The 55,628-nt window shown below is 53.0% G+C and carries 58 protein-coding genes, 1 tRNA gene and 2 pseudogenes (2 of these 61 cut by a window edge); 22 read left to right on the top strand and 39 right to left on the bottom strand.

The annotated features are described in order from the left end of the window. From rpoC to J4G78_RS12185, 3 genes are all read right to left on the bottom strand, one after another. Positions 1 to 678, bottom strand: partial view of a DNA-directed RNA polymerase subunit beta' gene (gene rpoC, locus J4G78_RS12195; RefSeq protein WP_207986819.1) — the beginning only. The gene continues 3,681 nt to the left of window position 1, outside the view; the window shows 678 of its 4,359 coding nt (coding positions 1–678); the start codon lies at positions 676 to 678; the stop codon falls past the left edge of the window. A gap of 63 nt (positions 679 to 741) precedes the next feature. Further along, positions 742 to 5,136, bottom strand: a complete 4,395-nt coding sequence (gene rpoB / locus J4G78_RS12190; RefSeq protein ID WP_207986818.1) for a DNA-directed RNA polymerase subunit beta — start codon at positions 5,134 to 5,136, stop codon at positions 742 to 744. A gap of 337 nt (positions 5,137 to 5,473) precedes the next feature. Continuing rightward, positions 5,474 to 6,139, bottom strand: coding sequence for a DUF2306 domain-containing protein (locus J4G78_RS12185; protein ID WP_207986817.1), 666 nt, complete (start codon positions 6,137 to 6,139; stop codon positions 5,474 to 5,476). Positions 6,140 to 6,279: 140 nt separating this feature from the next. Between J4G78_RS12185 and J4G78_RS12180 the strand changes: the two genes are divergently transcribed. Genes J4G78_RS12180 through J4G78_RS12170 form a run of 3 tightly spaced genes read left to right on the top strand, consistent with a single transcriptional unit; the run spans position 6,280 to position 7,582 of the window. Further along, positions 6,280 to 6,840 carry a DUF2975 domain-containing protein gene (locus J4G78_RS12180; RefSeq protein WP_207986816.1) on the top strand — a complete coding sequence of 187 codons (561 nt, stop codon included), beginning with the start codon at positions 6,280 to 6,282 and terminating at the stop codon, positions 6,838 to 6,840. After that, positions 6,840 to 7,376: a DUF2975 domain-containing protein gene (locus J4G78_RS12175; RefSeq protein ID WP_207986815.1), complete on the top strand. Its 537-nt coding sequence runs from the start codon at positions 6,840 to 6,842 to the stop codon at positions 7,374 to 7,376. The genes J4G78_RS12180 and J4G78_RS12175 overlap by 1 nt, the downstream gene beginning before the upstream one ends. Further along, positions 7,376 to 7,582, top strand: a complete 207-nt coding sequence (locus J4G78_RS12170) for a helix-turn-helix domain-containing protein (RefSeq protein ID WP_207986814.1) — start codon at positions 7,376 to 7,378, stop codon at positions 7,580 to 7,582. Before J4G78_RS12175 ends, J4G78_RS12170 begins: the two co-directional genes overlap by 1 nt. A gap of 5 nt (positions 7,583 to 7,587) precedes the next feature. Here the strand turns inward: J4G78_RS12170 and J4G78_RS18350 are convergent, their stop codons facing one another. Next, a complete protein-coding gene (locus J4G78_RS18350) occupies positions 7,588 to 8,205 on the bottom strand; it encodes a TetR-like C-terminal domain-containing protein (RefSeq protein ID WP_207986813.1) in 618 nt (205 codons plus the stop codon). A 108-nt stretch (positions 8,206 to 8,313) separates the two neighbouring features. Here J4G78_RS18350 and J4G78_RS12160 point away from each other — a divergent pair, with 108 nt between their 5' ends. Beyond that, entirely contained in the window at positions 8,314 to 9,756 is a 1,443-nt protein-coding gene (locus J4G78_RS12160) for an 8'-apo-carotenoid 13,14-cleaving dioxygenase (protein ID WP_207986812.1), read from the top strand. Between the two features lie 3 nt (positions 9,757 to 9,759). On the opposite strand, the gene J4G78_RS12155 is transcribed toward J4G78_RS12160, so the two are convergent. Beyond that, positions 9,760 to 10,194, bottom strand: a complete 435-nt coding sequence (locus J4G78_RS12155; RefSeq protein WP_207986811.1) for a GFA family protein — start codon at positions 10,192 to 10,194, stop codon at positions 9,760 to 9,762. A gap of 162 nt (positions 10,195 to 10,356) precedes the next feature. Here J4G78_RS12155 and J4G78_RS12150 point away from each other — a divergent pair, with 162 nt between their 5' ends. Next, positions 10,357 to 10,878 carry a hypothetical protein gene (locus J4G78_RS12150; RefSeq protein WP_207986810.1) on the top strand — a complete coding sequence of 174 codons (522 nt, stop codon included), beginning with the start codon at positions 10,357 to 10,359 and terminating at the stop codon, positions 10,876 to 10,878. Positions 10,879 to 10,948: 70 nt separating this feature from the next. Next, complete coding sequence (locus tag J4G78_RS12145) at positions 10,949 to 11,665, top strand: SDR family oxidoreductase (protein ID WP_207986809.1); 717 nt, start codon at positions 10,949 to 10,951, stop codon at positions 11,663 to 11,665. Positions 11,666 to 11,675: 10 nt separating this feature from the next. On the opposite strand, the gene J4G78_RS12140 is transcribed toward J4G78_RS12145, so the two are convergent. The 4 genes from J4G78_RS12140 to J4G78_RS12125 all read right to left on the bottom strand — a co-directional run bounded on the left by J4G78_RS12140 (position 11,676) and on the right by J4G78_RS12125 (position 16,052). Then, complete coding sequence (locus J4G78_RS12140) at positions 11,676 to 12,536, bottom strand: fatty acid desaturase (protein WP_243457076.1); 861 nt, start codon at positions 12,534 to 12,536, stop codon at positions 11,676 to 11,678. Continuing rightward, on the bottom strand, positions 12,533 to 12,727 hold the full coding sequence (locus J4G78_RS12135; protein ID WP_207990869.1) for a hypothetical protein: 195 nt from the start codon (positions 12,725 to 12,727) through the stop codon (positions 12,533 to 12,535). The genes J4G78_RS12140 and J4G78_RS12135 overlap by 4 nt, the downstream gene beginning before the upstream one ends. A gap of 94 nt (positions 12,728 to 12,821) precedes the next feature. Further along, positions 12,822 to 15,230, bottom strand: coding sequence for a putative bifunctional diguanylate cyclase/phosphodiesterase (locus J4G78_RS12130; RefSeq protein ID WP_207986807.1), 2,409 nt, complete (start codon positions 15,228 to 15,230; stop codon positions 12,822 to 12,824). Positions 15,231 to 15,359: 129 nt separating this feature from the next. Then, the gene (locus J4G78_RS12125) at positions 15,360 to 16,052 is read right to left on the bottom strand and encodes a 5'-methylthioadenosine/S-adenosylhomocysteine nucleosidase family protein (protein WP_207986806.1); all 693 of its coding nucleotides are present in this window, start codon (positions 16,050 to 16,052) and stop codon (positions 15,360 to 15,362) included. A 176-nt stretch (positions 16,053 to 16,228) separates the two neighbouring features. Here J4G78_RS12125 and J4G78_RS12120 point away from each other — a divergent pair, with 176 nt between their 5' ends. From J4G78_RS12120 to J4G78_RS12110, 3 genes are read left to right on the top strand one after another with little or no spacing between them, the layout of a single operon-like run. Further along, positions 16,229 to 16,768, top strand: coding sequence for an acyloxyacyl hydrolase (locus tag J4G78_RS12120; protein WP_207986805.1), 540 nt, complete (start codon positions 16,229 to 16,231; stop codon positions 16,766 to 16,768). Positions 16,769 to 16,799: 31 nt separating this feature from the next. Continuing rightward, the gene (locus J4G78_RS12115; protein WP_207986804.1) at positions 16,800 to 17,297 is read left to right on the top strand and encodes a MarR family winged helix-turn-helix transcriptional regulator; all 498 of its coding nucleotides are present in this window, start codon (positions 16,800 to 16,802) and stop codon (positions 17,295 to 17,297) included. Further along, a complete protein-coding gene (locus J4G78_RS12110) occupies positions 17,294 to 18,262 on the top strand; it encodes a S41 family peptidase (RefSeq protein ID WP_207986803.1) in 969 nt (322 codons plus the stop codon). Before J4G78_RS12115 ends, J4G78_RS12110 begins: the two co-directional genes overlap by 4 nt. A 22-nt stretch (positions 18,263 to 18,284) precedes the next feature. On the opposite strand, the gene rplL is transcribed toward J4G78_RS12110, so the two are convergent. From rplL to J4G78_RS12095, 3 genes are all read right to left on the bottom strand, one after another. Further along, on the bottom strand, positions 18,285 to 18,659 hold the full coding sequence (gene rplL / locus J4G78_RS12105; protein ID WP_108811330.1) for a 50S ribosomal protein L7/L12: 375 nt from the start codon (positions 18,657 to 18,659) through the stop codon (positions 18,285 to 18,287). 45 nt (positions 18,660 to 18,704) lie between these two features. Further along, on the bottom strand, positions 18,705 to 19,217 hold the full coding sequence (rplJ, locus tag J4G78_RS12100) for a 50S ribosomal protein L10 (RefSeq protein ID WP_207990674.1): 513 nt from the start codon (positions 19,215 to 19,217) through the stop codon (positions 18,705 to 18,707). A 354-nt stretch (positions 19,218 to 19,571) separates the two neighbouring features. Further along, the gene (locus J4G78_RS12095) at positions 19,572 to 19,964 is read right to left on the bottom strand and encodes a GFA family protein (protein WP_243457075.1); all 393 of its coding nucleotides are present in this window, start codon (positions 19,962 to 19,964) and stop codon (positions 19,572 to 19,574) included. 109 nt (positions 19,965 to 20,073) lie between these two features. Here J4G78_RS12095 and J4G78_RS12090 point away from each other — a divergent pair, with 109 nt between their 5' ends. Together J4G78_RS12090 and J4G78_RS12085 are read left to right on the top strand one after the other, a co-directional pair. Further along, positions 20,074 to 20,844 carry a hypothetical protein gene (locus J4G78_RS12090; RefSeq protein ID WP_207986802.1) on the top strand — a complete coding sequence of 257 codons (771 nt, stop codon included), beginning with the start codon at positions 20,074 to 20,076 and terminating at the stop codon, positions 20,842 to 20,844. A 94-nt stretch (positions 20,845 to 20,938) separates the two neighbouring features. Then, complete coding sequence (locus tag J4G78_RS12085; RefSeq protein ID WP_207986801.1) at positions 20,939 to 21,454, top strand: hypothetical protein; 516 nt, start codon at positions 20,939 to 20,941, stop codon at positions 21,452 to 21,454. A gap of 56 nt (positions 21,455 to 21,510) precedes the next feature. Here the strand turns inward: J4G78_RS12085 and rplA are convergent, their stop codons facing one another. The 9 genes from rplA to J4G78_RS12040 all read right to left on the bottom strand — a co-directional run bounded on the left by rplA (position 21,511) and on the right by J4G78_RS12040 (position 26,513). Further along, positions 21,511 to 22,212, bottom strand: a complete 702-nt coding sequence (gene rplA / locus J4G78_RS12080; protein WP_207986800.1) for a 50S ribosomal protein L1 — start codon at positions 22,210 to 22,212, stop codon at positions 21,511 to 21,513. 3 nt (positions 22,213 to 22,215) lie between these two features. Further along, positions 22,216 to 22,647: a 50S ribosomal protein L11 gene (gene rplK, locus J4G78_RS12075; RefSeq protein ID WP_207986799.1), complete on the bottom strand. Its 432-nt coding sequence runs from the start codon at positions 22,645 to 22,647 to the stop codon at positions 22,216 to 22,218. A gap of 193 nt (positions 22,648 to 22,840) precedes the next feature. Then, positions 22,841 to 23,374, bottom strand: coding sequence for a transcription termination/antitermination protein NusG (nusG, locus tag J4G78_RS12070; protein ID WP_109354997.1), 534 nt, complete (start codon positions 23,372 to 23,374; stop codon positions 22,841 to 22,843). A gap of 38 nt (positions 23,375 to 23,412) precedes the next feature. Continuing rightward, a complete protein-coding gene (secE, locus tag J4G78_RS12065; RefSeq protein ID WP_207986798.1) occupies positions 23,413 to 23,616 on the bottom strand; it encodes a preprotein translocase subunit SecE in 204 nt (67 codons plus the stop codon). Between the two features lie 145 nt (positions 23,617 to 23,761). Then, the gene (locus J4G78_RS12060; RefSeq protein WP_207986797.1) at positions 23,762 to 24,337 is read right to left on the bottom strand and encodes a DsbA family protein; all 576 of its coding nucleotides are present in this window, start codon (positions 24,335 to 24,337) and stop codon (positions 23,762 to 23,764) included. Further along, positions 24,331 to 25,023: a DsbA family protein gene (locus J4G78_RS12055; RefSeq protein ID WP_207986796.1), complete on the bottom strand. Its 693-nt coding sequence runs from the start codon at positions 25,021 to 25,023 to the stop codon at positions 24,331 to 24,333. Before J4G78_RS12055 ends, J4G78_RS12060 begins: the two co-directional genes overlap by 7 nt. A 38-nt stretch (positions 25,024 to 25,061) precedes the next feature. Then, positions 25,062 to 25,940, bottom strand: a complete 879-nt coding sequence (locus J4G78_RS12050; protein WP_207986795.1) for a phytanoyl-CoA dioxygenase family protein — start codon at positions 25,938 to 25,940, stop codon at positions 25,062 to 25,064. Between the two features lie 77 nt (positions 25,941 to 26,017). After that, entirely contained in the window at positions 26,018 to 26,407 is a 390-nt protein-coding gene (locus tag J4G78_RS12045; RefSeq protein ID WP_207986794.1) for a VOC family protein, read from the bottom strand. Between the two features lie 30 nt (positions 26,408 to 26,437). Further along, a tRNA-Trp gene (locus J4G78_RS12040) sits at positions 26,438 to 26,513 on the bottom strand. 254 nt (positions 26,514 to 26,767) lie between these two features. Between J4G78_RS12040 and J4G78_RS12035 the strand changes: the two genes are divergently transcribed. Continuing rightward, positions 26,768 to 27,139 carry a PilZ domain-containing protein gene (locus tag J4G78_RS12035; RefSeq protein ID WP_207986793.1) on the top strand — a complete coding sequence of 124 codons (372 nt, stop codon included), beginning with the start codon at positions 26,768 to 26,770 and terminating at the stop codon, positions 27,137 to 27,139. Positions 27,140 to 27,318: 179 nt separating this feature from the next. Then, positions 27,319 to 27,765, top strand: a complete 447-nt coding sequence (locus J4G78_RS12030; protein ID WP_207986792.1) for a cupin domain-containing protein — start codon at positions 27,319 to 27,321, stop codon at positions 27,763 to 27,765. Between the two features lie 15 nt (positions 27,766 to 27,780). Here the strand turns inward: J4G78_RS12030 and J4G78_RS12025 are convergent, their stop codons facing one another. From J4G78_RS12025 to J4G78_RS12010, 4 genes and pseudogenes are all read right to left on the bottom strand, one after another. Then, the gene (locus J4G78_RS12025) at positions 27,781 to 29,001 is read right to left on the bottom strand and encodes an aromatic ring-hydroxylating oxygenase subunit alpha (protein WP_207986791.1); all 1,221 of its coding nucleotides are present in this window, start codon (positions 28,999 to 29,001) and stop codon (positions 27,781 to 27,783) included. 116 nt (positions 29,002 to 29,117) lie between these two features. Further along, a pseudogene (locus tag J4G78_RS12020) lies at positions 29,118 to 29,465 on the bottom strand (YbaN family protein); the annotation flags it as partial. A 69-nt stretch (positions 29,466 to 29,534) separates the two neighbouring features. After that, the gene (nhaA, locus tag J4G78_RS12015) at positions 29,535 to 30,716 is read right to left on the bottom strand and encodes a Na+/H+ antiporter NhaA (protein ID WP_207986790.1); all 1,182 of its coding nucleotides are present in this window, start codon (positions 30,714 to 30,716) and stop codon (positions 29,535 to 29,537) included. 144 nt (positions 30,717 to 30,860) lie between these two features. Then, entirely contained in the window at positions 30,861 to 31,028 is a 168-nt protein-coding gene (locus J4G78_RS12010) for a hypothetical protein (protein WP_207986789.1), read from the bottom strand. A gap of 129 nt (positions 31,029 to 31,157) precedes the next feature. On the opposite strand from J4G78_RS12010, the gene J4G78_RS12005 reads away from it, so the two are divergent. Beyond that, the gene (locus tag J4G78_RS12005; RefSeq protein WP_207986788.1) at positions 31,158 to 32,081 is read left to right on the top strand and encodes a hydrogen peroxide-inducible genes activator; all 924 of its coding nucleotides are present in this window, start codon (positions 31,158 to 31,160) and stop codon (positions 32,079 to 32,081) included. Next, positions 32,081 to 32,938 (top strand): leucyl/phenylalanyl-tRNA--protein transferase, encoded by an 858-nt coding sequence (gene aat, locus J4G78_RS12000; RefSeq protein ID WP_207986787.1) that lies wholly within the window; start codon positions 32,081 to 32,083, stop codon positions 32,936 to 32,938. Before J4G78_RS12005 ends, aat begins: the two co-directional genes overlap by 1 nt. Before the next feature lie 35 nt (positions 32,939 to 32,973). On the opposite strand, the pseudogene J4G78_RS18175 reads toward aat, so the two are convergent. From J4G78_RS18175 to J4G78_RS11975, 5 genes and pseudogenes are all read right to left on the bottom strand, one after another. Further along, positions 32,974 to 33,225, bottom strand: a pseudogene (locus J4G78_RS18175) (DUF2155 domain-containing protein); the annotation flags it as partial. 203 nt (positions 33,226 to 33,428) lie between these two features. Next, a complete protein-coding gene (locus J4G78_RS11990; RefSeq protein ID WP_207986786.1) occupies positions 33,429 to 33,830 on the bottom strand; it encodes an NADH:ubiquinone oxidoreductase subunit NDUFA12 in 402 nt (133 codons plus the stop codon). Between the two features lie 87 nt (positions 33,831 to 33,917). After that, positions 33,918 to 34,427 carry a DUF192 domain-containing protein gene (locus tag J4G78_RS11985; protein ID WP_207986785.1) on the bottom strand — a complete coding sequence of 170 codons (510 nt, stop codon included), beginning with the start codon at positions 34,425 to 34,427 and terminating at the stop codon, positions 33,918 to 33,920. Positions 34,428 to 34,461: 34 nt separating this feature from the next. Further along, positions 34,462 to 35,085, bottom strand: a complete 624-nt coding sequence (locus tag J4G78_RS11980; protein ID WP_207986784.1) for a cold-shock protein — start codon at positions 35,083 to 35,085, stop codon at positions 34,462 to 34,464. A 136-nt stretch (positions 35,086 to 35,221) separates the two neighbouring features. Beyond that, positions 35,222 to 35,755 carry a regulatory protein RecX gene (locus tag J4G78_RS11975; protein ID WP_207986783.1) on the bottom strand — a complete coding sequence of 178 codons (534 nt, stop codon included), beginning with the start codon at positions 35,753 to 35,755 and terminating at the stop codon, positions 35,222 to 35,224. A 171-nt stretch (positions 35,756 to 35,926) separates the two neighbouring features. Here J4G78_RS11975 and J4G78_RS11970 point away from each other — a divergent pair, with 171 nt between their 5' ends. Then, a complete protein-coding gene (locus J4G78_RS11970) occupies positions 35,927 to 37,657 on the top strand; it encodes a fatty acyl-AMP ligase (protein WP_207986782.1) in 1,731 nt (576 codons plus the stop codon). 96 nt (positions 37,658 to 37,753) lie between these two features. After that, positions 37,754 to 40,126 carry a putative bifunctional diguanylate cyclase/phosphodiesterase gene (locus J4G78_RS11965; protein WP_243457074.1) on the top strand — a complete coding sequence of 791 codons (2,373 nt, stop codon included), beginning with the start codon at positions 37,754 to 37,756 and terminating at the stop codon, positions 40,124 to 40,126. Between the two features lie 15 nt (positions 40,127 to 40,141). On the opposite strand, the gene J4G78_RS11960 is transcribed toward J4G78_RS11965, so the two are convergent. Together J4G78_RS11960 and arsC are read right to left on the bottom strand one after the other, a co-directional pair. Next, a complete protein-coding gene (locus J4G78_RS11960) occupies positions 40,142 to 40,873 on the bottom strand; it encodes a ParA family protein (protein WP_207986781.1) in 732 nt (243 codons plus the stop codon). A 50-nt stretch (positions 40,874 to 40,923) separates the two neighbouring features. After that, a complete protein-coding gene (gene arsC, locus J4G78_RS11955) occupies positions 40,924 to 41,274 on the bottom strand; it encodes an arsenate reductase (glutaredoxin) (RefSeq protein ID WP_207986780.1) in 351 nt (116 codons plus the stop codon). Positions 41,275 to 41,442: 168 nt separating this feature from the next. Between arsC and J4G78_RS11950 the strand changes: the two genes are divergently transcribed. Next, on the top strand, positions 41,443 to 43,677 hold the full coding sequence (locus J4G78_RS11950) for a TonB-dependent receptor (RefSeq protein WP_207986779.1): 2,235 nt from the start codon (positions 41,443 to 41,445) through the stop codon (positions 43,675 to 43,677). A gap of 310 nt (positions 43,678 to 43,987) precedes the next feature. On the opposite strand, the gene J4G78_RS11940 is transcribed toward J4G78_RS11950, so the two are convergent. The 3 genes from J4G78_RS11940 to J4G78_RS11930 all read right to left on the bottom strand — a co-directional run bounded on the left by J4G78_RS11940 (position 43,988) and on the right by J4G78_RS11930 (position 45,695). Then, entirely contained in the window at positions 43,988 to 44,308 is a 321-nt protein-coding gene (locus tag J4G78_RS11940) for a DMT family transporter (RefSeq protein ID WP_207986777.1), read from the bottom strand. A gap of 8 nt (positions 44,309 to 44,316) precedes the next feature. Further along, the gene (locus J4G78_RS11935) at positions 44,317 to 44,856 is read right to left on the bottom strand and encodes a (2Fe-2S)-binding protein (protein WP_207986776.1); all 540 of its coding nucleotides are present in this window, start codon (positions 44,854 to 44,856) and stop codon (positions 44,317 to 44,319) included. Between the two features lie 62 nt (positions 44,857 to 44,918). Then, entirely contained in the window at positions 44,919 to 45,695 is a 777-nt protein-coding gene (locus tag J4G78_RS11930; RefSeq protein WP_207990665.1) for a class II aldolase/adducin family protein, read from the bottom strand. A 295-nt stretch (positions 45,696 to 45,990) separates the two neighbouring features. Here J4G78_RS11930 and rpsU point away from each other — a divergent pair, with 295 nt between their 5' ends. Together rpsU and J4G78_RS11920 are read left to right on the top strand one after the other, a co-directional pair. Next, positions 45,991 to 46,197 (top strand): 30S ribosomal protein S21, encoded by a 207-nt coding sequence (gene rpsU, locus J4G78_RS11925; protein ID WP_074204042.1) that lies wholly within the window; start codon positions 45,991 to 45,993, stop codon positions 46,195 to 46,197. A gap of 47 nt (positions 46,198 to 46,244) precedes the next feature. Next, on the top strand, positions 46,245 to 46,844 hold the full coding sequence (locus J4G78_RS11920) for an FKBP-type peptidyl-prolyl cis-trans isomerase (protein ID WP_207986775.1): 600 nt from the start codon (positions 46,245 to 46,247) through the stop codon (positions 46,842 to 46,844). 101 nt (positions 46,845 to 46,945) lie between these two features. Here J4G78_RS11920 and galK read toward each other — a convergent pair whose 3' ends face one another. The 3 genes from galK to J4G78_RS11905 are packed head-to-tail and all read right to left on the bottom strand — an operon-like array spanning position 46,946 to position 50,612. After that, a complete protein-coding gene (gene galK / locus J4G78_RS11915; RefSeq protein ID WP_207986774.1) occupies positions 46,946 to 48,121 on the bottom strand; it encodes a galactokinase in 1,176 nt (391 codons plus the stop codon). Continuing rightward, positions 48,118 to 49,143 carry a UDP-glucose--hexose-1-phosphate uridylyltransferase gene (locus tag J4G78_RS11910; protein WP_207986773.1) on the bottom strand — a complete coding sequence of 342 codons (1,026 nt, stop codon included), beginning with the start codon at positions 49,141 to 49,143 and terminating at the stop codon, positions 48,118 to 48,120. Before J4G78_RS11910 ends, galK begins: the two co-directional genes overlap by 4 nt. 5 nt (positions 49,144 to 49,148) lie before the next feature. Continuing rightward, on the bottom strand, positions 49,149 to 50,612 hold the full coding sequence (locus tag J4G78_RS11905; protein WP_207986772.1) for a sodium:solute symporter family transporter: 1,464 nt from the start codon (positions 50,610 to 50,612) through the stop codon (positions 49,149 to 49,151). A gap of 103 nt (positions 50,613 to 50,715) precedes the next feature. On the opposite strand from J4G78_RS11905, the gene J4G78_RS11900 reads away from it, so the two are divergent. Next, a complete protein-coding gene (locus J4G78_RS11900) occupies positions 50,716 to 52,851 on the top strand; it encodes an alpha-galactosidase (protein WP_207986771.1) in 2,136 nt (711 codons plus the stop codon). Between the two features lie 7 nt (positions 52,852 to 52,858). Next, on the top strand, positions 52,859 to 54,796 hold the full coding sequence (locus J4G78_RS11895) for a beta-galactosidase (RefSeq protein WP_243457072.1): 1,938 nt from the start codon (positions 52,859 to 52,861) through the stop codon (positions 54,794 to 54,796). Here J4G78_RS11895 and J4G78_RS11890 read toward each other — a convergent pair. Beyond that, a protein-coding gene (locus tag J4G78_RS11890; protein ID WP_207986770.1) for a RelA/SpoT family protein crosses the window boundary here: on the bottom strand, positions 54,793 to 55,628 show its end. Its footprint extends 1,255 nt past the window's final position; 836 of the gene's 2,091 nt are visible here — the last part of the coding sequence; its start codon lies off the right edge, out of view; the stop codon is at positions 54,793 to 54,795. The genes J4G78_RS11895 and J4G78_RS11890 overlap by 4 nt on opposite strands.

Genomic DNA, 55,628 nt, shown 5'->3' with positions numbered 1-55,628 from the left:
CTCAACAACCTTGAGCCGCTTGATGATCTTCTTCGGCTTCAGCGTCGACTTGGTCGTCGCCAGTTCTTCCATCAGATCTTCTTTTTCGCGCTCCAGGTCGAGGTCCTGCAACATGATCTTGACTGCTTCTGCGCCGATGCCAGCGGAGAAAGCGTCTTCGCCATATTCATCCTGCGCTTCCAGCATCTCGTCTTCGGTCAGCAGCTGGAATTTTTCCAAGGCTGTCAGACCGGGTTCGATAACCACATAGCTTTCGAAATAGAGCACGCGCTCCAGCTGCTTGAGTTGCATGTCGAGCAAGAGACCAATGCGCGATGGTAGCGATTTCAGGAACCAGATATGGGCAACAGGAGCAGCGAGGTCGATATGACCCATACGCTCACGACGAACTTTGGTTACCGTGACTTCGACACCGCATTTCTCGCAAACAATGCCTTTATATTTCATGCGTTTATATTTACCGCACAGGCATTCGTAATCTTTTACGGGGCCAAAGATACGCGCACAGAACAGGCCGTCACGCTCTGGCTTGAACGTCCGGTAGTTAATCGTTTCCGGCTTTTTAATTTCACCGAATGACCAGCTGCGGATGCGCTCTGGCGAGGCAAGACCGATTTGAATCTGGTCAAATGTCTCCGGCTTTGCGATCGGATTTGCGAAATTTGTTACTTGGTTCATATTTTCTTCCTTCGGGGCCTATGCCCAAAAATCTAAATGCTAGCGGGAGTGGGTTTTAATGCCTCACTCCGCCGCTATCGCTACGCCGTCATCATCGCCGTCTTCATCTTCGTCACCGAAGCTGGAGAGTTCGACATTGAGACCAAGCGAACGCATTTCCTTGACCAGAACGTTAAAGCTTTCAGGCACACCGGCTTCGAAAGTATCGTCGCCTTTGACGATCGCTTCATAAACCTTGGTCCGTCCAATCACGTCATCCGATTTGACCGTCAGCATTTCCTGCAGCGTGTAGGCTGCACCATATGCCTGCAGTGCCCAGACTTCCATTTCCCCGAAGCGCTGACCGCCGAACTGGGCTTTACCGCCCAGTGGCTGCTGCGTGACGAGAGAATAAGGTCCAATTGAACGGGCGTGGATTTTGTCGTCAACCAGGTGATGCAGTTTGAGCATATAGATATAGCCCACGGTCACCTTACGGTCGAACTTGTCTCCGGTCCGTCCGTCAAACAGGTTGACCTGTCCGCTGCGATCAAGGCCCGCAAGTTCCAACATATCAGAAACATCGCTTTCATGCGCGCCGTCAAACACTGGCGTTCCCATTGGAACACCGTTGCGCAAGTGACCAACCATCTCGACAATTTCGGATGGCTCACGGGCATCAATATCTTCGTGATATTGCTCGCCATAAATGGTTTTGAGCCGCTCTTTCACCGCATCAGGTGGCGCTGCCGCCTGTGGATCGGGATTAGCCAGCTTCCATTCTTCCAGAGCCTTCGTCACCTGCTCGCCCAAACCACGTGCGGCCCAGCCCAAGTGGGTTTCGAAAATCTGACCGACGTTCATACGTGATGGCACACCCAATGGGTTCAGCACGATATCAACCGGCGTTCCGTCTTCGAGGAACGGCATATCTTCTTGTGGAAGAATGCGGGAGATAACCCCCTTGTTTCCGTGACGGCCAGCCATTTTGTCACCAGGCTGCAACTTGCGTTTCACAGCGACAAAGACCTTGACCATTTTCAGGACGCCTGGGGACAGTTCGTCACCACGCTCCAGCTTCTCACGGCGATCTTCGAAACGTTCGTTAATTTCCTTGATCGCTTCGTCATACTGACCGCGGGTTGCTTCGAAATCGGACTGAACCTTGTCGTCCTTCACAGCGATTTTCCACCAGTCGGCATTGTCCAGCTCGGACAGGCCTTCAGCGGTAATCTCTGCGCCCTTCTTCATCGGCTTCGGCGCGGAAGTCGCGGTTTGGCCGATCAACATGTCTTTCAACGCGTTGAAGGTTGCACGGTTCAGGATGGCGCGTTCGTCATCACGGTCTTTCGTGAAACGCGAGATTTCTTCGCGTTCAATCGCCAGCGCGCGCTCGTCTTTGTCGATACCGTGGCGGTTAAACACACGCACCTCGACAACCGTACCGGCAACACCCGGAGGCAGACGCAGCGACGTGTCACGCACATCGGAAGCCTTCTCACCGAAGATCGCGCGGAGAAGTTTTTCTTCCGGCGTCATTGGGCTTTCACCCTTAGGCGTGATCTTGCCAACGAGAATATCGCCGGGCTCGATTTCCGCACCGATATAAACGATACCCGCTTCGTCGAGGTTGCGTAGCGCTTCCTCACCAACATTCGGAATATCGCGGGTAATATCTTCTGGCCCCAGCTTGGTATCACGGGCCATGACTTCAAATTCTTCGATATGGATCGAAGTGAAGACATCGTCTTTCACGATACGCTCGGAAATGAGAATACTATCTTCGTAGTTATAACCGTTCCAGGGCATGAAGGCGACGAGGCTGTTTTTGCCCAGCGCCAGTTCACCCATATCGGTTGATGGACCGTCGGCCAGCGTATCGCCTTCCTGAACAATATCGCCCACTTTCACCAGCGGACGCTGGTTGATGCACGTGTTCTGGTTGGAACGCTGGAACTTCTGGAGGGTATAAATGTCAACGCCGGACTTGCCTGCTTCAACATCGCCCTGTGCGCGGATCACGATCCGGGTCGCATCGACCTGATCGACAATACCACCGCGGCGTGCGGCAATCGCAGCACCACTATCGCGGGCCACGGTTTCTTCCATGCCGGTTCCAACAAACGGTGCCTCTGCTTTCACGAGTGGCACAGCCTGACGTTGCATGTTCGATCCCATCAGGGCGCGGTTAGCATCATCATTTTCCAGGAACGGGATGAGCGATGCCGCAACAGACACAAGCTGCTTGGGCGAAACGTCCATCAGAGTGATTTGATCGCGCTGGGCGATCAAAAACTCGCCCGCTTCACGGGATGAAACCAGCTCTTCGACAAAGCTGCCATCTGCGGTCAGTTCAGCATTGGCCTGAGCCACTGTGTGCTTCTGCTCTTCCATAGCGGAGAGATAGACAACTTCATTGGTAACCTTGCCGTCTTTAATCTGGCGATAAGGCGTTTCAATAAAGCCATATTTATTCACCCGGCTGAACGATGCCAGCGAGTTGATCAGACCAATATTCGGACCCTCGGGCGTTTCAATCGGACAGATACGACCATAATGGGTTGGATGAACGTCACGGACTTCAAAGCCGGCACGCTCACGCGTCAGACCGCCGGGCCCAAGCGCTGATACGCGGCGTTTATGGGTGACTTCCGACAATGGGTTCGTCTGATCCATAAACTGGGACAGCTGCGAGCTACCAAAAAATTCACGAACCGTTGCTACGGCAGGCTTCGCGTTAATCAGATCGTTCGGCATTACCGTGGACACGTCAACGCTGGACATGCGCTCTTTAACCGCACGCTCCATACGCAGCAGGCCAACACGATATTGGTTTTCGAGCAGCTCGCCAACCGAGCGCACGCGGCGGTTACCAAGGTTATCAATATCATCAACTTCGCCCTTGCCATCTTTCAGATCGACTAGGGTTTTGACCACGGCCAAAATATCTTCCTTGCGAAGAACCGTGTAATCATCCGGTGCATCGAGATCGAGGCGCATGTTGAGTTTCACACGACCAACAGCGGACAGGTCATAACGCTCAGGGTCGAAGAACAGGCCTTCGAACAGAGCCTCAGCCGTTTCACGGGTTGGCGGTTCGCCAGGACGCATGACGCGGTAAATGTCGGACAGGGCGCCATCACGGTCTTCGGCCTTGTCGACCTTCAACGTGTTGCGGATCCATGGACCAGTTGTGACATGGTCGATGTCGAGCAACTCAAGCTGATCAATACCAGCGCCATCGAGCTTCTCAAGATTCTCAACCGTTACTTCATCACCAGCTTCGATATAAATCTCACCGGTTTTCTCGTTGATCAGGTCAAAAGCGCTGTAGCGGCCGAAAATTTCTTCAGTCGGAATGACAACATTTTTCATGCCATCTTTTTCAGCCTTGTTGGCACCGCGCGGCGTGATCTTGCTACCGCTGGCGAAGACAACTTCGCCGCTATCAGCATCGACAATGTCAAAGGTCGGCTTTTGACCCCGCCATTGTTCCGCCACGAATGGAATGGTCCAGCCATCTTTCGCGCGCTTGTAAACGATACGTCCGTAAAATTCGTTGAGAATATCTTCTTCGCTATAGCCCTGCTTTAGAATGCCGGTGATTTCCGCACTCTTGGTCCGGCCTTCATCTTCGATCTTCCCTTGAATTTCGATCGCGCCCATGGGCTCTTTGATCGTGATCCGGTTGCCTTCGATTTCGATGATTTCGGCGGGCTGTTTCATGCCAGCCACACGCACCATTTCACCGACCTTGAAAGGCGGCTTTTTCTCTTTCACTTCGATGATCGCATCACCCAGCGAACGCAGCAGGGCGGTCACAGGCAATTTACGCTTACGGTCGATACGCACATTGACGATGTCTTTCGCGTCAAATTCAAAATCGAGCCACGAACCACGATAAGGAATAACGCGGGCCGCGAACAGGAACTTGCCGGACGAGTGGGTCTTGCCGCGGTCATGGTCAAACAACACACCGGGCGAACGGTGCATCTGGCTGACAATCACGCGCTCTGTGCCGTTGATGACGAACGTGCCGTTCTTTGTCATCAAAGGCATGTCGCCCATGTAGACGTCTTGCTCTTTAATATCGAGAACGGAGCGCGCTTCGGTTTCCGGATCGACTTCAAAGACGATCAGGCGCAGCGTGACTTTCATTGGCGCTGCATAGGTGATGCCGCGCTGACGACATTCTTCAACATTATATTTGGGATCTTCGAGCTGGTAGTTGACGAAATCCATTTCGGCGGTGCCGGCAAAATCGCGGATCGGGAAAACGCTGCGCAGCGTTTTTTCCAGACCGGACACATAACCGATCGACGGATCGGAGCGCAGGAACTGCTCATATGATTCGCGCTGAACCTCGATGAGGTTCGGCATATCGATGACTTCATGAATGTCGCCAAAGATTTTGCGGATCCGTTTTTTGCGGGTCGGTGTGAGAGCTGTTGTCTTTACCGAAGATGCTTTCGTCGCCATGTATTTTTGCCTTCTCGCCAACTATTCTTAGGCACCGGAATTACGCCACTTATGAAGCGCTTAGCCGGTGGAAAACCAAATTTTGTGGGGCGCTCCAGAACAAAAAGCCACGGCCTCTCAAACCCATATTTTCTGGGCAAAGAGTCGCAGCTTATAGCGTCCTGAAAACCGGTCAGACTTCATTTCTTTTGGCGCACCGCGCAACTGCACGCCCTGTCTCGAAACCTGTGGTGAGCCCTGCATATAGGAAGATGTTGGAAATCGGTCAAGGGATGCGCAACATTCTATTGGAGACAATGGAGACGTTAAAAAATCATTGGATCGGCCTGCCTTAATATTATTGGCCGTCATACCATTTGGTGGCCAGCACGCGAACCACCCAAAACAGCATGATAACAAGGATGATAGGTTCCGGAACGGATAATAGGCCCGTATCGCGAATGGCGTCAGGAAAAGCGGTCGCTCCCGGGCCAGTGAATAACGACCCGGCGGCAATGAAATAGGCAAAGCACATGCGCCACAGATGACGTGCAATGCGCCGTTTGCCGGTTATGCCGCGCCGGGCGATCATCAACCCATCTCCCAATGCGGCCAACAGACCCAGGCCCCCAAAAAAATAATGCGGGAAAGCGGGTAATCCGTCTTTTAACCCGTCGGGGCTGCTTTGCGCCTCCATTCCGAACCATAGCCCGCCAGCAGCAACGCCCAATGTCATAGCGAGCGCAACATAGTGGAGCAGGTTAATCTGCTCATCATGCCGCCGGGCCGCCATCCAGGATGTGGCAACAAGATAGATAGTGAACACGCCCACCAGAATAGAAATGGCCATCGGAAGGACAATGGCCAAGTAAATACCGCCCAACGCCATGATCACCATCGAGATGAAGAAGGCGTTGCCAACCAGCCGATGCATTCGCGATCCCTTAGTCGTCAGCAAAGCAGCAGCCCCTGCCAGCACCGCAATCGTTCCCGCGATGATGTGGATATAGGTCATGGCTGGCATTGGTATTTTCCTCATTCGGAGACTCGATTTGAGGTTCGCCTAGAGTAATATTTATTGATAAACAATAAACAACTTGATGTTTATCGATATCATGATATTGATAAACGATAAACAATGACGAATCACAAATGGAAGTGGCAATGACACAGACGAACAAACCAAATGACATCGTGCTCAAATCGACGCGCGGATTGTTGATATTTACCAAATGGCTGCTGGTGCTCGGGGTGGGCACGCTGACTATCGGCATGCCAACCATATTATTTTTCACTGGCGAGGTGACAAGCGCGATGGCGGATGTGTTTGTGACGCCGCCGGGACCCGAAGTGGTCTGGATGATCGCTGGCATCATGCTGTTTGCGGTGATCATGATGCTGCTGACACTGTTTTCCATAAACCGCCTGCGCCGGATTGTGGACTCGGTAGGTGAAGGCAATCCTTTCACCCGGATCAACGGCACCCGCCTGCGCGGCATGGGTGTGGCGGTTTTTGCGATTCAAGTGATCACATTTTTCGGCGGTATATTGGCAACAACCATTTTAACCACATTGGGCGAGGTAAAACCCGATCGCGATTTCCATATGGACGTTGGTAGCGGCATCTCCGTCTCTGGCATCTTGCTGGTGCTGCTGCTCATAATTCTCGCGCGTGTCTTCGATCGCGGTGCGGATATGCAGGATGAGCTGGAAGGCACGATTTGATGACTAAAATTCTGCGCGATCCCTTTCTTAGGTTCGGTGCCGTCATCGTTAAAACCGGCCAGTATCTCTTTGCCCTGGCGGCGGTGCTCGTCCTGCTTTTGGTCCCGCTCTCTATAGTCTTTGGTGATGAAGTGCTTCAGACCATCCACCAGCATTTTGCATTTGCAGACTCGCATTATCCGGTTGGTTCGGTCGTTACGCTATTGTTATTCGTCTCTGCAGTGCTCGCCTTGTGGTGGATGTTTTTCCGTTATCTCACCCATATTGTGGATACGGTAGTCGCGGGTGATCCCTTCATTGCCAGCAATGCAAACCGGCTGCAGCACATGGCGTTTCTGTTGCTGGCGATTCAGGTAATCTACATTCCCACAGCAGCCTTTGGTTTGATCGTTGAAACGGCGTTCAAAGGCCCGACATCAGAGGTGGACGTGTTCTGGGATTTTACCGGATTGCTGATGGTTATCACGCTTTTTATATTCGCCCGCGTGTTCCGCCACGGTACCGACATGCGCAGCGACTTGCGGGGGACGATCTGATGGCCATCACCGTAAAACTCGACGATCTGCTCCACGACAACCGGATGACCCTTACCGAACTCGCCGAGCGGGTGGATATCACCATTGCCAATCTGTCGATCCTGAAAACCGGCAAGGCTAAGGCGATCCGGTTCAGCACGTTGGAAGCGATCTGCCGCGAGTTGAAATGCCAGCCGGGGGATCTGCTGGCGTTTGACGAGGACTGAAAGTGTCAGATGTTGTTGAACTCCGTCGATCCAACGACTTTTCGGACCATGTCCGGATCATATTCGACCTGCCCGTCGAGGATCAGCATCGCTAATCCATGGACCAGTGACCAAGCGTGCAGGGCAGCGACCGCGCGGCGTTCGCCTGACATATCATCGGGCATCAACGCGGCTATGCCTTTGCGCAATTGCAGAAAAGCCTCCCCCATTGCCGAGGGATTATCGCTTTCGAGATCGACTTTGCCGACGCGATCATAAATCAATCGGACCAATGCCGGATTTTCAACCGCCCATTGGACATAGATGACGCCGACCTCGACAAAGCCTTCCCGGCCACCGCCAGCCGCTTGCCCGGCCTCTGCCTGGTTTTTACCCAACCGGTTAAGCGCTTCCAGAGCCAGGGCATCCAGCAACGCGTCTTTATTGGGAAAGTGCCGATAAAGCGCCGTCGCTGACACACCCAGCTCCCGCGCCAGCGCACGCAGGCCCAAATCAGGATGCGCCATGTCTTCGATCCGCTTCATTCCCGCCGCGATCGCAGCAGCGCGCAGATCGCCATGATGGTAGGTGCCAGAAACCGGAGGCACATCTTTAATGTTGACACTGTTATCTTTAACGTTCATGTTAACACCATAAACATTTGGAATAGGTAAGCCAAGGGGAGTTTGCGTCGATGCTAATTTTCGCCATTGCGGCGGCTGATATCTGGTTTAACTGAATAGGAATTCTCTATGGCCTCTGTTGTTGAAAATACCATCCGTTCGGCGGTCGTCCCGGTGATGAGCGCTGTCGCCACTTTCAATCGCAAGCGGCGGAAAGCGCCCCAAGGCGGACATCCGTATCTGACCGGCATACACAAGCCGATGACAGGGGAAGTCACGCTGGCTGACCTGCGCGTGGACGGAGACATCCCGAAGCAGCTAGATGGCCGCTATTTGCGGATCGGCCCCAACCCGGTAACCGTGGCTGATGAAGGCAGCTATCACTGGTTTGTCGGCGACGGTATGGCCCACGGCATTCGCATCCATGACGGAAAAGCGAAATGGTATCGCAACCGCTGGATTCGGTCCAACGCGGTCAGCGATGCGCTTGGGGAAGAGCGCAAGCCCGGCACCCGCAAACCGCGGACCGACACCGCCAATACCAATATCCTTGAAATTGGCGGCCGGACTTTTGCTATTGTCGAAGCAGGCGGCTTCCCGGTCGAATTGACCGACGAGCTGGAAACCGTGGCCCACAACCCGTTTGATGGCACGTTGAATAATGCTTTTTCCGCCCATCCCCATCTTGATCCACAAACCGGAGAGATGCACGCGATCTGTTATGACGCGGCTGAACTTGAAACCGTTTGGCATGTTGTCATCGGCAAAGACGGCAAAGTAAAGCGGGAAGAACCGATCGCAGTGAGCCAAGGGCCGTCCATTCATGACTGTCAGATTACCGAAAACCATGTGCTGGTTTTCGATCTGCCCGCAACCTTTTCGGTCAAGCGCATGCTGGCTGGCTATAGCTTCCCCTATGACTGGAACCCGGAGCATAAAGCCCGTGTCGGCCTGTGCCCCCGCGAGGGCTCCGGGGCTGACACGATCTGGTGCGATGTCGAACCGTGCTATGTCTATCATCCGGCCAATGCGTTTGAGGCGGAAGACGGTAAAGTCATTGTTGACGTAGTGGTGCACGAAAGCACCTATGCGCGCACAACTTTTGGCCCCGGCGGCGCATGGTCACGGCTAGAACGCTGGACCATTGATCCGGTGAGCAAAAAAGTCGACCGGAAAATTCTGAACGACCGGGCGCAGGAATTTCCACGCTATGATGAGCGGATGTCAACCAGCGACTATCGCTATATTTACAGTATCGCCTTGGCTGGAGAACCGGATCAGCTCGACATGGCAGGGAACGAACTTTTCAAACATGATCTGAAGACGGGCGAAACCGCCGTCCGCCATTTCGGCGAAAACTGCCATCCCGGCGAATTTGTCTTCCTCCCGCGATCTGCCGACAGCGCGGAAGATGATGGCTGGCTAATCGGTCTGGTGATCGACATGAACAACGAAACCACCGAGCTTCAAATCCTGAAAGCCAATGACTTTACCGGCGAACCGCAGGCGATCATCCATGTCCCGCACCGCATCCCTCCCGGGTTTCATGGCAATTGGATAAGCGCGGCCTAGACTTTAGTCTTTCTCGATTCTGGCGGACCCAAAGCCTTCGGAAAATTGCGGAGCCTCGTCAGTGATTTCTTCCCAGGCGGCTTTGGAGCCGACAAAGATATGGGCAGCATAACCGCGCCCGCCTGGATCATCATCCAGCAAACCCGCTGGTACGAAAAACAAATTGCTTTTCTGTCCGTCCAGAGGAAGCGGACTGCCGCATGTTTTACAGAATACCGAGTGCCATCCATCCCCATCCGGAACAAAAAACCTGGAAATCAACTCTTCCCCGCGCTCCCATGTGAAATTATCACGGGTCGCGTGGAAGACCGCGTTGCCATTAGTGCCCGACACTTTTCGGCATTTCGAACAATGGCATTGTCCAATCGGACCGGGCGGACCGCTGATCGCAAAGGATACCCCGCCACAAAGGCAACTGCCGGTCAATTTATCGGTCATAGCTTGATGTCAGTCCTGTCTCAAAATCGGAACTGAAGCCATATCACATCGGATCCGCGATAAGAACCGACCTTTCTATTGACTAGCGTAGCCCAATACTTGACTTGCCTCGCCGCAGGCTGGAGACGCTTTCGTGATGGAGCGGAATGTCAGGAGTTTGCAATGACCGCCTTTAACAAGAAAAACCACTTACGCCTCTCGCTCTTCATGGGCCTTAGCGTTGCATTTGGTACGGCCGCTCAAGCAGCCACAGGCTATCAACCCGGCCATACAGCCTTGGAAGTGTGGAATGCAGAAGGACAAGCCAATGCCCCGCAATGGGTGCAGATCTGGTTGATGATCATGCTCGCCAGCTTTGCGCTCGGTCTGCTTTTTGTCTGGAACCGAGTGGAAGCCCGCTGGGTCGTTGGCGGTTTCATAACAGCCATTCTCATCAGCCGATTTGGCATTCCAGCCATGGGCATTGTCAAACTGTCAGGGCTGGTCGCACTGGTACATCTGATATTCTGGTCACCGGCGCTCTATCTGCTGCTCAAGAACCGGCCGTTTTTGAAAGAGCGGTCCCTTTATGCGCTGTGGACAGGTCTTATCACCGCAGTGATACTGTTTTCGTTTATCTTCGATATCCGCGATGCTGCGATCTATCTTGATCATGTGATTGGAACAGGGATGCTTTCAACCTAGCAAAAGCACCGATTGCTTGCAGGCGCTCGGTAATAGACAATGCGGTTTCACCGGTTAACGGGAGACAGATATGAGAACAGCGATAGTCACCGGCGCATCCAGCGGTATCGGCGAAGCCACTGCCCGCAAGCTGGTTGAAACCGGATATAATGTGATGCTCGCGGCCCGGCGGAAAGACCGGCTGGAAACGATTGTCGAGGAGCTGGGAGAGCAAGCGGCGTTCCACGCGACCGATGTCAGCAGCCGGGACGATCAGGACGCTCTAGCAGCAGCGACGATAAAGAGATTTGGCCAGATTGATGCGCTCATTTGCAACGCGGGCATCATGCCGGTGTCGCTGATCGAAAAAGGCGATGTTGAAGACTGGGACCGGATGATCGACGTCAATCTGCGCGGGGTGCTCTATGGGATTAACGCCGTGCTGCCGCAGATGGTCGAACGCAAAGACGGGCATATTATCATCATCTCGTCCATCGCCGCGCTGCAAACATTCCCGTCCAGTGCGGTCTATTCCGCGACCAAATCCGGGGTACGGTCGATGAGCGATACTTTGCGCAAGGAAATGACCGCGCATGGCGTCCGCGTCACGACGATTTTTCCGGGCGGCGTGAAAACCGAGTTGGGAACCAGTATCAAAGATCAATCCGTGCTGGAAATGATGGGTGGTGCTTTTAATTTCGAGTTTCTCGAGCCCGAAAATCTTGCCGACAGTGTCGCCTATGTTCTCGGCCAGCCGCCATCTGTCTGTGTTGGGGAGTTAATGATCCGACCGACCGGCCAACCCTGATCTAACGCGCCTAGATTCCTTCCAACCGACAATCGCGCTGTTCCAATATATCCCGCATTTCGCGATAAGCGCGCGGCGTATCGGTCAACGGGATATAGGGATGGAGATGGTGCACAATATGATATTGCATGCCCATGGAGCCGATATTGCCCCATGCGCTTTTGAATGCCCGGGTATCTTTGTAGCGCCCTGTCTTGTCGGCCGGATGATGCGGTGCCCAGCTGAGGAAAAACTGGATATAGGTCAGGCCGATTTGCCGGGGCAGCCACCATAGCAAAGCGGCCTCCAACGCATATCCAGACCAAGCTAATGCGATCAATATTCCGAAATGCGCCAGTTGAAACAGCGCGCCATCGATCAACGCATCCGGCCGGCCAATATCCTGCAGAACATCACCATATTTGTTGAAGCCTCCATCAGCCCCAGGTTGACGGTTCTGAATCGATTTCCAGATCGCCTGCCAAGGACCGCCGGCCATGCTGCTGTAATCCGGGTCCAGTGCCGGATCATTGGCATGCAAATGATGCTGGATATGGGTGAGTTTCGCAACGCGATAGGGCAGCACCAGTGGGATTGTCGAGACATGGCCGACGAACTCATTCAACCAGCGCCATTTCGTTCCCTTGCGCCCGATAATATCATGCTGCGCTTCATGTGATGGCAGGTAGCAGAGCATCACATTGAACGTGGCGATGATGAAGCCCAGCCAAAGCGGCATCACACCTAAAAAGACCAGCGGCCAGAGCGACAGCCAGACGAGCAAATTACCCAATCCCCATGCCACGGCTTCCCAAGGCAAGCGATCCGCATATTTCCGCGCAATCGCAATTTCCCTTTTGCGTAGATCCTTTTCAGTTAGGGCTTCGCTCATATCCAGCGGCCCCTGAACTGTGCGAAACCTCCCCATGCTCCGCCAATAATCAATCCCAATGTTAGCGGTGCGAGCCCGAGCGGAGTGTGCCAGCCGAGCGCTTGGACAATCTCTGCCAATAACGGTCCCAAAAATCCGATGCCGAAAATCAAAGGCATGAAATGAAGGATATTTTTCAGAACAAATTGCACGGCGCCATCCTTTTCAAGTGCGAATATTACCGCACCATCTCCGAACAATCAACTATTTACAATATTGTTAATAGGTATGCAGGACGCGCAATGATCAGCCCGTTTTTCTTCGTCTTCCTTTTCGCAAAGGCGTGGCCCGGCTAACCTTAGCGCTTTTTTTACCAATCTCTCCCACATCGGCTTCGATGTTTCCGGTCGGTTCTGCCCGTCCTTTTATATTGTTGGCGGGCACCGCCTTGCTGAATAAATATCCCTGGACCTGAACACATCCTTCTTCCTTGAGTTGACTCAACTGATCGCTACGTTCAACCCCTTCGGCGGTCGTCACCATGCCGAGACTGGACGCCAGACCGGTGACCGCTCGAATGATCGCCCGGCAGTCCTCGCGGCTATCCACTTCGTCAACGAAGCAGCGGTCAATCTTGATCTTGTCGAAAGGAAAGCTGCGCAAATAGTTGAGCGAGCTATAGCCAGTGCCAAAATCATCCAGCGCAATACGCACACCCAGCGAACGGATTTTGTGCAACAATTCCACATTGGATTGATTATCATTCATCAGTACGGACTCGGTAATTTCCAATTCTAGTCGGTGCGGCGCTACGCCCGTTGCCGCCAGCGCATTGATGATCGTCGGCATAAGATTGGGACTACGCATCTGCGCCGGAGACAGATTCACGGCAACGCTCAAATGCTCCGGCCATTTGGCAACTTCGTACAAAGCCGACCGAACGACCCATTCCCCCAGCTGGACAATCAGCCCGGTATCTTCCGCCACCGGAATGAACACATCCGGCATGATCATACCTTTTTCGGGGTGATGCCAACGCAACAAAGCTTCATACCCAATTGACTCATTCGTCTCGATATTGACCAGTGGCTGGTAGTAAAGTTCCAGTTCGTTGCGTTTCAACGCTGACCGCAAATCCATTTCGATGTTGCGCCGGTCCTGTACCGCCTCATGCATATACCGCTCAAAAACCGAAGCGCATCCGCGCCCATTTTCTTTTGCATGGTATAAGGCGATATCGGCGTGCTTGATAAGCTGCTCTGCATCATCGCCATATTCCTGTGCGAGCGCAATTCCGATACTAACACCGATCGCGACGGGTTGCCCCTCGACCATTACCGGTTCCGACAATATGTCGATCAGGTTTTGCGCCGTTTGTCTTATATCCTGGTCGGACTCCACATTGCGCAATGATACAGCAAATTCATCTCCGCCAAGACGGGCAACAACATCCTCAATCCCGATATTCTTTTCCAAACGGCTGGCAACAGCTTTCAAAACGATATCGCCAGCACCATGACCCAATGTGTCGTTGATGGTCTTAAAATGATCCAGATCGAGATACAATACAGCTAATTTCTGTCCCGCTTTCATCCGGCCAATTGATCTTTGCAGTGACTGGTTGAACAGTGCCCGGTTGGGTAAGTCGGTCAAGCTATCAAAATGCGCCAGATGCGCCACTCGCTCTTCAGCCTTTTTCGCGCTGGTAATATCCGCAGCAACGCCGCGAATATGGCTGCTTTCGCCTGTTGCCGTCTTGATGTGTCGGCCCGATAATTTCCACCAGCATTCCTGCCCATCAATTTTTATTGGAACGTGGATATCGCGAAAAGTCTTGCCGGATGACAGACATTGCGCAAGCAAATTTCGCTCCGTGGATTCCTCAAAAAGGTCCACGAGAGGCAGATTACGAAGATCCCGAATCTCCATATCAACCGCCGTCGCAAAACGCGCGGAAGGATTCACGATCAGATGCTCACCATCAACTTCCCAGAGCCAATCAGAGCTTTGTTCCGCATAGTCGTTCAACAATAACCGGACCGTCTCGGCGGAATTTTTGAGCTTGGCTGCATGCATGTGGCGCTGGACAAAGTTAAAGAAGAACAGCCTGTAAATATAGTCAATGCAGAGCGCGAAAAAGACCAATAATATCGCGGTGCTGATGCCGCCAGACCCTTTTGCGACCAAGAAAGCAACGACATAGCATAGTGTGGTGATGGACAAATTATAGGTTTGGGCACGCGGAATGCTGCCAAAAACAAATCCGCCTACTACCAGACCGCCCATTGCCAATATTGCGATATCCAGGCTGTAAGGAATTTGACCGAAAGCAACAGGGATAGCCAAGACACAGGAAAAACCGGCGCTGCTAATAATGCTTTCGATGTGGATATTCTTGATGGCTTCCTTGTAGTCCACCGTATCAGGATCCAGTTTCAATTGGCGAAAGAAATTCCGAACGCTGAGAAAAGCGACAATAGCCACATAGAAACTAGCGGTGACAATGAAGGTTAGATCGGCATGGGCGAATAGCATGATCATCGCATAGATGGTCAGAGGCAGCGCGATTAGTGCGCCAATACGCGATATCTGGCCGAAGGATTTAAGTTGCTCCCGCGCGACGAGCTCGGTGGTCTCATGATCAGCGCTGATCTTAAAATTCCAAACCTTTTTCTGCATCTCCAGCAATCGCTGGAGTGTGATCGTCTCTCCCATATGCGCCCCGTTTTACTCAAAGTTACAAATATCAACTGACATTATATCGGGAGGGTTTGCATAAAGTTAACGACGGTAAATATCATCTTAATATAGTATCTTATGTCGACTTTTTGGGCGTAGCCGTGCTCATATCAGCGTTAAAAACCGTGCTGCTGAATCAGCAGCCCTTTGCGCTGCCGCTGCCAGATTGGCCTGAAAGTCGCCGGAGCTTTCGCCATTGGCATTATCGGTCGTTGCTTTGATACCGGCCCAAGGCACGTCCAGTAATTTGGCCATTTGTGCCAATGCCGCGGTTTCCATATCAACCAGATCAGCCTCTAAAGTGTCGCGCAAATAGGTTGAGCGATCCGGGCATTTTACGAACATATCCGCCGTCGCGATCCGCGCTTTGGGCAAAGTCAACTTGCCCGGCATAGGGTGGGCAGAAAAAGGAGCCCAATCGGATGGTCCCATCGGCCATGCTCCTGCATTATAATGGGTGAAACCGTGATGGTCCTTGGAGTTTTCAAGTGTACCATAGTCTGCCTGCAATGCCTCATGCAGATAAAAGCAATTACCCTCCAAATTACTCACCTGCCCAGCGGTCCCGATTATCAGAAACAGATCCGGCGCAAAGCTGCTATACAAGTGCATCGCGGCCGCAGCAGCATGAACCTTGCCGATGCCCGGGCATAGAATCGCAATCTGTTTGCCGCTATGTTCCACCTGACGCAACGGCCCTAACGGCGTTGCCATAATTTCTGATGGGTGATCGGACAGGAAGGCGTCGGCCTCATCTAAAACCCCCGTGATAACTGCGATTTTTTGAAAAGCCCTCATGGTTTAACCCTCTGCAAGATCCCGTCTCTAGTTGCCGAGCCGTTAAGGTCTGTCAATCCATCTGGCCCAATAAGAGACTTGGCCGCAGCCCTACTTTCTTAAATGCTCGATGAAATCTATAGCGTCACCCATCAGACCGGATTCGGGCGGTCAGGCGGCAACGGGAGGCCGCATCTATGAAAAGTTTCTATATGTTCGTCTTGACGACCTTTATCTGGTTGGCCCCTTTGCAACAGGCGACGGCCCAAGAGATATTCGTCGGCGTTGCGGCTCATGAAGTGGACACGCCATTGTCCATGAAAATCGGCGAAGAGGGCGTTGATTTACAGGTTGGCTATCGCGGCAAACGAATCGAAGCCTTGTCAGCCATTGGCGCCCCCTCCCCGTATATTTTCGCATCGATCAACAGCGCTGGCGACACCAGCTTGATCGCCGCAGGACTGAGCTGGAAAATCGGCACGAAATTCTATCTGCGCCCTGGAATTGGTCTGGCGATCCATGATGGACCTTCTCTGCGCTTCGCCCCCGATGGCTCCCAAACCCAATTGGGATCGCGCATTCTGTTTGAACCTGAACTGGCTATTGGCGTGCAGTTGTCCGAGCGTATCGATCTCGAAGCAAGCTGGGTCCATGTCAGCCACGCCCAGCTGTTCAATGGCAACCAGAATCCCGGGCTCGACATTATCGGCGCAAGGTTGGTGATTAAACTGCCTTGATTTCTCAAAATATATGTAATAACTTACATATATGGCAAATGACTATCTCCGCGATGCAGGAATAAAGACGCTTGGCACGCGTATCAGGCGTCTGTTCGAACGCCTCAATAGCAGTGTGACGGAAGTTTACCGTCGGGAGCTGGACTTTGAACAGCGCTGGTTTGCGCTTGGCATGCTGCTCAACGATCACGGTCCGATGAACAGCCGGGATGCAACGAAGATGTTGGGCCAAAGTCATGTGGCGATGGTTCAGGTCGTTCGCGCCATGGAGCAGGCAGGCCTGCTGGAACGCAAGATCGATCCTGTGGATGCGCGCAGCAAGATACTGCACCTGACCGCTGCAGGGTCAGAGCAGCTGGAAAAGGTTTCCACGATATCGCGAATAGTGGACCGGGCAGCCGCTGATCTGCTGGCAGAGGCCGCTCCTGATTTTCTCAAGCAGCTTGATGCGCTGGATGATGCTCTCGACCGGCGTGACTTCGCGGATCGTATCGAAACGGCATTCGCAGAGAAAGGTCTGAACAGATGATCGCAGCACTATTACTGGTCGTGCAGCCCGTACCGGCAAATTGCGCCGACGAACATGTGGCCATCGCCGAAATAGCGGACGCGATTGACCAGAAATATGTGCTTGTCGATGCGGCGAAACGCTCGGCGGCGGCCGTCCGAAGCAAACTGGAACAAGGCGCATTTTATCAGGACTGCGACGATAGTGAAGCCTTTGCAAAGCACATGACGAAACAGCTGCGCGCGATCTTGAGCGATGGTCATGTGTTCGTTGAATATGCCCCAAATTCGTCCCAGGCTGGGGAAGGTGACTGGCTGGAAGAATGGAGGAATGGCGCGCCAGCTAGAGGATTTGGCGTCAGACAAGTGGAGCGGATAAAGAGCAATATATCCTATCTTCACCTTACCGACTTTTTCGAATTTTCTGCTGCTGAAAAAGCACTGACAGCGGCTTTTGAACTGGTGAGCAGGAGCGATGGCTTGATATTGGATCTCCGGAAAAATCCGGGCGGGTCACCGGAAACCGAATGGCCCGTGCAATGGACCTTCATGGCACCGGGGTCCCAAATCCCGCTCCACCGCGAAACCCGCCTTGGCAAGAAACCGGATCTGGAGGAACCGACGCTGTCATGGCCGCGATACGGAGCCGAAAGACCGCTGGCCATCATTGTCGATAAAACAACATTTTCTGCACCGGAAGCCGTTGCCTATTCGCTGCAGGCGCAAGGCAGGGCAGTTATATTTGGTTCCCCTAGCGGCGGCGGAGCGCATATGCTGGGAGATGCCGTTCCCCTGACTGGTGGTTGGCACATAGTCATTCCGGAAACGAGACCATATAGCCCCCATACTGGCGGCAATTGGGAAGGAACCGGCGTGATTCCTGATATCGAGACATCAAATGAGGGTGCTGTCGAAACCGCACAAAAATGGATTGCGGGCGAACTGGAATCAAAAAGGGCGGCTTCCAAACCGGAAACCGCCCCTTAATCTTGTCAATAAACCGAGAGGCTTATTTCAATTCAACCGTACCGCCAGCTGCTTCGATCTTGGTTTTGATCTCTTCAGCTTCAGCTTTGTTGACGCCTTCTTTGATTGCTTTAGGCGCGCCTTCGACGAGAGCTTTCGCATCGGTCAGGCCAAGGGCGGTGATCGCACGTACTTCTTTAATCACCTGGATTTTCTTGCCGCCGTCGCCGGTCAGAATGACGTCAAATTCGTCTTTCTCTTCAGCAGCCGCTTCGCCGCCACCAGCAGCTGGGCCAGCAACTGCAACAGCAGCTGCAGCAGATACGCCCCACTCTTCTTCAAGAGCCTTGGACAGTTCAGCCGCTTCCATAACGGTAAGTTTCGATAGTTCTTCAACCAATTTAGCAATATCAGCCATGTTATTTACGCTCCAAATTTTCTAATCTATTTTGAGTAAGTTTGTTTATTCACCCGTAGCGGCATAAGCGCCGACTACACGTGCAAGGGCTCCAGCTGGTTCTTTGACAACCCGTGCGATTTTCGTTTGTGGTGCAACAAGCAGACCAACAATCGTACCGCGAAGTTCATCAAGAGAAGGCATAGAGGCCAGGGATTTAACGCCCGCTTCGTCCAGAAGGGTATCGCCCATCGCGCCGCCAACAATCTCCAAGAGATCATTAGACTTTGCAAATTCCACTGCGATTTTCGCAGCCGCCACCGGATCATCCGATGTGGCAAGTGCGACCGGCCCAGACAGCATATCTGCTATCGGGGCATAGTCGGTTCCTTCCAGAGCCCGTTTGGCAAGGCGGTTTTTAGAGACTTTGAAACTCGCACCGGCTTCCCGCATCTTTCCGCGCAGCTCAGTAGACTGAGATACGGTGAGGCCCAGATTGCGTGTGACCACGACAACCCCGGCTTCTTTGAAAGTCGCGTTTAGCGCAGCAACGGCTTCGGTCTTTTGACCACGATCCATATTTTGCTCCTTCACGTGGATTGCGTTTTTGAAGCGCAATCCGCTTTCTTCAATACCGTCATTCCGGCGCGAACCGGGATGACGAGCGAAAGGAATGATCGAAACCATTCCTGTATAATCCGAAGGGGGTTTTGGTTGCTTAGCCGCGCTAGAAAACGCTGATTGCAAACCCGTGTGTTTCCACACGAAAAAACTGATCCCCGTCTAGGCTGGAAATTAAGAGAGGCATATTCCCCTCACCGGCTGTCTCGGACGGAAATTGTGGCTCGTTTAACGAAACCGCAATTTGTGTCAGTGCCATTAGCGGGAATAGACCGGATGTCAAGCGTTTTGGGGAGCGATTGGGTCGCGAGGTTACTGATCTTTCTGTAACACGCCATCTTCGATTTTATAATAGTCGCCTTTGTCGGCCACAAAAATATGGCTCCACAGCGTCGTTCCGGTGGCACCATCAAACACCCCCATAGCGACCGCTATCTTATGGTGATGAATCGGATCCCAGAACAGCGTCGACCCACAAGTCCCGCAAAACCCGCGCCGCACTTTTTCAGAGGACGGGTACCAGCGGACATGCTCCTCTCCATCTATAGTCAGCGCGCTTTCCGGCACATCGGTGCTGGCAAAATAATGCCCGGTTTGCTTGCGGCATTGCGTGCAATGACAGGCATCCGGTTGAGGCAAATCGCCGGTGACCATTATGCTAACCGCGCCGCACAGACAGGAGCCATTATATATCGTGTCCTTCATGTCCTCTCCTTTATTTCAATCACTGTGTAACCGGATGTCGATTGCGTGCGAAAACCGTCTGTCCCCAACGCCAATAGTTGCCGCAACGCAGCACAGAAAGATAACATAAATGCACAAAAAATATACATTGCCATCCATCGTCTTGATCGGTGCTGTTTCCAGCCTCACGATCGCTGGTCAGGCGCAAGCCCAGACAGAGAATGAAAGGGAAGAAGGCTTTTACTTGTCTGCAACAGCAGGCGCCGACTTTCTTAATGACAGTGATTTTGTTGGAACCCAAAATCCCGAAGCCGGCGTTCCCGGCGTTGCTGGTGCGCCCGCTAATGTGAATGTACGCTATGATACCGGCTTCGCCATCAGGGGCGCGGTTGGATATAAATTGAAGAAAGGCTTGATCAGTTTTCTCAAGCCGCGCTTTGAACTGGAAGTCGGTTATTCTGAATCCGATGTCAGCGGCGGCAGCTTCAATGGCGGCAATCAGAATTTCGGCGGCGACCTAAGCAAGCTGACCGTGACGGCCGCGGCCTATAACGACGTTATCTGGTCAGCCAATCAACAGATTATTCCCTATTTCGGGAGCGGTATCGGCATTGGTGTTGTCGATGCCAATATCAATTACTTCCCCAATAACGGGGTGGCCACTGCCCCCACATTCGGTGTGCAAGGCAACCGCACCGCCTTGGTAACGTTCAACGCCATTGGTGCCACCGTGAAGGCCAGTGAGAAGATCGATATATTTGCGGAAGGCCGTTATACAAACGTCCGGCGGCGTAACTTTGACCGGCGATTTATTGCTGGTGGTGCAGACGGTTTTAACGCCCGGCTGCGCGATGATACCGAATCCTTCGGAGTCGGCATTGGGGTTCGCGCCAAATTCTGAATTTGCAGACCAACGGATAGAGTTTTGACAGGATGGCTAGCGCAAGGCCGGCCATCCTGTCGGAACAAAACATTGCGATGAGCGTTTACTGTGCATGTTTACGCCCAAATATATCAACATATTTTCATATATAGTTATCGCATTATCCGCAGCCAGCCTTTCTGGTCTTTCGCTGGCCGACACAGTGTTGGATAGCATGAAGGTGCAGCAGATCGCATCGGCACCGACCGAACCGGTAGAGCGTTTCCGATTAGGTCAAAATGCTTTTGAATGGCCCTCAAATACAAGAGCCACCGCTATCCGGACTGTCAGAAGCGTATCATTCCATCAGAATGACAAAATCGGCCGCTATCAAAACGGCTTCAGATTGCTGGTTCCGAATGAACCAGCCTTGAAATCCGAGCGTTTGCGGCTCGAACAAGAAGAAAAATGGTACGCCGAATATTTCGCAAATGCCGACGATGTTTCTTCTGAATATCAACGGACGCAAGCCAACTGGCCTGAAGAAACAGAACCAGCGCGCGAAATTGAATTGGGTCATGTTTCTACTGTCGAAGACAGTAATATTGAACCGGTGACAGGCAAAGAAACCATCGCGCTATCTGAATAAGAAAAGGGCCAGAAGTCTCCTTCCGGCCCTTTTTGATTATCTAACGACTGAGCGGCCTATGCGCCTTCAATCTCGCCGAGGTCGATTTTCAGACCGGGGCCCATGGTCGAACTCAGACCGATTTTCTTGACATATTTGCCCTTCGCGCCAGTTGGCTTGGCTTTGACAACCGCACCGACCAGAGCATCGAAATTCTTGCGCAGGTCTGCTTCCTTGAAGCTCGCTTTGCCGATGCCATTGTGAATGATACCCGCTTTTTCAACGCGATATTCGATCTGGCCGCCCTTGGCGTCCTTGACTGCTTGCGCGACATTTGGGGTAACCGTGCCGAGTTTTGGGTTAGGCATCAGGCCTTTAGGGCCCAGAACCTTACCGAGACGGCCAACAACGCCCATCATATCCGGGGTTGCGATGACACGGTCGAAGTTCAGATCGCCGCCTTGCATGGCTTCCATCAAGTCTTCTGCGCCGACAACATCTGCGCCTGCTTCTTTCGCTTCGTCTGCCTTGGCATCCTTGGCGAACACAGCAACCCGGCTGTCTTTACCGGTACCGGCAGGAAGAGAAATCACGCCGCGAACCATCTGATCAGCATGACGCGGATCAACACCGAGGTTGATCGCAATGTCGAGCGTTTCGTCAAATTTTGACTTGGAAGCGAGGGCTTTCAGCGCCTTGATAGCTTCATCAATGCCATAGAGCTTTTCGCGGTCAACGGCTTCGTTTGAAGCTTTTGCGCGTTTGGTGAGTTTAGCCATGTCTTATCCCTCCACCACGTCGATGCCCATCGAACGGGCACTACCCGCGATGATTTTTACCGCTTGATCAATGTCATTGGCGTTCAGATCCGCCATTTTCATCTCGGCAATTTCTTTCAGCTGCGATGTTTTAATCGTGCCGCCGGAAACCTTGCCAGGTTCGCTGGAACCTTTTTTCAGCTTGGCAATCTTCTTGATGAAGAAGCTGGCTGGTGGTGATTTGGTTTCAAAGGTGAAGCTGCGATCCGCATAGACCGTAATCTTGGTCGGGATCGGTGCGCCTTTTTCCATCTTGTCTGTAGCCGCATTAAACGCCTTACAGAATTCCATGATGTTAACGCCGCGCTGACCCAGTGCTGGGCCGATTGGCGGGGATGGATTTGCAATACCGGCAGGTACTTGCAAATTGATGTAGCCATCAATTTTTTTAGCCATTTGGCTGTCCTTTCATTCTATCGGTCCTTCGACAAGCTCAGGATGAGCGGGTCTATGGATCCTCAAATTAAGCGGTCAAACAGATGATCCGAAGATCATCCTCCCGCGTTGGTGTCCTGGCGGCAAAGCCGCCGGGGGTAATCCAGTGGCTAAAAGCCGCTGGGGTTTATCCGGTGGCAAGCCACCAAATCTCTTATTTCGCGACTTCAACCTGCTCGAAATCAAGCTCGACAGGGGTCGCGCGGCCAAAGATCGATACGGATACTTTGACGCGGTTTTTCTCAAAATCCAGTTCTTCGACAATACCGTTGAAGCTGGCGAAGGGGCCGTCCAGAACCTTAATTTGGTCGCCAATTTCGTAGTTGACGGTGATCCGCTGTTTCGGCGCGTTGGCGGCTTCCTCTTTGGTGTTGAGTATGCGTGCTGCCTCGGCCTCACTAATCGCCTGCGGCTTGGTGGTGCCCAGAAAACCGGTCACTTTCGGCTGATCCTTGACCAAGTGATACACATCATCGGTCATTTGCAGCTTGGCAAGCACATAGCCGGGGAAGAATTTCCGCTCCGACTGGACTTTCTTGCCGCGACGGACTTCCGTAACGGTTTCGGTCGGGACCTCGATTTCCTCGACCAGCTGGGTCAGACCCAGACGCTTGGCATCCGCCTCAATGGCTTCTTTGACTTTATGCTCAAAGCCTGAATAAGCGTGAATGATATACCAGCGTGCCATCTATAAATAACCTGTTCTAATTTGCGTTTCGCGAGGGTTTAACCGCCCTTAGCGAGATTAAGGAGCCAACCAACGACACCGTTGAAAACCGAATCGATGGCGAGGAAAAACAGCGCCAAGATCGTGGTCATAATCAACACCATGATCGCGGTGCGGACCGTGTCGGGCCATGTCGGCCACACAACTTTGCTGTTTTCGGCGCGGACTTGCCGCATAAATTCGCCGGGATTGACTTTCGCCATGGTTCGATTCCTAAATTTCTATTTCCCCAAACCCGGCATAAACTCCGGGTGTCAGTCTGTCGACTGGGATCGGATATATGCATGATTTCGGAAAGCACCAGCCCTTTAGCCGGTGATTCCCGATTCCGCAAGAAAAGAGTGGGATTTAGTCGCCCTGCTCTGCCGCGATAAGCGACCTTATCCATGGCAGATGTTCGCGGCCGAGAAAAAGCTGGTCCGCTATCAGATAAGAGGGTGTCTCAAAAATTCCCGATTCTTCGGCTTTGGATCGAATGGAGGCCATTTCTGCTTTTGCTTTTTGCCAGTCGGGACCGTCGATACCGACTGATCGTAGCAGTGTTTCTACCACAGCTTCATCAGCCAAGTCCGCCTGCTTGCTCCAGTACGCTGTAAAGGCGGCTCGGATGAACGGCACAGGATCACCTTCCATAACAGCCAGGGCTGCCAACGCGGCATCCGACCCGGCTGGCGTATCGGCAAAATGCATGTTCCGCCCTTGCACCGCCGCATAGTGCAAATGAACATCCCGCTGGGCCGCCGCACGGACGCGACGATGACGCTCACCGACCGTTTCCTCATCCTGCTCCACCGGAACAGAAAAAGGCCGCACCGAGAATGGGCGCCAGTCAATGGATATGCCGGTTTCCCGGGCCAATTCCAATGTTGGCTCTAGCGCCAGATAGGACGCCGCCGATTTGAAATCGATGTAGAGAGTCAGCATGGTTGTGCCTCATGATCATCAATCTCATAGGCAATATCCGGCGCGGGCCCTTCCCGGCCCTGCAAATGCCAGCGCACATAGGGCAGGTGCTCGCGGCCAAACAGGATGGTGCCGTCAATCACATAAGTTGGCACACCATATATGCCACTGGGGTGCAGCTGTGGCTGAAGCTTGTCATGTTCTGCGCGACCTTCGCCTCGCGCAAATTCGGCAAACCCGCTCGAATCGATTCCGGCCTTTTCCAAACAGGCCTCGACCACAGCCATGTCTTCAATATCGAGCTCTCGTCGCCAGAACGGCGGATAGACCGCTTCGAAATAATCACCCAGCCGATCCCGTGCCGTCTGCATGACCCACAAAATACCGATATTGGGAATGGATGAATCCCAGATCTTCTCGGTGCCTTTCAGCATAAATCTCTGCCGCTCGGCATAGCGGCGCGCATCGCGATAGGCATATTTGACCCAACTCCACTGGCTGGTGCTGCGGGTGCTTTCGACGACCTTGCCCTCTTTTTTGCGCGCTGAACCGAGATAGCTTGGGATATCGAGCGTTAATGGCCGCCAGTCAAAGCGCATCCCGAGCGACTTCTCCAGTGCCAGCGTTGGCCGGATCGCGGCAAAGGCATAGGGGCTCTTGATGTCAACATAGACGATCAGCGGTGCGTCACTCTCCAAGGCCTTCACACAGTATCTCCTTGGGTCATGAATGATGAGAGATCAGTTTAACTGGCCAAAGCCCGGCCCGGGTGCATGCCATCGACATAGCCCATGAAAGGCTCGTGGATGGAATAGCCAAGCAACTCTTGCGCGCGTTTCGGCAAGGCTGCCGCTTTCTCTGGCGGTACTGCCAATAACATGGTCTCCAATGGCCGCATCCAGCCCGGGCAATATTGCGGCGTTACGATCAACCGCGAGCTGTCCGAACGGTTGGCACCGCCACGATGCCATAAATTCCCTTTGGCAATCATCAAGGAGCCAGCGGGCATGACCGCCTTTACCGCGTCCGGATGCGCGCCGGGGTCATCAACATCCTCCAGCAGAGATTTGTTAGAAAAATGAGACGATTCATTCGCGCCCTCTGGTTTCACCGGTCCCCATTTATGGCTGCCTGGAATAACCTCGGTCGCGCCATTGTCTTCGGTCATCGCATCGATGGTCCAGAAGGTGCTGACACCGAGCGCCTTGCGCGGCATTTTCTGGCGGCAATGGTCATCGTCCATATGCCAAGGCTGCACGGTTTCGCCAGGATGCAAATTAATCGCAAGGCAAGCAGAGAGCAGACAGGATCCACCCAATTCGCGTTCTGCAAATGCGAGCTGCAAGGGGTGCGTGATAAGATCCGCAAATATCGGATCCTTGCCCAGCATGGCGTAAATACGGTTCGATTGCACGCCTTCAAACACGTTCCGCCCGCGAATATCCGCTTCGATAAAGGGTTCTAGCGCTGCGCGTTGCTCCGCCACTTCGTCCGCAGGCATGATTCCGGGGAAAATCACATAGCCGTTGGCCTCATATTCTTCCCAGCATTGTTCGAAACTTCTGCCGCCCAAATAGGGTTCCAGTGCGGCCTCTTCTGCCGCCGCTATTTTCTGTTCCATCATGGGTGAATTATGGCAGAAAACGGCGATTCAAGCAATTTTTGGCGGTGACGCTACGGCATTGCTAATGACGGACTTTGCTAGTGCCGTTCGATCAGGTCCCATTTGTTGCCGAATGGATCACGAAAAACGACCACCTTGCCGTAGCTTTCGACTCGGGGCTCCTCGATAATGTCAACGCCAGCCCGTTCCATGAGCGCAAAATCCGTGTCGAAATCATAGGTTTCGAGAAACAGGAAGACCCGGTTCCCGGCTTGCTCGCCAATTACTTCTTCCTGTGCCTCATTGCTAGCTTTTGCGAGCAATAACCGCGTTTCCGTGCTTCCCGGAGGTGCCACCAGAACCCAGCGCTTATCTTCCGAAAGCTCTGTATCTTCAATAAGATCAAAGCCCATTAGCCCGACATAGAAAGATATAGCCTGATCATAATCCGGCACCACCAGTGAAATAGCGGAAATAAATTGCGTCATATATTCAAGCCGCCATATTTTGGAGAAAAGTGGCAGGGGCGCACGGGATCGAACCGTGGGCCTTCGGTTTTGGAGACCGACGCTCTACCATCTGAGCTACACCCCTACACAGGCCGGTCAATTCCAGTCTGAATCAACCAATGGCCGCGCATTAGCGTTATGTGCGGTCAAGAGCAAGCGTCATTGTGCACCTCCTGCAAACAGCGTGCCTGCGGCCTTCAAAATCGCAATCATAGTTAATTTTTTTAGAATCCTGTTTACCGAGCGAAAGAAGAGGTGGTTTACCCGCCCGTGGGAAAAGCGGTCGGTCGGTGCACACCCAAGTATCGACAAGTGGTTGTCACTACGAAGGAGTTTCCTATGGCAAATGCACAAACCCAAAATACCAAGATGCCGCCCACTTTGACGCCTTATACATTCGCAGCCGAAGAAGATCGCTGCGCGCCGCGGCACCAAGTGGCTATACCTGCAAAAATGCGTTTTTCAGGTTCAAGCAGCTTTGACACCGAGGTCGCGAATATCTCACTGGCCGGATTTGCCTGTGATGCATTATTGCAGGTCCATCCCGGTACAAGATGCTGGCTGACTCTGCCAGGCCTGGCACCGCTTGAGGCGGAAGTTATTCATCGTAGCAATTTCGGGCTTGGCTGTGCGTTGAAGACCATGCTTAACCCGGCTGTGCTGGACCGCTATATTGCTGCCTATCCGGCTCGTTCAGCGATCCCGATCTAAACCGTTCCCCCGGCGCGCCTGCGCTGCTATATCCTTCTCCAAACTGGTCCGGAGAATGATATGACTGATGCCTCCCCACGAATAAAGGCTCAGAAACAGCAGGCGATAAACCCGAGCCGCTGAAAGTCCTGCGCATCTTCCGCAAAGAAGATGCGCAGGACTTTGGCGATGCCGGGCATATGTCTTATGTCGACGATGCACCGGTCATTCTAGATGGCCTGACCAAAATGGGCGAGGCAGGCGTAGCCGATGGTTATAAAGGCACCTGTCTGTTTAGCGGCTTTGGTTTCTCGCTTCATCATTTCTGGTTCAAGCCGGGCTACCCGCTGCCGCTGCACAGCCATGACAGCGATTGCCTCTATTATGTCATCGCTGGCGACATCCGCATGGGCACCGAAGACATGGGGCCTGGCGACGGCTTTTTCCTGCCCGCCGAAACTCCCTATACCTATACAATTGGCGATAAAGGCGTTGAAATCTTGGAATTCCGGACCGCGGAAGATTTCAACATCCAGTTTAAAGGCAAGACCGAAGCCTATTGGGAGAAGATGCTGGAAAAGTTGCGCAGCGAAAGGCCAAAATGGCAAAAAGCCCTTCCGCCGAGCAGAGATTTCCGTAACGCCTGACTATGCAGCGCCTGATTATTCAGCCGCCTGCAATTGCGGAGCGAACATGGCGTCTAGCTCTTCATCATCGGCGTTGATCAAACGGTCTACCCATTGATGGAAGACTTGTCCGCCGCCTTCATTGCGGCCAAACCAGACTTTATCCATCAGACCGGATTGCAACGATTCATGCTGCCTTTTACCAGTCTTGTAATCTTCTTCCGCGACTACGGTTTCCAGAAAGGCAAACTGTTCATGCGCGCCCTGCCGAACAGCTTCGTCCGTCGGTTCATGCTCCATCACATAAAACTGAGTGGTAAAGCTTTCGCCGACAGTTTTGCCCGGAAAGAGCTGAGAAATCATCGCACCGCGGCCACCGCCGCCATAAAAGCTGGCGATCGAAATATGCGGGAAGATCGTCCACACGCCCTGTAGTAATGCATCGATTGGCCAGTCTTTTTCATCCGTTTCGGTGAGGTCAAGCTGCTCATCACTGCCAGTTTTCTGGATGAATTTCGATGGGGCCGATAGCCGTTGATGCGGTCCCCATGCAAAATAATTGGCTTGATTGAAAAAATCAGCACCGAAAGTGTCTTTGTGGAGCACTGGCAGATGGTAGAAATCGAGATAACCATCATAAGCGGTTTTCCAGTTCGGCCCCGGAATCGTGCGTTGATCGAACAAGTGCCATGTCTTGAACCCAAAATGCTCCAACAGCGCATCATAGCCGCATAGATAAGACGCAATATCGAGCGTGCTTTTGGGGTCCAGCGTCGCCCAGATCAGTCCTGCCCGCTCGAGTGTGGGAAATTTCTTCAGGCAGAAAGCGGCTTTATCGACCGTGCCGAAGTCCTTAGGAGACGCGACCGCCAGCAAATCGCCGTTATTTTTAAAGGTCCATCCGTGATAGCCGCAGGTAAAACGAGACGCCTTGCCGCTGCCCTGTGCCACAGGGTTACCGCGATGCGTGCAGCTGTTCAAAAATGCTTGCGCAGTGCCGTCTTTCTGACGCGTGATAAGAACCGGTATTCCGGCAATATCCATAGCTTTGTAACAGCCGGGCTCCGGTAATTCGCAGGATGGTGCGACCATGAGTGGCAGGCGTTTGAAAATACGTTCTTTTTCTCGTTCAAAACGATCTTCGTCCGTATAATCGGAAGCCGGGACGGCCACCACATCGTCCACCAGTTCCATTGTTCCGGCTTCGCCATGCTCCACCAATGAACGGGTCATTTCGAGTAATTTTTGCCGTGACATGTCTCTCTCCAGATTTTCTCGAAGAATAGCAAAAGCCAGCGGTAATCAAACTATTCTTTATGCGGAGACTCGTCTTCCTCACTTACATCTACCACTGCTTGTGGTAACATATCGGGCTCATTGCGCGTCCATATCCAAGTGCCGCCAATGAGCGCAGCAGCAATCGGGATCAGGTTCCATGGCAATTTCACAAATATCAATGCAACAATGATACTGACAGCAAATGCGACTAAAGCGGCGCGCTTGCCGCGCTTTGTGATCGCCCGTCCTTCACGCCAATTGCGGATATGGGGGCCAAAAACATTATGGTCCAACAACCAGGCTTCCAACCTGGGACTGCTACGCGCAAAACAGAAGGCGGCGAGTATCATGAAGGGCACTGTTGGCAACAGCGGCAAGACGATACCAATGCTGCCTAAAGCCAATGCGGTAAAGCCGCCTGCAAGATAAAAATGCCTCTTCACAGCGCGCGATATCATCTATCGCGGCGTGCTAAGCAATCTATTTCCCGTCAAAATGCCGGACCTGATTTTTTATTTCACAGTTTTGGTTGATGATCCAGCAAACCGCAAGATCAAATATCCAAGGACACCGGATACCAAAGACCCGCTGATTACGCCCAGTTTGACAGTTTCAATCTGCGCCGGATCAACAAACGCAAGATTACCGATGAACAGACTCATCGTGAAACCAATACCGGTGAGACAAGCCAAGCCATAAAGCTGTGTCCAAGAGACTTCGCTCGGCCGGCGAACGAGACCAATTTTCGCAGCGATGAACATGAAGCCAAACACACCAATTTGTTTACCGATTACCAGGCCAGCAGCAATACCAAGCGCTAGCGGCGCAAACAGATCGCTGATTTGCAAGCCAGCCAGAGAGACACCAGCATTGGCAAAGGCAAAAATCGGCAGCACCATGAAGGCTGTCCACGGGTGCAATATATGCTCAAGATGCTTGAGCGGAGAGGTGCCATCTTTCGCATTAAGCGGAATGGATAGCGCCGCGATGACCCCGGCCAGGGTCGCATGAACACCCGATTTCAGAACACAAATCCACAGGAACGTGCCAACGAGAATATAGGGTGCGACACGAACCACACCAAGCCGGTTCATCAAAATCAGCACCACGATTCCAACGGCTGATAGCATCAACGAGAAACTCGATACTTCGGCCGTGTAGAATAAAGCGATTATGATGATCGCGCCTATATCATCGATAATTGCGATGGCGAGCAACAGGATTTTCAAAGACAGCGGCGCATGTTTGCCGAGCAGTGCAAGCACGCCTAATGCAAAGGCAATATCAGTCGCTGCTGGAATTGCCCAACCGTTGATATTGGCCGCGATATTCCAGTTAAAATAGAGGAAAACTGCTGCGGGAACCGCCATGCCGCCTATCGCAGCAATGGCCGGCAAAGAAGCCTTGTCGACGCTCGACAGCTGGCCTTCCACGACCTCTCTTTTTACTTCCAGGCCAACCAAGAAAAAGAAGATCGCCATTAGGCCGTCATTAATCCACAGAGATAGCGGCTTTGCGATTTCAAGCGCGCCAAACTGGACCACGACCGGGATGTTCAGAAATGCCAGATAATAGGGATTAAAGGCGCTATTAATCGCAATCATAGCGAGGAGCGCGGCGACAAATAGAACAATGCCAGCACTAGTTTCGCGGGCAAGAAATTCCGCTAGCGCCGAGCGCACTTTTACAACCATGATAATGCTTTCAATTGAATGTTGATAGACAGCCGAACGACTTTACTATCTGTGAATGATGAAAACCCAAAGACAAAAATGGGGCAGCAGCGGAAAGAGGGAAAGCTGCCGCCCCAGTTTGGGGGAGGGTAAAAAGATAGTCGTTTATATAGGCTGGCGCTCGGGGCCACGCCGCAAACAGGCAATCTGATTTTTCAATTTCAGCCGCAATCGTTTCATATCGTGGATTTTGGCTCTATCTATCCTGGCTTGTGAAATCTGCTTGTCGAGTTTGCGATGTTTGCGGATCAGACTGTTCAGATATTTTTTCATGTCCTTGCCTCGTTTTCTATCGTCTTTGTTGTCGTTGAGCTTGATATTGCAGAAAGTTGGTGATACTTCCAATCGAATGAAAATTGAATATTCAATAGATAACATCTATAATTAAAAAGGTATTCCCCTATGCCAACTTTACGTCAGTTCCAATATCTTGTCGCGGTTGCCGACCACCGGCATTTTGGGCGGGCGGCACAAGCTGCCGGTGCTTCCCAACCCACGCTCAGTCATCAGCTACGAGCCCTTGAATCACGGCTCGGTGTGACTCTGGTCGAGCGTCGCACTCATGGCGCGGAATTATCGCCTATTGGTCGCGAGATTGCGGAGCGCGCCAGACAAGTGCTTGTACAGGTAAAGGATATTCGCGACCTTGCCGAGCGGGCGAGTGAGAGCCTGGCCGGCACATTACGTTTCGGCGTATCGCCCACGCTCGGGCCCTATCTGATGCCGCCGGTGATTGCGGCTCTCCACCGCGCCCAACCTGATCTGCGTTTTTACATGCGGGAAGGAATCCCAGATCTACAGGCGATGGAATTGGTCAAGGGCGCGATTGACATGCTGCTCGGTCCTTTGCCGATTGAAGGGGAAAATCTGGCGATAGAACCTTTGTTCCGTGAGCCTTTGATAATGGTTGCACCTCCGGACCATCCACTGGCAACACAAAAGAAAATCTCCAAGGCCGATCTCTATAATGCACCAGTACTCAGCCTTGATCGGCGGCACCATCTACACAGGGATGTCGCTGAACAGTGCCGCAAGCACGGTATGCACCTGTTACAGGATTATGAAGGGACCAGCCTTGACAGCGTGCGCCAGATGGTTGCCTCAGGCCTTGGCTTGGCAATATTACCGGCACTATATGTCCGTTCCGAGTTAGCGCATGGCGGCGATGTAGCGCAGCTTCAAATCGAAGACTGGTCCGCTTCTCGCAGTATCGGTATCGCATGGCGAAGTGGGGCGGGCTTTGCCGACGAATATATGACTGTCGCGCAGCGGATCGCTGACGAGGCGAAAATTTTGCTGAGCAATACCGTCAACCAGGATCATTAATGGCGATTGAGCTTGAACTATTACTAAAAGCCTACGCATCCGGTATCTTCCCGATGGCCGATGCGCGCGACGATCCTGAGACTTTTTGGGTGGAACCAAAAACCAGAGCGATATTACCGCTCGACGGTTTTCGCATGTCGCGCTCGCTGCGCAAGACTATCCGGTCCGGTCGTTTCGAGGTAACCGCCGACACTGCTTTTGAAGACGTCATAGCGATTTGCGCGGAGTCTGCGAGCGATCGCCGCGAAACCTGGATCAATAAAGATATCGAAGAGGCATTTTGCCGACTTCATCAACGCGGACATGCGCATAGTGTGGAATGCTGGTCAATGGATGAACATGGCACAAAAGCGCTTGTCGGCGGACTTTATGGTCTCGTCATCGGGGGCGCCTTTTGCGGAGAGAGCATGTTTTCCCGTGCCCGTGATGCATCGAAAGTCGCGCTCGCTTGGCTGGTCGCCCGGCTAATCGTTGGGCGTTTCGCTTTACTGGATTGTCAGTTTATGACCGATCATCTGGCTTCACTCGGTGCGATCGAAATTAGCCAGCAAGAATATCTGGAACAGCTACGTGCCGCCCAAGACTATCACTCGCCCGCATTTTCGGCAATTAAATCACCTATCGGGTCAGACGACTCAACTGGTGGTGTTTCAGGAACAGGGCGCACAGTTGTTGGTGCCGGCTCCGGTACTGGCTCAACAGCATTTGTTGCCGCCCCATCATTCGCGGCACTGGACGTGCTGTTAGCGACATTGGAAGACGAAGATGCTCGCGGCGCTGTGGGATTGGAAGCGTCGGGAGGCGGCGCTTCTTCGCCTGCAAAGCTCATCGCGCAGCTTTTGACCCAGACATCGTAAATCGGATGTTCTACCACATTCAGCGATGGTGATTCGCGAAACAACCATCCGGAAAAAACTGTTTCCCACTTGTCATCGCCTTGCCGCGTAGCCGGACGAGCGTTTACCAGCAACTGAACAAAAGCCCCTTGCTCCGGCGTCAGTTCCCAAGGAGCCGTGCGTTCGCAGGCGCGCAGACGGACAACTGCACGACCGATGCGGATCGACTGACCAGGCTTTAATTCCAAATCTCGAGTCAGGCCATTGCGCTTGTTCAAAAAGCCCAATGTCGCGATACGCTCTGTCATTGGTGTGCCAATTTGCTCGGTCAATGGTTGTATCAGCTCCTCATCATCGGTTGCCGCCACCTCCGCTTTTTCAGCAGGCTGTCCGCTATTCTCATCGTCAATATCATCACCACCAAACAGCCCACAGCCGGACAGCAGCAATGCACTTGCCAATATCGGAAAAAGTCGGTTTTGACGGATCACAAAGAAGCGATGGGTTACCATCATTCAGCTTCGGCCGGGTTCCAAGGTTCGTAGTCGCCGGTTGCGCTGGCCCGCTTGCCGCCAGCCTCTAATGCTCCAGCCGGGCGATAAGCGTTGGCCGTACCGGTCAAATTACCGGTTGGCTCTTTCTCCCAAATACGGGGTTGCGGCAAATGACTTTCCGGAATTTCGTCAAAACTCTTATGAAGCCAGCCATGCCATTCAGGTGATACGCGGCTTGAGTCATTCGCCCCCGAATAGATCACCCAACGCTTATCACCATCTTTATCGAGATTTTTGGTCTGGTAATAGACGTTCCCAAAAACATCCTCGCCCACAGATTTACCCTTGCGCACGCTGAACCAAGAAGTGCCGATAGTAGCACCGTCCCACCAAGTAAAAATTTTGCCTAATATTCCCATGCTTGTCCGCTTAGCGTCACCGATAGGGGGTCTGCAATTAAAAAATGTCTTGAAATATGGGATGCAACGTCGTGCCGATCGCTATTGCTACCATTCTACTTTATCACCAGCTGAAATCCCCAACTCAGCGGCTCGTCCGCCAGCCAGTTCCAGAACCGCAGCAACCGGTTCACCTGACCGTACAGGGTCGAGCGAATAGGGAGTGGTATTGGCCGCAATAGATTCAATCGTGCCATCACTGCGGACAAAGATAATATCGAGTGGTATCACGGTATTTTTCATCCAGAAGCTCGCCATACGCTCTTGGACGAACGGAAAGATCATGCCTCGATCCGGCGCCAGCTCGGTACGAAACATCAAACCGCGAGCCTGTTCTTGGCTTGTCTTAGCCAGCTCAACGGTGAAGCTATGCGTCTCGGTACCAGACGTAACTGTCAATGGGATCAACCTAAGTCCGGCTTCCGAAAGCTTGCTTTCCTCCCTTTGGCTTTGCGATGCTTTACCATCAGTATTGCCAGCCTGCGCATAACAACCAGTTAGTCCCGTGGAGGATAACAGCAGGGCAGGCCAAAGGGCATATTTGAAAAATCCGGTCATTGACAGGTGCTCTTCATGCGGGTTTTTTGCTCAGCTATTCGGCGGCTGGGGCTATGCTGATCTGTGCCGCCATGTGGCCGCGATCACCATCATCGATGCGAACCAGAACATGTTGCCCCGGCATGATTTCAGCAATACCGGCATTGCGCAGCGTTTCCATATGGACGAAAATATCACCATCCAGACCATTTGCAACGAGGAAGCCGTAGCCTTTTGCACGGTTGAACCATTTCACCTCAGCCTCAACAAAGGCCGCGGCATTTTCCACCGTTTGAAAGGATTTGCGCCTGGTCTCGGGGGCAGGTTCATGAATGAGCTGCTCGCAATTGGATTCATCAATATCAAGGATTTTCGTAGCCTGAAGGCCTTTGGCGGCATCAACATATTCACAACGGACCAGAGCCATTTCTGGCAAATCTCGTCGGCCTAGTGGTTCCAGGACTGTCCAATGTACCAAAATATCCTGACCATGCTCAAGGTCGTCGCCTTGATGTTGTTCAAGATCAGGAATGATGAAGCCAAAGCCGCGATGAGAATCAAACCATTTCACATGGCCGACAGCCTGCAAAGCTGGCTTAGCCTGCTCTTGTTCGCCTTCCACTACGTCATTGGTCGAACCGTCATCGGCTCTGGCGGGTTCCGCATATAAACTTGCCACAACACATCTCCGAACACACTATCCGAATCATGGGTCCTTCAACCAAAAAGAATCGGGGAATTTCTATATAACATATTAAATATAAACTGGCGATTCTTGTTGTGATCAGAAGATTTTAACTCAAAAAACGGGTCTTCTAAATCTCTACTTCAACATCTTCTCCCGGCTTTGCAAAGACAAAACGGGATGCAATATCGAAACCATGGCCGGCTCTCAAAAACGCCTGCAGTTGTTTGCGGCATTTGTCTTGATCGGCTTGCTCTTGTGCAAAAGGACCAATTGATTTCTTGCGTGCATAGGTTCTTGCTGCTTCCCATTTCTTGGCATCACTAAGATCAAGGGCCTGCTGGTCGTCGCCTTCTTGTATTCCGGCCTGATATAAAGCTTGGGTAACTCGTCTTTTTCCATAACCCCGGTTGATCAACGCCACCGCTCGGTTTTTGGCAAATAGCGCGTCATCAATATAGCCAAGCTCTACAAAGCGCTCCACTATCGCTTCGACGTCAGCTGGCCGGTCTTCGGACCAGTCCCGTTCACGTAATTTGCGGAAAAGATAGGATTTTAATTTATGCCGGGTCGTTGCATAGCGGCTGACATAGCGTAGCGCGAGTTCCTGCAGGCTATTTTGGTCCAACGGTCTACCGCTATTTTTCAACGCTTTGCCTCTCATTCAGAACCACTGCCCTTTTTGTGCCACAGTAGAGCCGAAATTTAAACGCCAGTTGCAATCATTAAAGCTTGTTTAGGGTTAAGACAGCCGAATATCTCTCAAAATTCGGCTGAATATCTGGGAAAATGACGATTTGTAAGAAGGCTGGACCTTCTGGAAAATGGATTTTGTATGACTGAGCTTACACCAACCCCAACCGCAGACGATCTCCCCCGCCGTTTCGCCGATTTTGAAACGGTTGGCGAAGCATTGGACTATGCGGCTGAAGGCCAACGGGGATTTAACTTTCATGATGCGCGCGCTTCGCTTGTGCGGGTATATCCTTTTAAAGAGCTGCAGGTTGATGCAATGGCCGCTGCGCGCCGTTTAATTGGCTTTGGGGTAAAACCGGGCGACCGGATTGCGCTGATCGCCGATACAGAACCGCAATTTTGTGCATTATTCTTTGGCGCGATCTATGCTGGTGCCTGGCCAGTTCCACTGCCGCTACCAACCTCTTTCGGGGGTAAAGACAGTTATATCGATCAAATCGGTGTCCAGCTAGACAGCTGTGACCCGGCAATTTTGCTTTATCCCGATGAGATTGAAGAACTCGCCGCAGCTGCTGGTCAGTCGCGCAAAATTCCGGTTTTCGGCTGGGATAAATTTGCGGACAATGACATTCCTGATTGCGCGTTACCACCTGCAAAGAGCAGCGACATCGCCTATTTGCAATATTCCAGCGGTTCGACCCGCTTTCCACATGGCGTGGCCGTGTCCCACAAAGCTTTGCTTCACAATGTCGGATCACATTCCTATGGCATGAACGTAGGTGAGGACGATCGCTGTGTATCGTGGCTACCTTTCTACCATGACATGGGTCTAGTTGGTTGTTTCATCTCGATGGTCTGCAATCAGGTTTCCACGGATTATTTGAAAACGTCCGATTTCGCGCGTCGGCCATTGTCATGGCTCGACCTGATTTCGCGGAACCCCGGCACGTCCTGCAGCTTTTCGCCAACATTTGGCTATGAGATATGTGCCCGCCGTATTGGCAGCCAGTCGAACGTAGCGGAACGCTTTGACCTTTCCCGTTGGCGCTTGGCTGGCAATGGCGCGGACATGATCCGCCCAGATGTGATGCAGCGTTTTACCGATGCCTTTGCACCAGCAAAATTTGACGCCAAAGCCTTTCTGCCAAGCTACGGTCTCGCCGAAGCTACATTGGCCGTGACCATCATGCCGCCAGGCGAAGGCATGGAAGTGGAATTGGTGGAAGAAACCGAACTATCCGGTGAAAAACAAGCCGATGGCAGCCGTCCCAAACGTTATCGCGCGATTGTCAATTGCGGTAAACCGGTGCGCGATACGCTACTGGAGATTCGCGAAGAAGACGGCCGCCTGTTGCCGGAAAAAGCTGTCGGCAAAGTCTGGATGAAAAGCCCGTCCATCATGGAATGCTATTATCGTGATCCGGAAGCGACCGATGCTTGTCTGATCGATGGTTGGCTTGATACCGGAGACATGGGCTATCTGTCCGACGGATATCTGTATATAGTTGGCCGCGCCAAAGACATGATCATTATTAATGGCAAAAATCATTGGCCTCAGGATATCGAATGGGCCGTAGAGCAATTGCCAGGATTCAAGGCCGGAGACATTGCCGCTTTTGCAATAACAACGCCGGGTGGGGATGAGACACCGGCCGTTTTGGTCCAATGCCGAACATCGGATGAGATTGAGAGATTGCGTTTGCGTGATGAAATTCGCGAAAAGGTTCGTGCGATCACCGGCATGAACTGCGTGATCGAATTGGTCCCGCCGCGGACGTTGCCGCGCACGAGTTCGGGCAAACTCAGCCGAGCTAAGGCACGCAACCTTTATCTTTCCGGTGATATTCAACCTTATGATGTAGCTGCGTAAAATCAGCGAGTAAGAACGTTAATATCTATTAACCATGATTCGAAAAAACGGACACACGCTTACTTTTCGATAAGGTTTTCCGCGTAGGGGGAAACCGTGAAAGAAAAACTGTCATCATCATCGGGCTTACCCCAAGATATACCTGCGAGCGTCTTGCTTGGGATTTCCGATCCTGAAGGCATAGACTGGGGCCGCATCCGCGTGCTGCAGTTTGAGGGCATGCACCAAAACGGCTTCATCAAGATGATCGGGTCGATCACCTGCGGGCTATTGGCAGTTCAATTTTGTATTGGCCAAGTTAATTGGCTATTGCTTGGTGCTTGGACTCTCGCCGTGTTTGGCTTGTATGTTTACAGCTACATCAAAGCACGTAAAGAGGCTGTCTGGGAGCGCAAGAGCATCTCTCGGCGTGAAAATATCGACGTCATTTTAACATCTCTCGCTGGCGGACTATTATGGTCCATTGCCGTTGTCTTGTTTGGGCCGTCCGGTGATCTAAACACAATGGTTGGCATATGGGCGTTGGTTTTATGTCTGATGGTGGGTTCCGCCATGCTCATGTCAGCTGTACCTTTGGCAAGCATAGTCTTCATCGGAATGTGCGGCCTGTCGTCGGCTTTCGGCTGGTATCTGATCAATGGCTATCAAATGGCGATGGCATCTGCAGCGATTGCGATGCTGCTTATAGCGTCCTGCTTGATGAATGGGCGCTCGTTCATAAATCGGAAAATTGCGGAGGCAAATCTCAACGAGAAGAAGGAGGTTGTAAGCCTTCTTTTGCGTGAATTTGAAGATACCGGTGCCGATTGGTTATGGCAGACAGACACATCGCGCCGCCTGTCCCATGTATCCCCGCGCTTTGCGCATGCCGTTGGTCGAACGGCAGAGGACATCGAGGGGCGACCGTTCCTGCAACTGGTCGCCGGCCAGGCTTGGGATTCCGGCAAGTTTCCGCCTGCTCTGCATGAGTTGGCCGAAAAACTGAAACGGCGCGACAGTTTCAGCAACATGCTGGTTCCTGTCATGATCAATGACGTAACCCGTTGGTGGGAAATCTCTGCGTCGCCCAAACTTGATGAAAATGGTGCTTTTCATGGGTTTCGCGGCGTTGGTTCGGACGTAACTGAACAGCGCGAATCTGCCGATAAAATTTCGCATATGGCCCGCTTCGACACGCTAACCGGTCTGCCCAACCGGCTTCAACTGACCGAGACGCTCGGCAAGGCACAGCAGGATTCCGACAAATGGAATGGACGCTGCGGTTTCATGATGATCGACCTCGACCGGTTCAAGGCGGTTAATGATACGCTGGGCCATCCCGTCGGTGATCGATTGCTCGCCCGTGTATCGGAACGGCTGCGCTCAATCATGACCGACAATGAACTTTGTGGACGTCTTGGCGGCGACGAATTTGCCATTGTCATCAAGGACGCCAGCGATTCCCAATATATGGACATGCTCGGCAAGAAAATTATCGACACCCTGTCTCGCCCTTATGAGGTCGACCAGCATACGCTCTATATCGGCGCCAGTGTGGGCACTGCTATTGGTCCGCGCGATGGTCGCACGGTCGAAATGTTGATGCGTAGCGCCGATCTCGCGCTTTACCGCTCCAAGGATCAAGGCGGCGGTGCACATAATCAATATGAACCGAAACTGCATGTCCATGCAGAGGAGCGCCGGGTCATGGAAATTGCCTTGCGCAAGGCGCTGGACAATGACGAGTTCTCGCTCAACTATCAGCCAGTGGTGAGTGCGGATACAGGCGGCGTCATGGGCTTTGAAGCTCTCTTGCGCTGGACGAATCCGGAATTCGGGATTGTTTCTCCTGCAAAATTTATCCCGCTCGCAGAAGATGCGCGACTAATTGTACCGATTGGCGAATGGGTCATGCGGACGGCTTGTAAAGAAGCGATGAAATGGCCAGCGACGGTCAAGATAGCGGTGAACGTTTCGGCCGATCAGCTGACCGACCCCAGTTTTCTCGATATGGTTGTGTCAGCGCTTCATGATAGCGAGTTGCCAGCCCAGCGGCTGGAAATAGAAGTGACAGAAAGCATCTTCATGCGTGAAGGTACCGGCGCCACGCAGGTCCTCGATCAGATTATCGGGTTGGGGATCAATCTCTCCCTGGATGATTTTGGCACTGGCTATAGTTCGCTGGGCTATTTGCGCAAAACCCGCTTCTCGACGATTAAGGTGGATCGCAGCTTTGTGCAGGGTGCAGCCAAGAAAGTACCGGAAAGCCTGGCGATCATTCGTGCCGTGGTAGCGATGGCTGATAGTCTGGGTATGACGACAACAGCCGAAGGCGCGGAAACCGAAGAGGAGGTCAAGATGATCCAGAAACTCGGCTGCAGCAAAATCCAGGGCTATTATTTTGGGCGGCCAATGGCATCCCATGATGCATTGGAGCTGTTCAAAGACCATAACCCTGACACCCTGAAAATTGATGACCGGGCTGCGTAAACTGACGCTGGCTATTTATAATTTGGACAGCTTCTTTTCTATCCCACGCCAAATCTTCGCATAGGCAAGCGCAGCAGGACTGTGCGGCGCAAATTCGCCAACCGGCTTTTTAATCCGGGTCATCCGTTCGACATCACTCGACATGGGGATGGTCGGCCATTTTGGCTTTTTGGCCAGCGTTTCTTTATGAATCGTACGGCGACGATCAACCATATTATATACTGGCAGCAAAGGCGCATGTTTGCGGCGCCGGGAATCAAGGAACATCTGCACATCAGTCAAGGCGCGTTCTGACAAAGGAGACGGGATAACCGGTACGATTACCAGATCAGCATTGCGCAAAATCTGTTCGCTGGTTTCAGTAAGACCGGGCGGACAGTCGAGAATGATGCGATCATAATCATTTTTCAGGCCGCGCAAAATTTTGCCCATATGCTTTTTCTTGTTGAGTTCGAAAAAGAAACGATCGAGGCCACGTAACGATATATCAGCTGCTAGCAGGTCGATATTCTCGATCTTGGTCGGCTTGATCAATTTGGCCGGTTTAATATCACCAGCGATCATGGCCCGAGCCCGGTCTTTCTTGTGTCGATCACCATTGAGAATGAAAGACGCAGCGCCTTGCGGATCAATGTCCCACACCAAAGTTTTGCGCGATGAATGAGACGCACTATTCCAAGCGAGATTGACGGCAGTGCAGCTTTTCCCGACGCCGCCCTTCATGCTGTAAATTGCAATAACGGCCATATTGGTGTCCGATAGGGGTAAATAAATTCAGTCGCTACAGTTCAGGGCTGTTAGATGATTTCCTGCACTAGGTCTTGCGGTCGGCATAACCGAACCCCTTTTTCCGTTTCAACCAGTGGCCGGTTAATCAGGATCGGCTCAGTCGCCATGGCGTCCAGTATCTGGTCGGCCGTCGCGTCATCATCTGTAAGTCCCATCTCTTCAGCGGGCGAACCACGAACTCTTAAGCCTTCTTGTGGGGTCATTCCAGCGTCCCGGTAGAGCTGTTTCAGCTTGGCACGGCTCGGCGGGCTTTTCAGATATTCAACAACGGTCACGTCAACACCGGGTGCCTCTTCGAGCAGAACTAGAGTCTTACGGGACGTACCGCATTTTGGGTTGTGCCAGATGGTCGCTTTCATTGCTTTCTCCATAGAAACTTACTGTTGCTAGAAAACATCATCATTTTCCAACTGCAAGGAAAATCTCTATTTTCCATATTTTTCATTGCTTGTGCGAATCATTATCACTACCACGCTCGACCATATTGAGAATGAGTCTCAAGAGATCGTAATTCAGGGAAATTTTGAATGCTTAAGAATAAAACCATTTCCGCCATTTTGGCCACAACAATGATGATTCCAGCCGTTGCCCATGCGGCGGATGCGGAGTCGGCAGATGGTAGTGACGATATCGTAGTTGTCGGTGATGTTCTTTATTCAAACCAGATAAACGCTGTTAAAACGCCGACCCCGATTATCGACGTTCCCCAAAGCCTTTCCATCGTAACCGCCGACGAAATCAAACAGCGCGGCTTCACCAGCATTGGTCAGATAGTCGACTACACACCTGGTGTGAACAATACGCAGGGAGAAGGCCATCGTGACGCGGTCGTCTTCCGTGGTGTCCGTTCTACCGCCGATTTCTATATCGATGGCGTTCGTGACGACGTCCAATATTATCGCGGCTTGTATAATCTTGAGCAGGTAGAAATTTTGCGTGGTCCAAACGCGCTTCTATTTGGCCGTGGCGGCACAGGCGGCATATTGAACCGTGTAACCAAAAAAGGAACGATCGGTGAAACATTTGGCGGCGGTCAGGTTGCGATCGACACCTTTGGTGAATTCAGTATTCAGGGTGATGTTAACTTTGCCGCTGGTGAAAATGTCGGAATTCGTGTCAATGCGATATATGAAAACTTGAACAATCATCGCGATTTCTATGATGGGGATCGCATTGGCTTTAACCCCACTACAAGGTTTCAGATAGGTTCAGATACAACGTTGGATCTGTCCTATGAATATGCTGATCATGAACGTTTCATCGACCGCGGCATTCCAACAGGCACCGACGGTCGTCCGGTTTCAACCCTCAGAAATGTTGTTTTCGGTGATCCCGAGCTTAACTTTACCGAACTGGAAGCGCACCTGCTACGAGCCAACCTGCAGCATGCGTTTTCAGACAATTTTAAAGGCAATTTCAGCGCATTTTACGGCGACTATGACAAGGTCTACTCCAACTTCTATGCTTCCGGCTATGATCAGGCAAATACGCCCAATGTTGTAACTCTTGATGGCTATATCGACACTACTGAACGTGAGAATCTAATCCTGTCCGGCAATCTGGTCGGCGAATTTGAAACCGGCAGCATCGGTCACACGCTGATCTTTGGTGGCGAGTATATCAATACATCATCCAATCAGAATCGCTTAAATGCGTTTTGGTCTGCACAAGGAGCTGACCGGGCTGCTGAAATTCAAGCACTTATCGGAACCGGACTGACACGCGAGGAAGCAGAGGCCGCTGCAGAAACTCGCACCGATCAAACAAACTTCTTGATCGCTCGCCCACTAAATCTTCGCGGCGGTGTTGGCGTACGCGATGATGGTAGTTCAAACATCAATATCTTTGGTGATACAACTGTAGCCAATGCCGATATTGCCAGCCCGAATATTCTTAACGACGACACTCGTGTCGATATCGATGTCTTCTCTTTCTATATTCAGGACGAGATCAAGCTCACCGATTGGTTGAATGTTGTACTTGGCGGTCGCTTTGATAGTTTCGACATCACTGTGAATAACGTTCCGGGTGCCGAAATCCGGACCCGCAAGGATGAGGAATTTTCACCACGAGCAGGCCTGATTATCAAGCCACGAGAAAATGTCTCTTTCTACGCAAGCTATAGCGAGAGCTTCTTGCCGCGCAGCGGGGAACAATTTGCTAATATCAATGGCGATAATAATGCTCTTGATCCCAACACCTTCACCAATTTGGAGGCAGGGATCAAATGGGATTTCGAACAAGGGCTGAGCTTCACAGCAGCCATTTTCGAGATTGAGCAAAGTTCACCACAACCCAATGATGATGATCCATCAACTCTGGATATTATTGACTCAAAAATTCGCGGTTTCGAACTGCAGCTTCGGGGTCAGGTAACCGATAATTGGTTTGTTTCAGCAGGCTATAGCTATCTTGATGGCGAACAAGTCGGTCGTACCGGGCCCACAGACTTGCGTTTGCGCGAGCTGCCCGAGAATATGTTCTCGATCTGGAATTCCATTCAGATATCAGATCGCATCGGCTTCGGGCTCGGTCTGACTCATCAGGATGAGAGCTTTATCAACAACGGAAATACCGCTGTTCTGCCGGCCTATACCCGTATTGATGCAGCGGCACATTTCGATGTCACCGACAATCTGCGCCTGCAGGTCAATATCGAAAATCTGACGGATACGGTCTATTTCCCGAGTTCTCACAGTACCCATCAGGCAACTGTCGGTGCGCCTTTGAATGCACGGTTCTCGATCACCGGACGGTTCTAGTCTGGCGATATATTCGGATAGAGGGACCCGATCTATGATCTGGGTCCCCGACCAAAAATTTTGCAGAGGTCAACTGAATATCTGTGTTGAAAGCTTGCTTTAAAGCTGCATTATCGACACCGAAGAATCGGTTTACCGCACCTGATATACAAACGTAAATCTGTTTATACTTCGCATTTATGAATTGTTGAATTTACTAATCGTCCGTGATTGATTACGGGCATCAAAGCATGCTGGGTCTATTGATTACCCCACCCCAACCCCATCAATAGGCTCAGCGTGTATCTGGTTGTCGAACCAATATTGCAGACTAGGTTGTTGTTAGCTGTAATCCCACCGCTCCGATCAAAATCATCGCAATGAAAAGAAATTGTAGCAACGCCAACCGCTCATCGAAGAAAAACGCACCAATAATTGTAACGGCAACAATACCTGCGCCTGACCAAATAGCATATACCACGCCGACCGGCAGGGTTTTAAGCGCGGGGGCCAGCACCCAGAAGCATGCAGAATAAAGCGCGATTGACAAGATACCCCAGTGCCATTTGCTAAAACCGTCAGATAATTTCAGCAGCGTCGTCGCCATTATTTCCAAAACGATGGCTACGCCCAGATAAGCCCAAGCACTCATAAGGCCTCCTATTTTTTCGGGGTAAGCGCGGGGACGGCATCAGCTGCATCCGCTGGATCGATCCCCGGCGGCGGAGCAGCGCTCAGGACATCCTCACCGCGTGCTACCCTCGCAGCGCGTTGAATCGCCTCCCTAATCCTCGGGTAAGTGCCGCATCGACAGATATTGGCAATGGCTTCATCAATCTCGTCATTGGAAGGATTCTTATTTTTCTTTAGCAATACCGACGCAGCCATGATCATGCCCGACTGGCAAAATCCACATTGCGGCACATTTCCAGCCGCCCATGCCTGTTGCACCGGATGGCTACGGTCGCGGGATAACGCTTCAATGGTGGTGATGAAACGGCCTTCCAACTCGTCGATAGTGACGAGGCAGCTGCGTATCGCTTCCCCGTCAACCTCCACCATACAGGCACCACAATCACCTGTACCACAGCCATATTTGGTGCCCGTCAGGTTCGATGCATCGCGCAGCGCCCATAGAAGCGGCGTGTCGCCATCCATCCGATATTCCACGGGCCGGTTATTGACGGTGAATTTGGTCATCTAATAATAGCCATCAGGATGTTCATCGTTGCTAAGTCTGGCAATCAACTAACCTGCTTTTTCTATTCCCGCCAGCTTTTGTCTTCCCGATCAATCAGGCGCACCATGGCATCAAATTCCGGTACACCCTGAATTGCGGGATCAATGGATGCCTGAGATAAATTGGCCAGATGTTTCTTGATCACCTCTTCACCGATCACCACTGGTTTACCCATGGACAGTGTTTGCATCTGGATTTCGCAGGCGCGCTGCAAGACCCAGTGATTGAGAAATGCTTCTTCCAGCGTTTTCCCCATAACCACCGGGCCATGATTTTCGAGGAGCATCATCCGCTTCTTTCCGAGGCTTGCGAGAAAGCGAGGCCCTTCATCTTCATGAACCGTCACGCCCTCAAACTTGTGATAAGCAAGACGCGGGACAATCGCTGCCGCATAGAAATTCACCGGCTGCAATCCGCCTTCCAGCGATGCCACCGCCATAGTGGCCGTGGTATGGGTGTGAATGATTGCATGAACATCCGGCAGCTCCCGGTGGAACAGACTGTGCTGCGTGAAGCCAGCCTTGTTCACCGGATAGGTCGATCCATCGAGCGTATTCCCATCAATATCGATCTTGACCAGTGTCGAAGCAGTCACTTCGCTGAAATGCAGGCCATAGGGGTTGATCAGAAATGCCCCATTACCATCAGCACATTCGCCCGGTACTTTCAGCGTGACATGGTTGAAAATCATCTCGTCCCAGCCAAGATAGGCAAATATCCGGTAACAGGCAGCCAGCCGCTGGCGCGCTTTCCATTCGTCTTCGCTGCAGCTCGATTGGATATTGATTGCGGTGGCCATCATGTCTCTCCTGATTCGCTTAAATTGCGCTTTGAAACGGATATGGCACAGGTGCAGGTTATAATCAAAAGGCGTGGAAGGCATGGATCAAGGCAGAAAACGGCTTGGGAACTGTGCAAAAATGCCACATAACAGAGTCGGAAATGCTTGAAATCGGTCGATTAGCCTGTTAGGCGCGCAGCAACTGCAGCTGAACGAATCATCTGCAAACCCTTTTTTATGGCTTAAACAATTTTTCGGCCGGTGATGAATTGACCCGGCCCAAAGACGATATTGAACGGAGTTACTCAGTCTTATGCAAATCATGGTTCGCGACAATAATGTTGATCAAGCCCTTCGGGCGCTGAAAAAGAAATTGCAGCGTGAGGGCGTTTATCGCGAAATGAAACTGCGTCGGCACTATGAAAAGCCCTCTGAAAAGCGTGCACGCGAAAAAGCTGCCGCTGTACGTCGCGCCCGTAAAATGGAGCGCAAGCGGATGGAACGTGACGGCACGATTTAAGTCGTCCGTTTTCCAAGTACAGGCTTTCATTGAATAGGTAGTCCGATATGTCCGTTACCACTGTTCCCATCCGGCCCATCAAAAAAGGGTCGTTGACCAAATTGTGGATCGGACTGGCTCTGGTTTTGATTGTGGGGGCAGCATTAGCCTATGCTGGTACGCAAAATGCTGTGGAAACGGGTGCCACCAACGAACAGTTTCTGGCAAATAACGGCGATGAAGATGGTGTCGTTACAACGGATTCGGGCCTGCAATATAAGGTTCTTAAGCCTGGTGAGGGCCCATCGCCTACCGCAACAGATACCGCTCTAGTGAAATATGAAGGTAAGTTGCGCGATGGCAGCGTTTTTGACGCGAACGAACAGACACCAATGCCAGTTGGCGGTGTTGTCCCAGGTTTCTCTGAAGCTTTGCAATTGATGCAAAAAGGCGGTGAATACCGGATCTGGATACCGTCAGAACTCGGCTATGGTGAACAATCACCCGGTCCAGAGCTGCCCGCCAATTCAGTGCTGATTTTTGATGTCACTTTGCTTGACTTTATTTCGGCGGAACAAATGCAGGCGCTGCAACAACAAATGCAGCAGCAAGGCGGAATGCCCGGCGGACCACCATCTGGCCCGCCACCTGGAATGCCTGGCCAATAAACAACCACATAATTCAGTTTATCGAAACCGCGTTCCGGCTGGATTGTAGTTAGCGACCTCATTTAGCGACTAACCGCCCGGCGATCCGATTATCGTCCAAATTATTTACTTTGCAAAACTGACACCCCAGCTGAGGGTTTGCACAAGAAAAAGGGCGCGGTACCGTTATCCGGCGTCTGATAATGTTCGTTTATCCAACCTTCAAAGGCTGCAGCCTTTGATTTTGGTACTATCGCAACAACACAGCCGCCAAATCCGCCACCTGTCATCCTTATGCCGCCGGTTGTTCCCAAGAATTCCGCCCCGACTTCAACCAATCGATCGATTGCCGGCACCGTTATCTCAAAATCATCACGCATCGATGCATGAGATTCTGCCATCAGCGCAGAGAGCGTTACCAGGTCATCAGCCTTTAAAGCTTCTGCGGCAGCCAAGGTGCGGTTATTTTCTGACACCACATGCCGCGCGCGGCGAAAACTCACCTTATCCAGATCGGAACGCCCCTCCTCAAGTTGCGCGGTGGTCAAATCCCGCAGTGCCAGGACACTATAATGGGCTGCGGCCTGCTCGCACTGGATCCGCCTTTCATTATAGGCGCTGTCTACCAGGCCGCGCTGAACGCCAGAATGAACAACCGCGATCGACAGATGCTCCGGAATGGGAATGGCCGATGCTTCCAAAGAACGGCAATCAATCTGCAATGCAGACCCAGTTTTGGCACACGCTGAAACCAGCTGATCCATGATCCCGCAGGCACACCCTACATAGTGATTCTCGCTATGTTGAGCGATCAGCGCCAGCCCGGTCTTGTCCAGACCGCGCAACTGGTGCATTTCCTCAAAGGCTTTAGCCAATGCCACGCCGAGCGAGGCTGAGGAGGAAAGCCCCGCCCCCTGAGGGACGTTCCCCGCTATCGCGATATTGCTACCCGCTAACGCTAACCCTCTATCGGTCAAGCTTGCTGCGATGCCGCGGACATGATTTTTCCATTCCGCCGTTTGCTTTGCAAAGGGCCGGGCCGCCTCAAAACTATCGTGGTCACCGCCGAGATCACAGGCCAACGCGCGGACGTTGCTGCCCATATTTGGTCCGATTGCGACCACCGTTTCATAGTCGATGGCGCAGGGAAGAACGAAGCCGTCATTATAATCAGTATGTTCGCCAATCAGGTTCACGCGACCGGGTGCCGCCACCAGCATCGCAGGTTCTTCGCCATAGCTGTCGACATAGGCCTGCGTCACCCTGTCCCGTAAAAGCGCGCGGCGTTCCGTGGTCATCGGGCCTGCTCACTGAATCGGGTATCAGGCAAAGACCGCAACATCGCTGCCGCTTTTTCGGGGGTGAGGTCGCGCTGAGCTTCGGCTAGCATTTCATAGCCGACCATGAACTTGCGGATGGTGGCAGAGCGCAGCAGCGGCGGGTAGAAATGGGCGTGGAGCTGCCAATGTGCCGCGTCATCCTCACCAAAGGGCGCGCCGTGCCAGCCCATGGAATAGGGAAAGCTGCACTGGAAGAGATTGTCATAGCGTGCGGTCAGCGCTCGCAAGGCCACAGCCAGATCGTCCCGCTGTTCCCCGGTCAGGTCCGGCATGCGTTGTACGGCAAAGCGAGGCAGCAGCAGCGTCTCGAATGGCCATTCCGCCCAATAGGGTACGATGGCCAGCCAGTGGTCCGTTTGCACCACCACCCTTTCGCCAAGCTCTGCTTCGCGCTTGGCGAGGTCGAGCAGCATGGGGGTTCCGAAGTTTGCGAAATGGCCGCGCATGCTGTCATTTTCGCGGCGCAGTTCGTCGGGGACGTGGCTCGCGGCCCAGACCTGGCCGTGGGGATGGGGGTTGGAACAGCCCATCATTGCGCCCTTATTCTCGAATATCTGGACCGATGTGTAAGTTTGCCCAAGCCTATCCGAAAGCTCACACCATGTGTCCACAACCGCCACGATCTGGTCCCGGGACAGTTGCGGCAGGGATTTGCCGTGATCGGGCGAGAAACAGATGACATGACATTCGCCAGACGTGGTCTCGGCGCGGAACAGTGGATCATCGGATTGCTCCACCGGCACATCTTCCATCAATGCGGCAAAGTCATTCTTGAACACAAACACCCCGTCATAGTCGGGATTTTGCTCACCGGTGATCCGCCCGTTTCCCGGACACAGATAACAGTCCGGATCATAAGACGGCGGCTGCTGCTCCATCTCCCCCTCGTCGCCCTGCCACGGGCGGGACAGCCGTTGCGGCGAGACCAATATCCACTCGTCTTTCAGCGGGTTATAGCGGCGATGCGGTTTATCAAACATGGCCGTTACGTCAGCGCCTCTCTAAATCCGGCAAAGCGCGCTTTATTGCCCATGGCGCGATTGGCCAGCAAGGCGGCGATGACCGATGTTGCCAGCGTGACCACCATGAAGTCGATATAATGCATGGTGATAATGCCCGCCGGTTCCAGCCGGAACGTATAGGCACCGTAAAGCAGCACGCCCCAGATCACCCCGCCAACCGCCGCTGGCGCGCAAACCCCGCGAAACAGCAGTCCGGCGATAAAGGCCGACAATATCGGCATCGATAAGAGGCCGTTTAACTGCTGCAGCAGGTTGATGATACTTTCGGCATTTTGATAGAGCGGCACCAACATGATCGCAACGATGGTCAGCAAGACCGAAACCGCCGCCGCCAGTTTCCAGTGATCCTTGACTTCGCCAATAAATTGCTCGTGAAAATCAACCGAGTAGAGCGCGACGGAACTGTTAAGCACCGCACTAAAGGTGGTGATCACAGCGGCCGCGACCATCGCGGCAAACGCGCCCGACAACCATCCGGGCAACACCTCGGCGACCAGTCGCCCGTAAGCCGCATCACCGATATCGCCGAATAACTTATAAGCCACAACACCGGGAATCACGACAATGGGCGGCACGATCAATATGCGGATAATCGCCGCAACCATCACGCCCTTTTGCGCTTCCTTCACCGTCGGCGCCGCCATCGCCCGCTGAGTGATATTCTGGTTGGTCGACCAGTAGAATATCTGGATGAAAATCATGCCGGTAAACAGGGTGTGAAACGGAATGGGTGAATCCGGTCCGCCAATCATCGAGAGCCGTTCCATGGGCATATCGGTGACAATATCATAATCCACCGCTGCCAGCGCCAATATGACGATGGCCACCGCCAGACCCAATATGCCAACGCCGGAATAGGTGTCCATCACCGCCACCGCGCGCAGCCCGCCGAAAATCGTATAGGCCGCCGAGATGACAGCCAATATGCCGGCAAAATAGATCAGCGGTATGTCGCTGCCAAATAGCGACTGCATGAACAGGGCCCCGGAATAGAGCGCGGCGGGCAGATAGATCAGGATATTGCCGAACAGGAAGAGGCCCGAAATCAGCGTCCGGATGCTTTTGCCCCTATACCGCTTTTCGAGCAGCTCCGTCACCGTCGTGCAGTTATTCTTGTAATAGATCGGAACAAAAACAAACGCGAGGATCAGCAATCCCGCAAAGCCGCAAATTTCCCACCAGGCCAGTAACAGCATCTGGTTGCCGTTCATCCCGACCAGCTGATCGGTCGACAGATTGGTCAGCGTGATCGAGCCCGCCACAAATAACCATGTCAGACTGCCACCGGCCAGAAACACGTCCTTGCTCGACCCGTCATGGGTTTTCGCCTGCCGGACTTTTGCCCAGGTCGCAAAGCCGATAATGGCGGTGATGGCGATACAGACGATAATCTGTACACCGCTGGTTGTCGGTAAATTGGCTAACATGCGATCCCCTTTGGCCCCCTTGTTCTGTTTTTCCCCGGGGTGGCTTTAGTTAGGACCAGTCTACTCAAAAGCCAAGCCGAATTGCGTCGGAAACCGTTTGACTTTGCGCCAGAATTCATCGCCTAATCCGCCGATGGTTGAGAGGGGAACAAGCTGGCGGCTGGATGGCAATGCCATCACATTGGTGTTTGTCGCCGCGGGGCGCGATGAAATAGATCTGGCCTATCTGGGACCCCGCTTGCCCGAAGGCGAAGACCTCTCGGCATTGGTGGCTGCGGGACATTTTAGCCGCCACGAAAATGAGCCGGATGACCCCCGCATAGGCGGACTCTTGCCGCAAGCCCGTGACGGCTATCGCGGCCGACCGGCTTTTCAAATCCGGTCCGGCGAACAGGCTCTTCATTGCGATTTTCAGCTGGTCAATGTCGAAGCGGATGGACCCCAGATGATAGCCATGTGGGTTGAGAAATCGTCCGGCTTGCAAGTCGACCTGCACTGGAAAATTGTCGATGCCCGCACCATAGAGGTGACGACCCATTTGGTAGCGAATGACGTAGGGGATATCATTCTCGAAGCCGCGTCATCGCTTGCCATGCCGCTGCCCCGCCAATTTAGCCATATGACCGCTTTTCATGGGCGCTGGGCGCGCGAGATGCAGGCGACGACAAGCCGCATCGGTCCCCAGGCCATCGAGATGCGCTCGGCCAATGGCAAGCCCGGCTTTGATGCGGGCAACTGGCTGATCTTTCATGGCGATGACGGCCAAAAAGATGGCGGAGAATGTCTTGGCATTCATGCATCTTCCTGTGGCGATCATCTGGCCCATGTCATACAGGATCAGGATGGCCGGGCCTGCCTGTCTATCGAGGCGCTACGACAACCGGGCGGAATTGCGCTGAACGCCGGTGATACTGCCGACCTTGGCCAAGTGACGTTGATCCTTGGCGAGAATCGGGATCATCTCACGCAGCTGTTTCACGATCATGTCCGGACGCATATCCTGCCGCAGCGATCAGACTGGGGATCGCGCAAGGTCCATCTCAACAGCTGGGAAGCACTGGCCTTCGATCTCGACGAAGCCAAGCTGAAGACGCTGGCTAGCGCGGCAGCCGATCTCGGGATTGAGCGTTTCGTGCTGGATGACGGCTGGTTCAAGGGGCGACGCAGTGACGATGCCGGTCTTGGCGACTGGCAAGTGGACAAAGCTATTTTTCCGGGTGGCCTGACGCCGCTCATCGACCATGTGCAGGGACTCGATATGGATTTCGGCCTGTGGGTTGAGCCGGAAATGGTGTCGCCCGATAGCGATCTATACCGTGCCCATCCCGACTGGTGTCTGCATGATGATCTTGCGGATCGTCCGACCGAGCGCAATCAACTGGTGCTCGATCTGAGCCGCGAAGATGCCTTTGCCTATATCCATGACGCGTTGGCCGCTTTGCTCGACAATCATGATATTGCCTATCTGAAATGGGATCATAACCGGCGGCTATTCCCCGATAACGGCTTGCAGCAATTTGCTATCCAAAGGCTGCTGGGGAAATTGCGTCAAAACTATCCGGCAGTAGAGATTGAAAGCTGTTCCAGCGGCGGCGGGCGCGTAAGCTTTGCGATGCTGGAGCATTGTCACCGCATTTGGCCGAGCGATAACAACGATCCGATCGAACGGCTGCGCATCATGGAAAGCTGGGCGCGGTTCCTGCCGCTCGAGATCCTTGGCAATCATGTCGGGCCCTCGCCCAATCCGATCACCGGTCGCCGCACCGATATGAATTTCCGCGCCAAGGTCGCCCTGTTCGGTCATATGGGTGTCGAGACCAATCCGGCGGCGATGAGCGAGGATGAGCGGGCAGTCTTGCGGGCGCATGTCGCACTCTACAAACAATGGCGCGACGTGCTCCATCAGGGCGATTTCCGGCAATTACACCATTCCGAAACCGGCATCCATGGCCAGATGGTGGTGAGCGGCGAACGCGCTCTAGCCATGGTTGCGCAAACCGGCTTTGCGGAAAATTTCAATGTCGCACCGATACGCTTGCCCGGTCTGAATGCAGACGCGCTGTACAACGTCACCCTGCCCAAGCCGTGGCCGCAAAAAGCTTCCACGTATCTTTCCGATCCGGAGCGATGGGAGAGCGGCATGACCTTGAGCGGACGGGTGTTGGCCGAGCGGGGATTGGCGCTGCCACTGACCCACCCCGAAACCGCTTGGTTGATCGCCATCGAAGAAAAGGGATAAAAGCCAAATGATGAAATTGGGATGCTGCTATTATCCGGAACATTGGCCAGAGGACATCTGGGCCGAAGATGCCAAGCGCATGGTGGAAATGGGGCTATCGCAAGTGCGCATCGGCGAATTTGCGTGGAGCCGTCTCGAACCGACGGCGGGGCAGTATGAATGGGAATGGCTGGACCGAGCGATCAAGACATTGGGCGATGCGGGACTGGAGATCATTCTCGGCACGCCGACGGCAACGCCGCCCAAATGGCTCGTCGACAGCATGCCCGATATGGTTGCGGTCGATGAACAGGGCCGCCCGCGCAAATTCGGATCACGCCGCCATTATTGCTTTTCCCATCAAGGCTATCGCGAACAATGCGCGCGGATCGTCGAGGCGATGGCGCAGCGCTATGGCGAGAACCCCGCCATTGTCGCGTGGCAGACCGATAATGAATATGGCTGTCACGACACGATTGTGAGCTATTCCGAGGCCGCGAAAATGGGTTTTCGCCGGTGGCTCTCCGACAAATATGACCATGTCGATGCGCTGAATAGCGCCTGGGGCAATGTCTTCTGGAGCATGGAATATCGCAGCTTTGATGAAGTAGAACCGCCCAACCTGACGGTGACTGAACCCAATCCAGCCCATGTGCTCGACTATCGCCGCTTTGCCTCGGACGAGGTTGTTACTTTCAACAAGTTGCAGGTGGATATCTTGCGCGCCCGATCGCCGGGGCGGGACATGATCCACAATTATATGGGGTTTTTCACCGAATTTGATCATCATGATGTGGGCAGGGATCTCGATGTCGCCAGTTGGGACAGCTATCCGCTCGGCTTTCTTGAACAGTTCTGGTTCAGCGATGAGGAAAAGCTGCGCTACACCCGGCAAGGCCATCCCGATATCGCGGCCTTTCACCACGACCTCTATCGCGGGTGTTGCGCTGGTGGCCGCTGGAGCGTGATGGAGCAGCAGCCGGGACCGGTAAACTGGGCGCGCTATAATCCCGCGCCGCTGGATGGCATGGTCCGGCTGTGGACGCTGGAGGCAATGGCGCACGGGGCGGAGCTGGTATCCTATTTCCGTTGGCGTCAGGCGCCCTTTGCACAGGAACAGATGCATGCAGGTTTGCTGCGCCCCGATAGTGCAGTGGCACCGGGCGGGCATGAGGCCGCGTTGGCGGCGGCCGATATTGAGAAGCTGGGGCAGATTGGCGAGACGGCGAAATCGGTTGCGTTGCTCTTTTCTTATGAAGCCGCCTGGCTGTTCGAGGCGCAACCGCAGGGGCAGAGTTTTCGGTATCTGGAACTGGTTTTTGAAATGTACAGCGCGCTGCGGCAACTGGGGTTGAATGTCGATATCGTCGCTCCGGATGTGGCGCTGGATGACTATAAAATGGTCGTCGTGCCGAGCCTGCCGATATTGAGCCCGTCGCTAGTGGAGCGGATTGCAAAGCTCGACGTCCCGGTCCTGTTCGGGCCGCGAACCGGCAGCAAGACTGCCGATTTTGCGATTCCAGCGGATCTGGCGCCCGGTCCGTTGCAGCAGCTGATCCCTTTGAAAGTGGCGCGGGTGGAGAGCCTGCGGCCCGGCATGACCGAAAAAGGATCGGACTATGAAGTCACGCGCTGGATAGAGACGGTGGAAACCGGATTGTCAGCCGACGAGATGGTCGATGATGGCCGCGGGATTATCTTCTCCAGTGGTCCTGTCGGCTATCTCGCCAGCTGGCCGCCTGCGCCGCTGATCAAGCGGGTTTTCGCGGCCATGGCCAAGGAGGCGGAAATCGCGACATTGGATTTGCCGCGCGATCTACGCGTCCGGCAGCTTGGCCATGTCCATTTCGCTTTTAACTATGGAACCGGCGATTGCGACATTACCGATCACCTGCAGGGCGGTGAGCTGATATTGGGTGAGGCGCTGATCAAGCCCGCCGGTGTCGCCGCATGGACTGTTGCCTAGAGCCGTTCGGCCTGCGCAATCGCTTCCGATGCCCTGAGCGCCGATAAAATCCGCATCAGGTGGTGGACATTGTGTACTTCCAGATCGACCTCGAACGTATGGAAGGGCGCGTCGCGGTTAGTCATCCTAAGCCGCAGGATATTGGCATTGTGAAAGCCGAAAATCCCGGCCATCTCAGCGAGCGTGCCGGGCTTGTTGTGCAGCACAACCATCAACCGCGCCGCCGCGCCATCGGTTTCCATGCCCCAGCTGAGATCGACCCAGTCCGCGTCGACTCCATCCGCCAGTTTCAGGCAATCAATCGCGTGCACCTCGACATTTTCCCCACTGCGACGCAGACCGACAATACGGTCGCCGGGCACCGGATGACAGCATTCGGCCAGATCAAAGGCGACACCCGGCGTTAGCCCCTTGATCGAAATCGCCCGATCCTGCTCCGGCCATTCACGGTCGTCGTCATTGTCGTTGACGCTGCCCGGCATCAGCGCTTCCATGACCTCACGATCGCTCAATTCGCGCGTGCCGATCGCGATCATCAGTTCATCCTCATCCACCATATCAAGCCGCTTGAGCGCCGCCTTTAACGCCTTTTTCCCGATCTTGCCCGGCAAGCGCTCGACAATTTCGTCGTAAAGCTTGGTGCCGATCTCGACAATCTCGTCACGCTCCTTGTGCCGCACGAACCGGCGGATGGCGGCGCGCGCCTTGCCGGTGATGACAAAGGACAGCCAGCCGGGCTGCGGCTCCTGCCCATCGGATTTCAGGATTTCGACGACATCACCATTGGTCAGCTGTGTCCGCAGCGGCACGTGGCGACCATTGACCTTCGCCC

The organism is Parasphingorhabdus cellanae (genome assembly GCF_017498565.1).
Lineage (GTDB): Bacteria > Pseudomonadota > Alphaproteobacteria > Sphingomonadales > Sphingomonadaceae > Parasphingorhabdus > Parasphingorhabdus cellanae.
The sequence above is the reverse complement of the archived record's forward strand: the minus strand, read 5'-3'. Positions and strand labels throughout refer to the sequence as shown.

What these genes read in the sequence shown, in the direction of transcription:
- rpoB (WP_207986818.1), bottom strand. Translation starts at nt 5,136, where the DNA reads ATGGCGACGAAAGCATCTTCGGTAAAGACAACAGCTCTCACACCGACC.
- J4G78_RS12185 (WP_207986817.1), bottom strand. Translation starts at nt 6,139, where the DNA reads ATGCCAGCCATGACCTATATCCACATCATCGCGGGAACGATTGCGGTG.
- J4G78_RS12180 (WP_207986816.1), top strand. Translation starts at nt 6,280, where the DNA reads ATGACACAGACGAACAAACCAAATGACATCGTGCTCAAATCGACGCGC.
- J4G78_RS12175 (WP_207986815.1), top strand. Translation starts at nt 6,840, where the DNA reads ATGACTAAAATTCTGCGCGATCCCTTTCTTAGGTTCGGTGCCGTCATC.
- J4G78_RS12170 (WP_207986814.1), top strand. Translation starts at nt 7,376, where the DNA reads ATGGCCATCACCGTAAAACTCGACGATCTGCTCCACGACAACCGGATG.
- J4G78_RS18350 (WP_207986813.1), bottom strand. Translation starts at nt 8,205, where the DNA reads ATGAACGTTAAAGATAACAGTGTCAACATTAAAGATGTGCCTCCGGTT.
- J4G78_RS12160 (WP_207986812.1), top strand. Translation starts at nt 8,314, where the DNA reads ATGGCCTCTGTTGTTGAAAATACCATCCGTTCGGCGGTCGTCCCGGTG.
- J4G78_RS12155 (WP_207986811.1), bottom strand. Translation starts at nt 10,194, where the DNA reads ATGACCGATAAATTGACCGGCAGTTGCCTTTGTGGCGGGGTATCCTTT.
- J4G78_RS12150 (WP_207986810.1), top strand. Translation starts at nt 10,357, where the DNA reads ATGACCGCCTTTAACAAGAAAAACCACTTACGCCTCTCGCTCTTCATG.
- J4G78_RS12145 (WP_207986809.1), top strand. Translation starts at nt 10,949, where the DNA reads ATGAGAACAGCGATAGTCACCGGCGCATCCAGCGGTATCGGCGAAGCC.
- J4G78_RS12140 (WP_243457076.1), bottom strand. Translation starts at nt 12,536, where the DNA reads ATGAGCGAAGCCCTAACTGAAAAGGATCTACGCAAAAGGGAAATTGCG.
- J4G78_RS12130 (WP_207986807.1), bottom strand. Translation starts at nt 15,230, where the DNA reads ATGGGAGAGACGATCACACTCCAGCGATTGCTGGAGATGCAGAAAAAG.
- J4G78_RS12125 (WP_207986806.1), bottom strand. Translation starts at nt 16,052, where the DNA reads ATGAGGGCTTTTCAAAAAATCGCAGTTATCACGGGGGTTTTAGATGAG.
- J4G78_RS12120 (WP_207986805.1), top strand. Translation starts at nt 16,229, where the DNA reads ATGAAAAGTTTCTATATGTTCGTCTTGACGACCTTTATCTGGTTGGCC.
- J4G78_RS12115 (WP_207986804.1), top strand. Translation starts at nt 16,800, where the DNA reads ATGGCAAATGACTATCTCCGCGATGCAGGAATAAAGACGCTTGGCACG.
- J4G78_RS12110 (WP_207986803.1), top strand. Translation starts at nt 17,294, where the DNA reads ATGATCGCAGCACTATTACTGGTCGTGCAGCCCGTACCGGCAAATTGC.
- rplL (WP_108811330.1), bottom strand. Translation starts at nt 18,659, where the DNA reads ATGGCTGATATTGCTAAATTGGTTGAAGAACTATCGAAACTTACCGTT.
- rplJ (WP_207990674.1), bottom strand. Translation starts at nt 19,217, where the DNA reads ATGGATCGTGGTCAAAAGACCGAAGCCGTTGCTGCGCTAAACGCGACT.
- J4G78_RS12095 (WP_243457075.1), bottom strand. Translation starts at nt 19,964, where the DNA reads ATGAAGGACACGATATATAATGGCTCCTGTCTGTGCGGCGCGGTTAGC.
- J4G78_RS12090 (WP_207986802.1), top strand. Translation starts at nt 20,074, where the DNA reads ATGCACAAAAAATATACATTGCCATCCATCGTCTTGATCGGTGCTGTT.
- J4G78_RS12085 (WP_207986801.1), top strand. Translation starts at nt 20,939, where the DNA reads ATGTTTACGCCCAAATATATCAACATATTTTCATATATAGTTATCGCA.
- rplA (WP_207986800.1), bottom strand. Translation starts at nt 22,212, where the DNA reads ATGGCTAAACTCACCAAACGCGCAAAAGCTTCAAACGAAGCCGTTGAC.
- rplK (WP_207986799.1), bottom strand. Translation starts at nt 22,647, where the DNA reads ATGGCTAAAAAAATTGATGGCTACATCAATTTGCAAGTACCTGCCGGT.
- nusG (WP_109354997.1), bottom strand. Translation starts at nt 23,374, where the DNA reads ATGGCACGCTGGTATATCATTCACGCTTATTCAGGCTTTGAGCATAAA.
- secE (WP_207986798.1), bottom strand. Translation starts at nt 23,616, where the DNA reads ATGGCGAAAGTCAATCCCGGCGAATTTATGCGGCAAGTCCGCGCCGAA.
- J4G78_RS12060 (WP_207986797.1), bottom strand. Translation starts at nt 24,337, where the DNA reads ATGCTGACTCTCTACATCGATTTCAAATCGGCGGCGTCCTATCTGGCG.
- J4G78_RS12050 (WP_207986795.1), bottom strand. Translation starts at nt 25,940, where the DNA reads ATGATGGAACAGAAAATAGCGGCGGCAGAAGAGGCCGCACTGGAACCC.
- J4G78_RS12045 (WP_207986794.1), bottom strand. Translation starts at nt 26,407, where the DNA reads ATGACGCAATTTATTTCCGCTATTTCACTGGTGGTGCCGGATTATGAT.
- J4G78_RS12035 (WP_207986793.1), top strand. Translation starts at nt 26,768, where the DNA reads ATGGCAAATGCACAAACCCAAAATACCAAGATGCCGCCCACTTTGACG.
- J4G78_RS12030 (WP_207986792.1), top strand. Translation starts at nt 27,319, where the DNA reads ATGTCTTATGTCGACGATGCACCGGTCATTCTAGATGGCCTGACCAAA.
- J4G78_RS12025 (WP_207986791.1), bottom strand. Translation starts at nt 29,001, where the DNA reads ATGTCACGGCAAAAATTACTCGAAATGACCCGTTCATTGGTGGAGCAT.
- nhaA (WP_207986790.1), bottom strand. Translation starts at nt 30,716, where the DNA reads ATGGTTGTAAAAGTGCGCTCGGCGCTAGCGGAATTTCTTGCCCGCGAA.
- J4G78_RS12010 (WP_207986789.1), bottom strand. Translation starts at nt 31,028, where the DNA reads ATGAAAAAATATCTGAACAGTCTGATCCGCAAACATCGCAAACTCGAC.
- J4G78_RS12005 (WP_207986788.1), top strand. Translation starts at nt 31,158, where the DNA reads ATGCCAACTTTACGTCAGTTCCAATATCTTGTCGCGGTTGCCGACCAC.
- aat (WP_207986787.1), top strand. Translation starts at nt 32,081, where the DNA reads ATGGCGATTGAGCTTGAACTATTACTAAAAGCCTACGCATCCGGTATC.
- J4G78_RS11990 (WP_207986786.1), bottom strand. Translation starts at nt 33,830, where the DNA reads ATGGGAATATTAGGCAAAATTTTTACTTGGTGGGACGGTGCTACTATC.
- J4G78_RS11985 (WP_207986785.1), bottom strand. Translation starts at nt 34,427, where the DNA reads ATGACCGGATTTTTCAAATATGCCCTTTGGCCTGCCCTGCTGTTATCC.
- J4G78_RS11975 (WP_207986783.1), bottom strand. Translation starts at nt 35,755, where the DNA reads ATGAGAGGCAAAGCGTTGAAAAATAGCGGTAGACCGTTGGACCAAAAT.
- J4G78_RS11970 (WP_207986782.1), top strand. Translation starts at nt 35,927, where the DNA reads ATGACTGAGCTTACACCAACCCCAACCGCAGACGATCTCCCCCGCCGT.
- J4G78_RS11960 (WP_207986781.1), bottom strand. Translation starts at nt 40,873, where the DNA reads ATGGCCGTTATTGCAATTTACAGCATGAAGGGCGGCGTCGGGAAAAGC.
- arsC (WP_207986780.1), bottom strand. Translation starts at nt 41,274, where the DNA reads ATGAAAGCGACCATCTGGCACAACCCAAAATGCGGTACGTCCCGTAAG.
- J4G78_RS11950 (WP_207986779.1), top strand. Translation starts at nt 41,443, where the DNA reads ATGCTTAAGAATAAAACCATTTCCGCCATTTTGGCCACAACAATGATG.
- J4G78_RS11940 (WP_207986777.1), bottom strand. Translation starts at nt 44,308, where the DNA reads ATGAGTGCTTGGGCTTATCTGGGCGTAGCCATCGTTTTGGAAATAATG.
- J4G78_RS11935 (WP_207986776.1), bottom strand. Translation starts at nt 44,856, where the DNA reads ATGACCAAATTCACCGTCAATAACCGGCCCGTGGAATATCGGATGGAT.
- J4G78_RS11930 (WP_207990665.1), bottom strand. Translation starts at nt 45,695, where the DNA reads ATGGCCACCGCAATCAATATCCAATCGAGCTGCAGCGAAGACGAATGG.
- rpsU (WP_074204042.1), top strand. Translation starts at nt 45,991, where the DNA reads ATGCAAATCATGGTTCGCGACAATAATGTTGATCAAGCCCTTCGGGCG.
- J4G78_RS11920 (WP_207986775.1), top strand. Translation starts at nt 46,245, where the DNA reads ATGTCCGTTACCACTGTTCCCATCCGGCCCATCAAAAAAGGGTCGTTG.
- galK (WP_207986774.1), bottom strand. Translation starts at nt 48,121, where the DNA reads ATGACCACGGAACGCCGCGCGCTTTTACGGGACAGGGTGACGCAGGCC.
- J4G78_RS11910 (WP_207986773.1), bottom strand. Translation starts at nt 49,143, where the DNA reads ATGTTTGATAAACCGCATCGCCGCTATAACCCGCTGAAAGACGAGTGG.
- J4G78_RS11905 (WP_207986772.1), bottom strand. Translation starts at nt 50,612, where the DNA reads ATGTTAGCCAATTTACCGACAACCAGCGGTGTACAGATTATCGTCTGT.
- J4G78_RS11895 (WP_243457072.1), top strand. Translation starts at nt 52,859, where the DNA reads ATGATGAAATTGGGATGCTGCTATTATCCGGAACATTGGCCAGAGGAC.